This is a genomic window from Pseudomonas sputi, assembly GCF_021603585.1.
GTDB classification, from domain to species: Bacteria; Pseudomonadota; Gammaproteobacteria; order Pseudomonadales; family Pseudomonadaceae; genus Aquipseudomonas; species Aquipseudomonas sputi.
Genome location: NZ_BQHI01000015.1, coordinates 54,955 through 112,140, shown reverse-complemented (window position 1 = coordinate 112,140; position 57,186 = coordinate 54,955). Strand labels below are relative to the sequence as shown.

48 protein-coding genes (2 of these 48 cut by a window edge) are annotated in these 57,186 nt (G+C 60.2%); 29 read left to right on the top strand and 19 right to left on the bottom strand.

Features of this window, described 5'->3' with window-relative positions; genetic code table 11:
* Positions 1 to 2,301: the 5' portion of an aconitate hydratase AcnA gene (acnA, locus tag L6D81_RS19925; RefSeq protein ID WP_236181593.1), read on the bottom strand. 441 nt of this gene lie to the left of the window's left edge; only the first 2,301 of its 2,742 coding nucleotides appear in the window; it begins with the start codon at positions 2,299 to 2,301; the stop codon falls past the left edge of the window.
* A gap of 221 nt (positions 2,302 to 2,522) precedes the next feature.
* Between acnA and rlmM the strand changes: the two genes are divergently transcribed.
* Both rlmM and tusA read left to right on the top strand, forming a co-directional pair.
* Positions 2,523 to 3,596 (top strand): 23S rRNA (cytidine(2498)-2'-O)-methyltransferase RlmM, encoded by a 1,074-nt coding sequence (gene rlmM, locus L6D81_RS19920; protein ID WP_236181592.1) that lies wholly within the window; start codon positions 2,523 to 2,525, stop codon positions 3,594 to 3,596.
* A 65-nt stretch (positions 3,597 to 3,661) separates the two neighbouring features.
* The gene (gene tusA, locus L6D81_RS19915; protein WP_011335204.1) at positions 3,662 to 3,913 is read left to right on the top strand and encodes a sulfurtransferase TusA; all 252 of its coding nucleotides are present in this window, start codon (positions 3,662 to 3,664) and stop codon (positions 3,911 to 3,913) included.
* Positions 3,914 to 3,961: 48 nt separating this feature from the next.
* On the opposite strand, the gene L6D81_RS19910 is transcribed toward tusA, so the two are convergent.
* Positions 3,962 to 5,371 (bottom strand): MATE family efflux transporter, encoded by a 1,410-nt coding sequence (locus L6D81_RS19910; RefSeq protein ID WP_236181591.1) that lies wholly within the window; start codon positions 5,369 to 5,371, stop codon positions 3,962 to 3,964.
* Between the two features lie 160 nt (positions 5,372 to 5,531).
* Between L6D81_RS19910 and pdxB the strand changes: the two genes are divergently transcribed.
* The gene (pdxB, locus tag L6D81_RS19905) at positions 5,532 to 6,674 is read left to right on the top strand and encodes a 4-phosphoerythronate dehydrogenase PdxB (protein ID WP_236181590.1); all 1,143 of its coding nucleotides are present in this window, start codon (positions 5,532 to 5,534) and stop codon (positions 6,672 to 6,674) included.
* 57 nt (positions 6,675 to 6,731) lie between these two features.
* Here pdxB and L6D81_RS19900 read toward each other — a convergent pair whose 3' ends face one another.
* The gene (locus tag L6D81_RS19900) at positions 6,732 to 6,911 is read right to left on the bottom strand and encodes a PA1571 family protein (RefSeq protein WP_236181589.1); all 180 of its coding nucleotides are present in this window, start codon (positions 6,909 to 6,911) and stop codon (positions 6,732 to 6,734) included.
* Positions 6,912 to 7,170: 259 nt separating this feature from the next.
* Between L6D81_RS19900 and L6D81_RS19895 the strand changes: the two genes are divergently transcribed.
* A complete protein-coding gene (locus tag L6D81_RS19895) occupies positions 7,171 to 8,946 on the top strand; it encodes an ABC transporter transmembrane domain-containing protein (protein WP_236181588.1) in 1,776 nt (591 codons plus the stop codon).
* A gap of 65 nt (positions 8,947 to 9,011) precedes the next feature.
* On the top strand, positions 9,012 to 10,034 hold the full coding sequence (locus tag L6D81_RS19890; protein ID WP_236181587.1) for a Fic family protein: 1,023 nt from the start codon (positions 9,012 to 9,014) through the stop codon (positions 10,032 to 10,034).
* An 84-nt stretch (positions 10,035 to 10,118) separates the two neighbouring features.
* Here the strand turns inward: L6D81_RS19890 and L6D81_RS19885 are convergent, their stop codons facing one another.
* Positions 10,119 to 12,047, bottom strand: coding sequence for a transglycosylase SLT domain-containing protein (locus L6D81_RS19885; protein WP_236181586.1), 1,929 nt, complete (start codon positions 12,045 to 12,047; stop codon positions 10,119 to 10,121).
* Positions 12,048 to 12,262: 215 nt separating this feature from the next.
* On the opposite strand from L6D81_RS19885, the gene L6D81_RS19880 reads away from it, so the two are divergent.
* Positions 12,263 to 14,185: an ATP-binding cassette domain-containing protein gene (locus L6D81_RS19880; RefSeq protein WP_236181585.1), complete on the top strand. Its 1,923-nt coding sequence runs from the start codon at positions 12,263 to 12,265 to the stop codon at positions 14,183 to 14,185.
* A 75-nt stretch (positions 14,186 to 14,260) separates the two neighbouring features.
* Here L6D81_RS19880 and L6D81_RS19875 read toward each other — a convergent pair whose 3' ends face one another.
* On the bottom strand, positions 14,261 to 14,698 hold the full coding sequence (locus tag L6D81_RS19875) for a universal stress protein (protein ID WP_236181584.1): 438 nt from the start codon (positions 14,696 to 14,698) through the stop codon (positions 14,261 to 14,263).
* 103 nt (positions 14,699 to 14,801) lie between these two features.
* On the opposite strand from L6D81_RS19875, the gene L6D81_RS19870 reads away from it, so the two are divergent.
* The 7 genes from L6D81_RS19870 to L6D81_RS19840 all read left to right on the top strand — a co-directional run bounded on the left by L6D81_RS19870 (position 14,802) and on the right by L6D81_RS19840 (position 23,252).
* Positions 14,802 to 15,239 carry a hypothetical protein gene (locus L6D81_RS19870; protein ID WP_236181583.1) on the top strand — a complete coding sequence of 146 codons (438 nt, stop codon included), beginning with the start codon at positions 14,802 to 14,804 and terminating at the stop codon, positions 15,237 to 15,239.
* A gap of 540 nt (positions 15,240 to 15,779) precedes the next feature.
* Positions 15,780 to 17,927, top strand: a complete 2,148-nt coding sequence (gene fadB / locus L6D81_RS19865; RefSeq protein WP_236181582.1) for a fatty acid oxidation complex subunit alpha FadB — start codon at positions 15,780 to 15,782, stop codon at positions 17,925 to 17,927.
* Positions 17,928 to 17,956: 29 nt separating this feature from the next.
* The gene (gene fadA, locus L6D81_RS19860) at positions 17,957 to 19,132 is read left to right on the top strand and encodes an acetyl-CoA C-acyltransferase FadA (protein ID WP_007953060.1); all 1,176 of its coding nucleotides are present in this window, start codon (positions 17,957 to 17,959) and stop codon (positions 19,130 to 19,132) included.
* A gap of 99 nt (positions 19,133 to 19,231) precedes the next feature.
* Complete coding sequence (locus tag L6D81_RS19855; RefSeq protein ID WP_007953059.1) at positions 19,232 to 19,468, top strand: DUF1653 domain-containing protein; 237 nt, start codon at positions 19,232 to 19,234, stop codon at positions 19,466 to 19,468.
* A gap of 114 nt (positions 19,469 to 19,582) precedes the next feature.
* Positions 19,583 to 22,213, top strand: coding sequence for a type I DNA topoisomerase (gene topA, locus L6D81_RS19850; RefSeq protein WP_236181581.1), 2,631 nt, complete (start codon positions 19,583 to 19,585; stop codon positions 22,211 to 22,213).
* 174 nt (positions 22,214 to 22,387) lie between these two features.
* Positions 22,388 to 22,912, top strand: a complete 525-nt coding sequence (locus L6D81_RS19845) for a DUF6586 family protein (RefSeq protein ID WP_236181580.1) — start codon at positions 22,388 to 22,390, stop codon at positions 22,910 to 22,912.
* 106 nt (positions 22,913 to 23,018) lie between these two features.
* Positions 23,019 to 23,252, top strand: a complete 234-nt coding sequence (locus L6D81_RS19840) for a hypothetical protein (protein ID WP_007953047.1) — start codon at positions 23,019 to 23,021, stop codon at positions 23,250 to 23,252.
* Between the two features lie 86 nt (positions 23,253 to 23,338).
* Here the strand turns inward: L6D81_RS19840 and sulA are convergent, their stop codons facing one another.
* Together sulA and lexA are read right to left on the bottom strand one after the other, a co-directional pair.
* Positions 23,339 to 23,812, bottom strand: a complete 474-nt coding sequence (gene sulA / locus L6D81_RS19835) for an SOS-induced cell division inhibitor SulA (RefSeq protein ID WP_236181579.1) — start codon at positions 23,810 to 23,812, stop codon at positions 23,339 to 23,341.
* A gap of 10 nt (positions 23,813 to 23,822) precedes the next feature.
* On the bottom strand, positions 23,823 to 24,431 hold the full coding sequence (lexA, locus tag L6D81_RS19830; protein WP_207983440.1) for a transcriptional repressor LexA: 609 nt from the start codon (positions 24,429 to 24,431) through the stop codon (positions 23,823 to 23,825).
* A gap of 230 nt (positions 24,432 to 24,661) precedes the next feature.
* Here lexA and L6D81_RS19825 point away from each other — a divergent pair, with 230 nt between their 5' ends.
* The 3 genes from L6D81_RS19825 (at position 24,662) to L6D81_RS19815 (ending at position 27,288) form a co-directional block, all read left to right on the top strand.
* A complete protein-coding gene (locus L6D81_RS19825; protein ID WP_236181578.1) occupies positions 24,662 to 25,369 on the top strand; it encodes a TetR/AcrR family transcriptional regulator in 708 nt (235 codons plus the stop codon).
* 158 nt (positions 25,370 to 25,527) lie between these two features.
* The gene (gene nagZ / locus L6D81_RS19820; RefSeq protein ID WP_236181577.1) at positions 25,528 to 26,538 is read left to right on the top strand and encodes a beta-N-acetylhexosaminidase; all 1,011 of its coding nucleotides are present in this window, start codon (positions 25,528 to 25,530) and stop codon (positions 26,536 to 26,538) included.
* 12 nt (positions 26,539 to 26,550) lie between these two features.
* On the top strand, positions 26,551 to 27,288 hold the full coding sequence (locus L6D81_RS19815) for an S-methyl-5'-thioinosine phosphorylase (RefSeq protein ID WP_236181576.1): 738 nt from the start codon (positions 26,551 to 26,553) through the stop codon (positions 27,286 to 27,288).
* A gap of 42 nt (positions 27,289 to 27,330) precedes the next feature.
* Here L6D81_RS19815 and L6D81_RS19810 read toward each other — a convergent pair whose 3' ends face one another.
* Genes L6D81_RS19810 through mfd form a run of 3 tightly spaced genes read right to left on the bottom strand, consistent with a single transcriptional unit; the run spans position 27,331 to position 34,074 of the window.
* Positions 27,331 to 30,021, bottom strand: a complete 2,691-nt coding sequence (locus L6D81_RS19810) for a DEAD/DEAH box helicase (protein ID WP_236181575.1) — start codon at positions 30,019 to 30,021, stop codon at positions 27,331 to 27,333.
* 11 nt (positions 30,022 to 30,032) lie between these two features.
* Entirely contained in the window at positions 30,033 to 30,614 is a 582-nt protein-coding gene (locus L6D81_RS19805; RefSeq protein ID WP_236181574.1) for a CsiV family protein, read from the bottom strand.
* A gap of 10 nt (positions 30,615 to 30,624) precedes the next feature.
* Positions 30,625 to 34,074, bottom strand: a complete 3,450-nt coding sequence (gene mfd / locus L6D81_RS19800; protein ID WP_236181573.1) for a transcription-repair coupling factor — start codon at positions 34,072 to 34,074, stop codon at positions 30,625 to 30,627.
* 354 nt (positions 34,075 to 34,428) lie between these two features.
* On the opposite strand from mfd, the gene L6D81_RS19795 reads away from it, so the two are divergent.
* Entirely contained in the window at positions 34,429 to 35,892 is a 1,464-nt protein-coding gene (locus L6D81_RS19795; protein ID WP_236181572.1) for a glyceraldehyde-3-phosphate dehydrogenase, read from the top strand.
* Positions 35,893 to 35,957: 65 nt separating this feature from the next.
* Here L6D81_RS19795 and tcuC read toward each other — a convergent pair whose 3' ends face one another.
* Positions 35,958 to 37,250: an MFS transporter gene (tcuC, locus tag L6D81_RS19790; protein ID WP_236181571.1), complete on the bottom strand. Its 1,293-nt coding sequence runs from the start codon at positions 37,248 to 37,250 to the stop codon at positions 35,958 to 35,960.
* 53 nt (positions 37,251 to 37,303) lie between these two features.
* On the opposite strand from tcuC, the gene L6D81_RS19785 reads away from it, so the two are divergent.
* Together L6D81_RS19785 and sthA are read left to right on the top strand one after the other, a co-directional pair.
* Positions 37,304 to 38,353, top strand: coding sequence for an FAD:protein FMN transferase (locus tag L6D81_RS19785; RefSeq protein WP_236181570.1), 1,050 nt, complete (start codon positions 37,304 to 37,306; stop codon positions 38,351 to 38,353).
* A 197-nt stretch (positions 38,354 to 38,550) separates the two neighbouring features.
* Positions 38,551 to 39,945: a Si-specific NAD(P)(+) transhydrogenase gene (gene sthA / locus L6D81_RS19780; protein ID WP_007953019.1), complete on the top strand. Its 1,395-nt coding sequence runs from the start codon at positions 38,551 to 38,553 to the stop codon at positions 39,943 to 39,945.
* Positions 39,946 to 39,987: 42 nt separating this feature from the next.
* Here the strand turns inward: sthA and L6D81_RS19775 are convergent, their stop codons facing one another.
* Together L6D81_RS19775 and L6D81_RS19770 are read right to left on the bottom strand one after the other, a co-directional pair.
* Positions 39,988 to 40,710, bottom strand: a complete 723-nt coding sequence (locus tag L6D81_RS19775; protein ID WP_064381085.1) for a glycerophosphodiester phosphodiesterase — start codon at positions 40,708 to 40,710, stop codon at positions 39,988 to 39,990.
* A gap of 13 nt (positions 40,711 to 40,723) precedes the next feature.
* Entirely contained in the window at positions 40,724 to 41,305 is a 582-nt protein-coding gene (locus L6D81_RS19770) for a PilZ domain-containing protein (protein WP_236181569.1), read from the bottom strand.
* Between the two features lie 94 nt (positions 41,306 to 41,399).
* Here L6D81_RS19770 and L6D81_RS19765 point away from each other — a divergent pair, with 94 nt between their 5' ends.
* From L6D81_RS19765 to L6D81_RS19755, 3 genes are all read left to right on the top strand, one after another.
* Positions 41,400 to 42,650 (top strand): lipoprotein-releasing ABC transporter permease subunit, encoded by a 1,251-nt coding sequence (locus L6D81_RS19765; RefSeq protein WP_011335182.1) that lies wholly within the window; start codon positions 41,400 to 41,402, stop codon positions 42,648 to 42,650.
* Between the two features lie 7 nt (positions 42,651 to 42,657).
* Positions 42,658 to 43,341, top strand: a complete 684-nt coding sequence (lolD, locus tag L6D81_RS19760) for a lipoprotein-releasing ABC transporter ATP-binding protein LolD (protein ID WP_178081301.1) — start codon at positions 42,658 to 42,660, stop codon at positions 43,339 to 43,341.
* A 63-nt stretch (positions 43,342 to 43,404) separates the two neighbouring features.
* Entirely contained in the window at positions 43,405 to 44,649 is a 1,245-nt protein-coding gene (locus tag L6D81_RS19755; RefSeq protein WP_236181568.1) for a lipoprotein-releasing ABC transporter permease subunit, read from the top strand.
* 30 nt (positions 44,650 to 44,679) lie between these two features.
* On the opposite strand, the gene L6D81_RS19750 is transcribed toward L6D81_RS19755, so the two are convergent.
* Both L6D81_RS19750 and L6D81_RS19745 read right to left on the bottom strand, forming a co-directional pair.
* Positions 44,680 to 46,020, bottom strand: coding sequence for a heavy metal sensor histidine kinase (locus L6D81_RS19750; protein WP_236181567.1), 1,341 nt, complete (start codon positions 46,018 to 46,020; stop codon positions 44,680 to 44,682).
* Positions 46,020 to 46,700, bottom strand: a complete 681-nt coding sequence (locus L6D81_RS19745; RefSeq protein WP_236181566.1) for a heavy metal response regulator transcription factor — start codon at positions 46,698 to 46,700, stop codon at positions 46,020 to 46,022. The genes L6D81_RS19750 and L6D81_RS19745 overlap by 1 nt, the downstream gene beginning before the upstream one ends.
* A 154-nt stretch (positions 46,701 to 46,854) precedes the next feature.
* Here L6D81_RS19745 and copI point away from each other — a divergent pair, with 154 nt between their 5' ends.
* On the top strand, positions 46,855 to 47,388 hold the full coding sequence (gene copI, locus L6D81_RS19740) for a copper-resistant cuproprotein CopI (protein ID WP_236181565.1): 534 nt from the start codon (positions 46,855 to 46,857) through the stop codon (positions 47,386 to 47,388).
* A 61-nt stretch (positions 47,389 to 47,449) separates the two neighbouring features.
* Positions 47,450 to 48,280, top strand: a complete 831-nt coding sequence (gene queF, locus L6D81_RS19735; RefSeq protein ID WP_236181564.1) for an NADPH-dependent 7-cyano-7-deazaguanine reductase QueF — start codon at positions 47,450 to 47,452, stop codon at positions 48,278 to 48,280.
* A 64-nt stretch (positions 48,281 to 48,344) separates the two neighbouring features.
* Here queF and L6D81_RS19730 read toward each other — a convergent pair whose 3' ends face one another.
* Together L6D81_RS19730 and L6D81_RS19725 are read right to left on the bottom strand one after the other, a co-directional pair.
* Positions 48,345 to 48,608 (bottom strand): DUF4404 family protein, encoded by a 264-nt coding sequence (locus L6D81_RS19730; RefSeq protein ID WP_179694268.1) that lies wholly within the window; start codon positions 48,606 to 48,608, stop codon positions 48,345 to 48,347.
* Positions 48,609 to 48,716: 108 nt separating this feature from the next.
* Positions 48,717 to 49,337 (bottom strand): HAD superfamily inactivated hydrolase PcrP, encoded by a 621-nt coding sequence (locus L6D81_RS19725; RefSeq protein ID WP_236181563.1) that lies wholly within the window; start codon positions 49,335 to 49,337, stop codon positions 48,717 to 48,719.
* A 185-nt stretch (positions 49,338 to 49,522) separates the two neighbouring features.
* Between L6D81_RS19725 and L6D81_RS19720 the strand changes: the two genes are divergently transcribed.
* The 3 genes from L6D81_RS19720 (at position 49,523) to rssC (ending at position 52,198) form a co-directional block, all read left to right on the top strand.
* Positions 49,523 to 50,212 (top strand): MlaA family lipoprotein, encoded by a 690-nt coding sequence (locus tag L6D81_RS19720; RefSeq protein ID WP_236181562.1) that lies wholly within the window; start codon positions 49,523 to 49,525, stop codon positions 50,210 to 50,212.
* Between the two features lie 322 nt (positions 50,213 to 50,534).
* Positions 50,535 to 51,716, top strand: coding sequence for a two-component system response regulator RssB (gene rssB / locus L6D81_RS19715; RefSeq protein ID WP_041475374.1), 1,182 nt, complete (start codon positions 50,535 to 50,537; stop codon positions 51,714 to 51,716).
* A complete protein-coding gene (gene rssC, locus L6D81_RS19710; protein ID WP_003226553.1) occupies positions 51,716 to 52,198 on the top strand; it encodes an anti-sigma factor antagonist RssC in 483 nt (160 codons plus the stop codon). Before rssB ends, rssC begins: the two co-directional genes overlap by 1 nt.
* A 73-nt stretch (positions 52,199 to 52,271) precedes the next feature.
* On the opposite strand, the gene tal is transcribed toward rssC, so the two are convergent.
* The gene (gene tal, locus L6D81_RS19705; RefSeq protein ID WP_129973235.1) at positions 52,272 to 53,198 is read right to left on the bottom strand and encodes a transaldolase; all 927 of its coding nucleotides are present in this window, start codon (positions 53,196 to 53,198) and stop codon (positions 52,272 to 52,274) included.
* Positions 53,199 to 53,386: 188 nt separating this feature from the next.
* The gene (locus tag L6D81_RS19700) at positions 53,387 to 54,328 is read right to left on the bottom strand and encodes a glycosyl hydrolase family 5 (RefSeq protein WP_236181561.1); all 942 of its coding nucleotides are present in this window, start codon (positions 54,326 to 54,328) and stop codon (positions 53,387 to 53,389) included.
* 290 nt (positions 54,329 to 54,618) lie between these two features.
* On the opposite strand from L6D81_RS19700, the gene L6D81_RS19695 reads away from it, so the two are divergent.
* Both L6D81_RS19695 and L6D81_RS19690 read left to right on the top strand, forming a co-directional pair.
* Positions 54,619 to 55,059 (top strand): low molecular weight protein-tyrosine-phosphatase, encoded by a 441-nt coding sequence (locus L6D81_RS19695; RefSeq protein ID WP_236181560.1) that lies wholly within the window; start codon positions 54,619 to 54,621, stop codon positions 55,057 to 55,059.
* Positions 55,060 to 55,097: 38 nt separating this feature from the next.
* A protein-coding gene (locus L6D81_RS19690; protein WP_236181559.1) for a polysaccharide biosynthesis tyrosine autokinase crosses the window boundary here: on the top strand, positions 55,098 to 57,186 show its 5' portion. The gene runs 134 nt beyond the window's last position; only the first 2,089 of its 2,223 coding nucleotides appear in the window; the start codon lies at positions 55,098 to 55,100; its stop codon lies beyond the right edge, outside the window.

Sequence of the window (57,186 nt, the reverse complement as noted above, 5' to 3'; positions counted from 1 at the left end):
CATCTTCTCGCCGGTCGGAATGTAGATCGTGTTGCCACCTTCCTCGCCGCCGAGCATTTCGTTGCGGATACGGATGTTGGCGAACGTGCCGCGCATCATTACTTCGTGGTTGCCCCGACGTGAACCGTAGGAGTTGAAGTCCCGTGGCTCGACGCCTTGCTCGCGCAGGTAACGCCCGGCCGGGCTGTCGGCCTTGATGTTGCCGGCGGGGGAGATGTGGTCAGTGGTCACCGAGTCGCCCAGCAGGGCCAGCACTCGCGCACCTTTCACATCAGCGATCACCGGCAATGGCCCGGCAATGTCATCGAAGAACGGCGGATGCTGGATGTAGGTCGAATCCGCCTGCCAGACGTAGGTCGCGGCCTGCGGCACTTCGATGGCTTGCCATTGTTCGTCCCCGGCGAACACCTCGGCGTATTCCTTGTGGAACATCGCGGTGTTGACCTGATTCACCGCATCGGCGATTTCCTTGCTGCTCGGCCAGATGTCACGCAGGTAAACCGGATTGCCTTGCTGGTCGTTGCCCAGCGGCTCGCTGCTGATGTCGGTACGCACACTGCCCGCCAAGGCGTACGCGACGACCAGCGGCGGCGAGGCCAGCCAATTGGTTTTCACCAAAGGATGCACCCGGCCTTCGAAGTTGCGGTTGCCGGACAAGACCGAAGCCACGGTCAGATCGGCTTTCTGAATGGCTTTTTCGATCGGTTCCGGCAGCGGCCCGGAGTTGCCGATGCAAGTGGTGCAGCCGTAACCCACCAGGGAAAACCCGAGCTGGTCGAGGTACTGCGTCAGCCCGGCGGCCTTGTAGTAGTCGGTGACTACTTTCGACCCCGGTGCCAGCGAGCTCTTCACCCACGGCTTGCGGGTCAGGCCTTTTTCCACGGCTTTCTTCGCCAGCAGGCCGGCAGCCATCATCACGCTCGGGTTGGAGGTATTGGTGCAGGAGGTGATCGCGGCAATTACGACCGCGCCGTTTTTCAGACGATAGGTTTGGCCGTCGTGCTCGTAATCCGTTTCGCCGACCAGATCGGCATTGCCCACCGCCACGCCACCGCCGCCTTCGCTTTCCAGGCGTCCTTCTTCTTTGCTGGTGGGTTTGAATTGCAGGTCGAGGAAATCACTGAAGGCCTGACCGACATTCGGCAGCGAGACGCGGTCCTGCGGACGTTTCGGCCCGGCGAGGCTGGCTTCGACGCTGCCCATGTCCAGCGCCAGGCTGTCGGTGAACACCGGTTCCTGACCGGGCAGGCGCCACAGGCCCTGAGCCTTGGTATAGGCCTCGACCAATTTCACCACTTCAGGCGGGCGGCCGGACAGGCGCAGGTAGTCCAGCGTCACGTCATCCACCGGGAAGAAACCGCAGGTCGCGCCGTATTCCGGGGCCATGTTGGCGATGGTCGCGCGATCCGCCAGCGGCAGGTCGGCGAGGCCGTCGCCATAGAACTCGACGAATTTGCCGACCACGCCTTTCTTGCGCAGCATCTGGGTTACCGTCAGCACCAGGTCGGTGGCAGTGATGCCTTCCTTGAGCTTGCCGGTGAGTTTGAAGCCGATCACCTCGGGAATCAGCATCGACACGGGTTGCCCGAGCATCGCCGCTTCCGCCTCGATCCCGCCGACACCCCAGCCGAGCACGCCGAGGCCGTTGATCATGGTGGTGTGGGAGTCGGTGCCGACCAGCGTGTCGGGGAAGGCATAGGTGCGGCCGTCTTCGTCCTTGGTCCACACGGTGCGCCCGAGGTATTCGAGGTTGACCTGGTGGCAGATCCCGGTGCCCGGGGGCACCACACTGAAATTGTCAAAGGCGCTCTGGCCCCAGCGCAGGAAGGCGTAACGTTCACCGTTGCGCTGCATTTCGATGTCGACGTTCTGTTCGAATGCGCTTGCGCTGGCGAACTTGTCGACCATCACCGAGTGGTCGATCACCAGATCCACCGGCGACAGCGGGTTGATTCGCTGCGGATCACCGCCAGCCTTGGCCATGGCGGCGCGCATGGCGGCCAGATCGACGACGGCGGGTACGCCGGTAAAGTCCTGCATCAGCACGCGGGCCGGGCGGTACTGGATTTCCCGGTCGGAGCGACGCTCCTTGAGCCACGCGGCAATCGCCTTGAGGTCGGCGCCGGTGACGGTTTTTTCATCTTCCCAGCGCAGCAGGTTTTCCAGCAGGACTTTCAGCGACATCGGCAACTTGTCGAGATCGCCCAAGGTCTTGGCGGCATCCGGCAGGCTGAAATAGTGGTAAGTCTTGTCGTCTATCTTCAGGGTTTTAAGGGTGTTCAGGCTATCAAGGGACGGCATTACGATCACTCCTTTGAGTCCGCACGGCTACGGACTGAGGGGACGGGCAGAGCTATCAACGTAGCCCTGTTTTCAGTAGCTGGCTAATAACTGGACTCTATGGGCAAGTCCAAGGTTCCGACATGGGCTATCATGCGCCGGTTTTCGTGACAGGCATTGCTTCAATGCAAGTCTGGGCATCGCGCAGGGGATGAATGATCGCCCTCTGCCCAGGAGTAAGAATGAACACCCTATTCATGCATTGCCGGCCAGGCTTCGAAGGCGAAGTCTGCTCGGAGATTTCCGACCTCGCCGCCCAACTCAACGTGGCCGGCTACGCCAAGGCCAAACCGGCCACTGCGTGCGCCGAGTTCGTCTGCACCGAAGAAGACGGTGCCGAGCGCCTGATGCGCGGCCAGCGTTTCGCTGAGCTGATCTTCCCGCGCCAGTGGGCGCGCGGCTTTTTCATCGATCTGCCGGAAAACGACCGCATCAGCGTGATCCTCGCGCACATGGCTGAATTCCCGGTTTGTGGCAGCCTGTGGCTGGAAGTCGTCGACACCAATGACGGCAAGGAACTGTCGAATTTCTGCAAGAAGTTCGAAGGCCCGCTGCGCAAGGCCCTGACTGGCGCCGGCAAACTGGTGGAGGACGCCAGCAAGCCGCGCCTGCTGCTGACCTTCAAGAGCGGCCGTGAAGTGTTTCTCGGTCTGGCCGATGCCGGCAACTCGGCGATGTGGCCGATGGGCATTCCGCGTCTGAAGTTCCCACGCGAGGCGCCGAGCCGTTCGACCCTGAAACTGGAGGAGGCCTGGCACCACTTCATCCCCCGCGACCAGTGGGAAGATCGCCTGCACAGCGACATGACCGGCGTCGACCTCGGTGCAGCACCGGGCGGCTGGACCTGGCAACTGGTCAATCGCGGCATGCTGGTGACGGCCATCGACAACGGTCCGATGGCCGAAAGCCTGATGGACACCGGTCTGGTGCAGCACTTGATGGCCGACGGCTTCACCTTCAAACCCAAGCAACCGGTGGACTGGATGGTCTGCGACATCGTCGAGAAGCCGGCGCGCAACGCCGCGATGCTCGAAGAGTGGATCGGCGAGGGACATTGCCGAGAAACGGTGGTCAACCTCAAGCTGCCGATGAAGCAGCGCTACGCCGAAGTGAAGCGCTTGCTCGAGCGTATCGCCGACGGTTTCAAGGCCCGTGGGATCAAGGTCGACATCGGCTGCAAGCAGCTGTACCACGACCGCGAGGAAGTGACCTGCCATCTGCGTCGCCATGACGTGAAGAAAGCCAAAGCCCGCTGAGCGCGCGACAGGTGACCGAACACCCGGCATTGGGTGACAATGCCGGCCAGTTTCAGGAGTGAATCATGAGTGAGATGATCAACACGCCGGTCGACGGCACCCTCGACGCCACAGGCCTCAACTGCCCGGAGCCGGTGATGATGCTGCACCAGCACATCCGCGACCTGGTGCCCGGTGGCCTGCTCAAGGTGATCGCCACCGACCCGTCGACCCGCCGCGACATCCCCAAGTTCTGCGTGTTTCTCGACCATGAATTGGTGGGGCAGCATGAAGAAGCCGGGACTTATCTGTACTGGATCCGCAAGAAGTCCGGTTGATCGCAAGGCAAAAAAAGACCTGCATCTGCAGGTCTTTTTTATGGCCGGTCAGCCCATCGAACGGCTGATGCGAATGCGTTTGCGTGCGCTGCGCGTCAGGCGGATCGACAGCATCAGCGCCGCGCAGCTCAGGCCGACGATCAGACCTTCCCACAGGCCGCTCGGGCCACGTGGCTCGCCGAGCCAGTCGGTCAGGCCGAGGGCGTAACCTACCGGCAGGCCGATGCCCCAATAGGCGAACAGAGTCAGGATCATCGTCACCCGGGTGTCCTGATACCCGCGCAGGGCGCCGGCGGCGGTGACCTGAATCGCGTCGGAGAACTGGAACAGCGCCGAGTACACGATCAGCATCGCCGCAATGTGAATCACCATCGGATCGGAGGTGTAGATCGCCGCAATGTGCTCGCGCATCAGCAACATCATGCTCGCCGACAGGCAGGCATAGGCCAGCGCGGAGCCCATGCCGACACCTGCTGCGAAACGTGCTTCACGGGGTTCTTCACGGCCCAGGGCCTGGCCGACCCGCACGGTCACGGCCATGCCCAGCGAGTACGGGATCATGAACACCAGCGAACTGACGTTCAGCGCAATCTGATGCCCGGCCACCACCGTGGCGCCGAGGCTGCCGATCAGCAGCGCGATCACCGCGAAGATGCTCGACTCGGCAAACACCGCGACACCGATCGGCAGACCGATGGCCAGCAAACGCTTGATCACCGTCCATTGCGGCCAGTCGAAACGGCTGAACAGTTCGCTCGACTTGTAGGCCGGCGCCCAGCGCTCGTAACCGGCCAGGCCCAACGCCATCACCCACATCACGATCGCCGTGGCCCAGCCGCAACCGACGCCGCCCATGGCCGGTACCCCGAAGTGACCATAAATGAACACGTAGTTCAGCGGTATGTTCAGCGCCAGGCCGCACAGGCCAAGCACCATGGCCGGGCGGGTGCGACCGAGGCCGTCACTGGTGCAGCGCAGCACATGGTAGAAGGCCACCGCCGGCAGACCGCTGGCAATGCCGTGCAGGTACTGCATGCACGGCTCGATCAGTTCCGGATCGACTTTCATCAGGTGCAGGATCGGCTCGGCGCTGAACAGCATGGCGGTCGCCATCAGGCCAACCACCAGCGCCAGCCACAAGGCCTGACGCACGATCGGGCCGATCTCGCTGTGGGTGCCGGCGCCGAAGCGCTGGGCCACTTTCGGCGTGGTGGCCAGCAAAGTGCCGGTCATCAGCAGGAACACCGGCACCCAGATCGAGTTGCCCAGCGCCACGGCCGCCAGATCCTTGGGCCCGACGCGCCCGGCCATCACCGCATCGACGAAGCCCATGGCGGTGGTTGCCAGCTGCGCGATCATGATCGGCAATGCCAGGCTGAGCAGATTTTTCAGCTCCAGGCGAACCCGGGCAGGGCGGTTGAGGGAAACGGCAGCAGGGCGGTCAGTCACGGAATTCACAGGCAAAGCGTCCACAGGGGTTGATGCGCAAGGTCGGGCATTCTACGCCGCTGACATAACGGTCAGGAAAAATCCTCTGTTGCGGATTTGTAATCGAACAGCCTGCTGGCTCATCGCAGCCCCAGCGCCTACACTGCCGATCCGCCCAAGGAGCCCTGCCATGCTGATTGTTGCCGACGAAAATATCCCGCTGCTCGATGCTTTTTTTGCCGGTTTCGGCGAGATCCGCCGGGTTTCGGGTCGTTCCATCGACCGGGCCACGGTTGAACAGGCCGACGTGCTGCTGGTGCGCTCGGTGACCCACGTCAATCGCGCACTGCTCGAAGGCAGCAAGGTGCGTTTTGTCGGCACCTGCACGATCGGCACCGATCATCTGGATCTCGATTACTTCAACGAGGCCGGCATTACCTGGTCCAGCGCCCCCGGCTGCAATGCCCGGGGCGTGGTCGATTACGTGCTTGGCAGCCTGATGACCCTGGCTGAAATCGAAGGCGTCGATTTGAGTGAACGCACTTACGGTGTGATCGGTGCCGGTGAAGTCGGCGGTCGCCTGATCAAGGTGCTCAAAGGCCTGGGCTGGAACGTGAAAGTCTGCGACCCGCCGCGCCAGGCGGCCGAGGGCGGTGACTATGTCAGCCTGGAGCAGATCATCGCGCAGTGCGACGTGATCAGCCTGCATACCCCGTTGACCCGCAACGGCGATGACGCGACCTGGCACTTGTTCGACGAGCCGCGTTTGCAGCAGCTCAAGCCCGGTGCCTGGCTGATCAACGCGGCTCGCGGTCCGGTGGTGGATAACACCGCGTTGCGCGAGGTGCTGCTGGAGCGTGAAGACCTGCAAGCAGTGCTCGATGTCTGGGAAGCCGAACCGCAAGTCGATGTGGCGCTGGCCGAACTCTGCGTGCTGGCGACGCCGCACATCGCTGGTTACAGCCTTGATGGCAAGCAGCGCGGCACCGCGCAGATCTATCAGGCGTACTGCCAGTTCATCGGTCAACCCGCCAGCATTCAACTCGGTGATTTGCTGCCAGCGCCGTGGTTGTCGGAAGTTTCTCTGCATGCCGACAGCGATCCGGCCTGGGCGCTGGCGATGTTGTGCCGTGGCGTGTATGACCCGCGCCGGGACGACGCGGATTTCCGTCGCACGCTGCTGGGCAGTGTCGGTGAGCAACGCGCGGCGTTCGATGTGTTGCGCAAGCAGTATCCGTCGCGGCGCGAGATCGAAGGCTTGAAGGTGCGGATCGAGGGCGATTCGCCCGTCTTGCGCCAGATCGTGACCGCGCTGGGCGCTGTGGCCGTATAAACAGCGGGCATAAAAAACCCGGCCTGCTGGGGCCGGGTCAGGAAGACGGTGGCGATATCACTTTTGTTCGGCAGGCTTGACCAATCGCTTCTCCAGTTCGCGGCATGCTTGCTGGATCATTTTTTCAGTGATCGGCTTTTCGTTGCCATGTTCATCAATAATTGAACAACCCAGAGACTGATCTGGCTGTGTGCGGATCACTTGAATCTTGTCATCGCTGCTGTGTTGCAAGGACATGGCCTGTCTCCTCATCAGGTTGTGTGCTTAGGTTAAAACCGTCAGGTGACCAGGCTGTGACAGCTCCCTGCGGTCGGTCCGGAACGGCATCTCCACTCAAACAGAAATGACCGCCTGTCTCAACCCGGACCTTAGACCAATAGCATCTAGGGAGTAGTCGGGCCGGTCATATTTAACCTGACTCATTGTGATTTACAGAGTTCCACCCCATTTGAGTCTGTAGGCTGGCCCTATCCATCAGCACACGACGTGAACCTGAATGATCCCGATGCTTTCCTCGCGCCACCGCCGGGCCTTGCGCCTGGCCCGTTCGTTCCTTGCCCCTTATCGCTGGCCGGCGGTCGGCGCGCTGCTCGCGCTGATCGTCACGGCGGGCATCACCCTGTCGATGGGGCAGGGCATCAAGCTGCTGGTCGATCAAGGGTTCATGACCCAGTCGCCGCACCTGCTCAATCAATCCATCGGCCTGTTCATGCTGTTGGTGTTCGGCTTGGCGGTCGGCACCTTTGCGCGGTTTTATCTGGTGTCCTGGATCGGTGAACGGGTGGTGGCGGACATCCGTCGACAGGTGTTCAACCATCTGGTGTACCTGCATCCCGGGTTTTACGAGGACAACCGCAGCTCGGAAATCCAGTCGCGGCTGACCGCTGACACCACGCTGCTGCAATCGGTGATCGGCTCGTCGCTGTCGCTGTTCCTGCGCAATTTGCTGATGGTCATTGGCGGTGTGGTGCTGTTGTTCATTACCAACCCCAAACTCACCAGCATCGTGGTGATCGCGCTGCCATTGGTGATTGCGCCGATCCTGATTTTCGGCCGCCGCGTGCGCAATCTCTCCCGGCTGAGTCAGGACCGGATTGCCGACATCGGCAGCTACGTGTCCGAAACCCTCGGTCAGATCAAGACCGTGCAGGCCTACAACCATCAGGTGCAGGACGAACAGCGTTTCGCCAGCACTGTCGAGCAGGCGTTCGACACCGCACGCAAACGGATTTTTCAGCGGGCCTGGCTGATCACCCTGGTGATCGTGCTGGTGCTCGGCGCCGTCGCGGTGATGTTGTGGGTCGGCGGCATGGACGTGATCGCGGGGCGGATTTCGGCGGGTGAACTGGCGGCGTTCGTGTTTTACAGCCTGATTGTTGGCAGTGCGTTTGGCACGTTGAGCGAAGTGATTGGCGAGTTGCAGCGAGCGGCTGGCGCCGCTGAGCGAATTGCGGAGCTGTTGCGTTCGGAGAACATCATCCAGCCACCGACCACGGGATTGGTGACGTTGCCGGATCGGGTCAAGGGCGAGCTGGAGTTGCAGGATGTGCGTTTTTCCTACCCTTCGCGTCCCGAAAGCCTTGCTGTCAACGGCTTGAGTCTGACGATCAACGCCGGCGAAACCCTCGCGCTCGTCGGGCCGTCCGGCGCAGGCAAATCGACGGTGTATGACTTGCTGCTGCGTTTCTATGATCCCCGGGAAGGGCGGATCCTGATTGATGGCGTGCCGCTGACGAGCCTCGACCCGTTGGATTTGCGCCGCTGCTTCGCGCTGGTCTCGCAAACCCCGGCGCTGTTCTTCGGCAGCGTCGAAGAGAACATTCGCTACGGCTGCCCGACCGCCACGCTGGAGCAGGTGCGGGAAGCCGCGAAAATCGCCCACGCCCACGATTTCATCGAACAGATGCCAGACGGTTACCAGACCCATCTGGGCGACGGCGGCCTCGGCCTGTCAGGCGGACAACGCCAGCGGCTGGCCATCGCTCGGGCGTTGCTGGTTGACGCGCCGATCCTGCTGCTCGACGAAGCCACCAGCGCCCTCGACGCCCAGAGCGAACACCTGATCCAGCAAGCCCTGCCCAGCCTGATGCAAAACCGCACCACGCTGGTCATCGCCCACCGGTTGGCCACGGTGAAAAACGCCGATCGGATCGCGGTGATGGATCAGGGCAAACTCGTGGCGATCGGCACGCATCAGGAGCTGATTGCGAGCAATCCGCTGTATGCGCGGTTGGCGGCGTTGCAGTTCAGTGATGGTCATAAAACACATTGAATAAGGCTGCCAAGCTCGATGGCATCGGGCACTATGGCGACCACTGAGATGCCCCCGGAAAGGATATGAGCCGCTACCAGCCCCCATTGACCCTGACACCTCGAATGCTCGCCCTGATCGCGGAGATCAGTGAGCAGATCGGTCAGCTTTCGGCTGCCGACAGTGGGCGACAGACACCCCAGTTGCGTCGTAGGAATCGTATTCGAACGATCCAGGCTTCTCTGGCAATTGAAAACAACACACTCAGCGTCGAGCAGGTGACTGCTGTATTGGCCGGGCAACGGGTGCTGGGTTTGCCTCGAGAAATTCAGGAAGTGCGCAATGCTTTTGCCGCTTATGAATGCTTGACTGACTGGAAACCCGGCAATCGATCCGATTTGCTGCGCGCTCACGAGCTGTTGATGCAGGGGCTGATTGACGAGAGTGGTCGATTTCGACGGGTAGGTGTCGGTATCTATCGAGGTGAGCAACTGGTCCACATGGCGCCGCCGCCAAGCCGGATTGCCCAATTGGTGGACGACTTGCTGGCGTGGCTTGATGCTTCGGACTGGCATCCGTTGATCACCAGTTGTGTCTTTCACTATGAGTTCGAGTTCATCCATCCATTTGCCGATGGCAACGGACGAATGGGGCGGCTCTGGCAAACGTTGATACTCAGCCAGTGGCGCCCGGTGTTGGCGTATTTGCCCGTTGAGGCGGTGATTCGCGAGCAGCAGGATGGTTACTACGCGGCGTTGTCGGCTGCTGACCGAATGGCAGGGTCAACGCCGTTCGTGGAGTACATGTTGAATGCGTTGAATCTGGCGTTGCGTGAGGCTATCCAAAGTGAACCCTCAACCGACCAAGTAACCGACCAAGTAAAGAAGCTGCTTCATTTGCTCGCTGGAACCGTTCCGCTCAGCGTAAATGAGTTGATGAGTGCGCTGGGGCTGGCCCATAAAGCAACTTTTCGCGCGAACTACCTTACACCTGCATTAGCCGGGGAGCTGATTGAAATGACTGATCCTGACTCACCCAGGAGTCCGAATCAGAAGTATCGGCTGACGTCACTCGGCAAATTGAAGGTGCAGAAGTTGCAACACATGTAGCCAAGTGTGGATTCAAAAAAATGCCCGCATCTCTCGATGCGGGCATTTTTGTTTACGTCGATCTGTCGGCGATACGCGCCCCGATCACTGATCGTCGAAATACCGCTCATGCCAGTCCACCAGCGGTTGCGGCGAGTTGAGTTTCTGGCCGTAGATCACCGAGTAGGACAACACGTTCTGCACATACTGGCGTGTTTCGTCGAATGGGATGCTTTCCACCCACACGTCGAAGCTCAGGTGATCGGCGCCACGTAGCCACTGGCGTACGCGGCCGGGACCGGCGTTGTAGGCGGCGGAGGCGAGTACGCGGTTGCCGTTGAACTGGCTGTGTACCTGGCTGAGGTAAGCGGCGCCGAGCTGGATATTTTTATTCGGATCCAGCACTTGCTGCGGCGAGGCCAGCGGAATGCTGAACTTGCGCGCGGTTTCCTTGGCGGTAGCGGGCATCAGTTGCATCAGGCCGCTGGCGCCGACGCTGGAACGGGCGTCGTCCATGAACGCACTTTCCTGACGGGTAATGGCAAACACCCAGCTCGAATGCAGGCCGCGCACCTTGGCTTCGCGTACCAGAGTGTCGCGGTGAGCCATCGGGAACCGGATGTCCAGATCATCCCAGTACTGCGCCTGACTGATGGTGCGGATGGCCGGGAAGTACCATTTCAGGTCATAAGCCAGTTTCGCCTGGGCGACCATTTCGTCGCGGCTGAAATGCCGGCTGACGTGATACCACTCGCGGCGTCCGTCAACGATCTGGCCACGGGCATGGAACTCCAGCGCACGACGTACACCGGGCGTGTTGCGCACCTTGTTGATCAGCGCCTGACTGAGTACCAGCGGCTTGTTGTTCAGCGAGTACGGCGATTGCGATCGGTCAGCGGCGAGGAAACCGTAGAAATCCCGTTCCCGCGCCAGATTCTTGTACAGCGTCTGTACTTCCGGGTTCTGCGGTTGCGCCAGTTCCAGGCTGCGAGCCTGCCAGTAACGCCAGCGGTTGGTGGTGGCCAGGTCCTGCGGCAGACGGCGGGTCAGTTGGTAGGCGTCATCCCAGCGCGCCAGACGCAACAACAGACGCAGACGCCATTCGGATACGGTGTTGTCGCGCAGTTCCGGATCGTATTTGGTCATCACGTCCAGCGCTCGGCTGTCGAAGCGGCGGGCGAGGGTGAGGCCGATTTCCCGGGCGATCGCGACTTTTTCATCCCGGGAGAAATGCATGCTGCTGGCATAACCGTCAAGCAGGGCCATGGCCTTGTCCGGATTCTGACGCGCGAGGCGGCGCAGGCCGAGGCTGACCACATCCGACATCGGTTCATCGGCCGGCGTAAAGCGCGAAGGCTGGTTGAGCAGTTCCGGTTTTTGCGCCACGTCCACCAGCAGGCGGCCGCGCGGGGCGAGGGTGGTCAGGCCGTTGACCAGGCTGTTCGCCAGCGGGTAGTTGCGGTGCTGGGCGGCGAGTTTGGCGCGTTCCCAACGTTTCTGCTCGGTCAACTGGCCTTCGGCGGCCCACATGCCGAACAGTGCATCGCAGGCGGCGGGCTGGGATTTGCCGGTCAGCCAGAGCTTTTCGGCATTGGCGAAGCCCTCGGCTTTCTTGTTGTGGCTGATCTGGTACTGAGCGTTCAGACAGTCCAGTTCGGTGAAATTCAGTTTCGGGTCGTAATACTTGACGAACGTCGCCCAGTCGCCGCGATCGGCCAGCCAGCGCAACCAGCGCAGCTTCATCCAGTTGGCCTGGGGCAGGTCGCCATGTTCGGCAAGGAATTTTTCGATCTCCGCGTTGCTGGCGGATTTCAGCCGGGCAGTCAACTCGTCGTAGGCCAGGTACGGTTCCAGCGGATAGTCGGCGAGGGCCTGGCTGTAGCGGAAATACGGGCCGCTGTCGCCCTTGGCCAGGGCGCGCTTGGCTTCATCGTAATACTGACGTTGGGTGGACAGGTCCACCGCCTGGGCGGATTGAACGGCAGCGGCGGAAAGCAGCAAACATGACAAAACACTGAAGAGGCGACTGCGCATGAGACATCCGGGCAGAGAAATCATGACAAGTACCGGCCCAAAACCGGCACTGAATTGCTTGTAGCTTAGCCTTTTGCCAGCAGCGGGCGAAAGCTTTGCCGGCCTTGCAGCACAAGTTCGCAACAATTGTTGTGCAGAGTGCGTCAGCGGCGAAATTGCCGGCCTGCTCGGGGCCCGATTCAGGTAGAATGCGCGCCCGGTTTTTGGAGAAGCTCATGACCCTGCTCAAATTCAGCGATGTGTCCCTTGCATTCGGCGCGATGCCGTTGTTGGACAAGGTGTCCTGGCAGATCGCCCGTGGTGAGCGGGTGTGCATCATCGGCCGCAACGGCACTGGCAAATCCAGCATGATGAAACTGGTCAAGGGCGACCAGAAGCCTGATGACGGCTCGGTGTGGCGTGCCCCCGGTCTGAAAATCGGTGAATTGCCGCAGGAATTGCCGGTGGCCGACGAGCGGACAGTGTTCGACGTGGTCGCCGAAGGCCTCGACGGCGTCGGCGCCTTGCTCGCCGAATACCATCACCTGAGCCAGAACATCGTCACCGACGCCGATCTGGACAAACTGATGCACGTCCAGCACGACCTCGAAGCCCGCGATGGCTGGCGCTTGCAGACCCTGGTCGACAGCACCCTGAGCCGTCTGCAACTGCCGGCCGACAAGACCCTCGCCGAACTGTCCGGTGGCTGGCGCCGTCGCGTGCTGCTGGCGCAGGCGCTGGTGTCCGAGCCGGATCTGCTGCTGCTCGACGAGCCCACCAACCACCTGGACATCGGCGCGATTGCCTGGCTTGAAGAAGCGCTGAAGGATTTCCAGGGGGCCGTGCTGTTCATCACGCACGACCGTTCTTTCCTGCAAAACCTCGCTACCCGCATCCTTGAACTGGATCGCGGCGGCCTGATCGACTGGAACGGCGACTACGCCAGTTTCCTCGTTCACAAAGAAGCCATGCTGGCGGCCGAAGAAACCGCCAACGCGCTGTTCGACAAGCGACTGGCTCAGGAAGAGGTGTGGATTCGTCAGGGTATCAAGGCCCGTCGTACCCGTAACGAAGGCCGCGTCCGTGCTCTGAAAGCATTGCGTGTGGAGCGCAGCGAGCGTCGCGAGCGCACCGGCAAGGCCAACATCCAGCTGGAAACGGCGGAAAAATCCGGCAAGCAAGTGATGGTGCTGGATAACGTGAGCTTTGCGCATCCGGGTGGTCCGTTCCTGATCCGCGATTTTTCCATGGTGCTGCAACGCGGCGACCGGATCGGCCTGCTCGGTGCCAACGGTACCGGCAAGACCACCCTGCTGAAACTGATGCTCAGCGGCCTGCAACCGACCAGCGGCAAAGTGGAAGAGGGCACCAGGATCGATGTGGCCTACTTCGACCAGTTGCGTCATCAGCTGGATCTGGAAAAGACCGTGATCGACAACGTCGCCGAAGGTCGCGACTTCATCGATATCGACGGCCAGAGCCGCCACGTGCTGAGCTATCTCGGCGACTTCCTGTTCAGCCCGCAGCGTGCTCGAACGCCGGTGAAGGCATTGTCCGGTGGTGAGCGTGCGCGTCTGCTGCTGGCCAAGCTGTTCAGCAAACCTGCGAACCTGCTGGTGCTCGACGAACCGACCAACGACCTCGACGTGGAAACCCTCGAGCTGCTCGAAGAAGTGCTGTTGACCTTTAACGGCACTGTGCTGATGGTCAGCCACGACCGGGCATTCCTCGACAACGTGGTCACCAGCACCCTGGTCTTCGAAGGGGAAGGCAAGGTTCGCGAATACGTCGGCGGCTATCAGGACTGGATCCGCCAGGGCGGCTCTCCGCGCCTGCTGGGTGTGACCGAAAGCAAATCCGGCAAGGCTGATCTGAATTCGGCGGTGGTCACTGCTGAACCGGCGCCGGTCGCCGCGCCGGTTGCTGCGGCCCCGGCTACGAAGAAGAAGCTGAGCTACAAGCTTCAGCGCGAGCTGGAAGCCTTGCCAGGCGACATCGACGCCAAGGAGCAGCAGATTGCTGCTATTGAGGCTGAAATGGCTGAGGTCGGGTTCTATCAGCGTCCGCCCGCCGAGACGGCCAAGGTGATTGCTATGCTTGAGCAGTTGCAGGCGGAGCTGGATGCGCTGGTGGAGCGTTGGGCCGAGCTGGACGCCTGATTGATTCCAGGCATGAAAAAGCCCGGCGTCCAGTGATGGGCGCCGGGCTTTTCAGCTTTTCACAAGTGACTGGAATCAGCGTTTGACCAGATGCACCGCCAGCACGTCGCAGGGTGCACCGTGCAGCACATCATTGGCGGTCGAACCCAGCAACAATGCCAGACCATGCCGGCCATGGCTGCCGACCACGATCAGGTCGCATTCCTTTTCCTTGGCGAAATGGTGGATTTCCTGACGCGGCTGGCCGTAGGTGAGGTGGCAGTTGGCGCCTTCGAGTTCGGTGTACTTGTGCTTCAGGCGTTCAAGACGTTCCTTGGCCTGATCGAACTGCTGTTGTTGCAGTTGTGACAGATCCATCGGCACGTCACCACCGAAGGCCATGGCCATCGGTTCGACGATATGCACCAGCGACAGCTTGGCGCCATTGCTCACCGACAGCTCTCGGGCACGGTGAATCACAGGGTCGCACTCTTCGGTCAGATCTACGGCGACCAGAATATGGTGGTAGGGCATGAGGTGCTCCTCGTGAGGGATCAATATTGGTAAGTATGGCTGGTTTCAAGCGCATTGGTTCCAAAGTGACGCAATGGGCTCGTTCAAATTCGGGAGTAGAGATATGACGGTCTGGCTGGTGGTGTCAATCCTGCTGGTGGTGTTGAGTCCGCTGGCATGGTTGCGTCCGTCCCGTGCCCAGAGTGGCCGGATAGCCTTGCGCACGGAGGCTCGGCGCATCGGGCTGGCCATGCAGCTGGCGCCCCAGGAGTGGCCGCACTGGATGTCTCAGGAGCCGCCTAACCCGTGCGCGCAATACCATCGGCCACGCCGTGGCAAGCAGCCGGCGTGCTGGACGTATTGGCAGAAATCCCCGGGGATGTGGGTTAATCAGTGGCAGGAAGTCTGTGAAGATCCGCTGTTGCTCAATCATTTCGAAAAATTGCCGGGCAATGTTTTCAAGGTCGAAGCGGACAAGCAGATGATCGCCCTCTATTGGGGCGAGAAGGGGGAAACCTCGGTTTTGCTGGACATTGACGCCACGCTGAAAGCGCTGGCATGACTCGCGGACTTTTCGCGCTGCAACGGTGCGAAACGTCTGGCATACGAGCAATAAAAAGCCCGACATGATTCATCGGGCGGGGTTGGCCAGGCAGGCCGGAAATTCTTTTTGGTGTTGAGCCGGAGCGATTCGGCCAGTGAATGTGCGCCAGTTTTCCTTCGTCGTCCAGCCAGCGTAGCCTGTTAAACAAGGCTTGCGGTGAATTAGGGCGACTTTTCTAACTATTAATCTTATGAATGCCCTCACATGCAAGCGTGTGTGGCCGGGCTGCGTCCTACAGAAATGACCGCAAAGTCGCATTTCAACCCGTATTTAGGGCGATTGACAATTGTCGGAAATTCCGTGAAGGTGGCGTACCCAAATCAAACGGGCGTATGAATTGAGCGTTTGTATTGCAGACTGCTCCTACAGAATCCCGACTATCGCGTTGGCGGGTGTGCCGGGTGGATGGGTGTCAGCATCGACGAAAAAACGTCCTGCCGAGCCATTTGCCTGCGTCCGACGTGTACTGTTCAGCTTCCATATCGTGGAGATCAGTTGATGATTTACGAAGGTAAAGCCATCACGGTTAAAGCTCTTGAAAGTGGCATCGTCGAATTGAAATTCGACCTCAAGGGTGAGTCCGTCAACAAGTTCAACCGTCTTACCCTGAACGAGCTGCGTCAGGCCGTAGACACCATCAAGGCAGATGCTTCGATCAAGGGCGTGATCGTCAGCAGTGGCAAGGACGTGTTCATCGTCGGCGCCGACATCACCGAATTTGTCGACAACTTCAAGCTGCCGGATGCCGAGCTGGTTGCTGGCAATCTCGAAGCCAACAAGATCTTCAGCGATTTCGAAGACCTCAACGTGCCGACCGTCGCCGCGATCAACGGCATCGCGCTGGGTGGCGGCCTGGAAATGTGCCTGGCAGCGGACTACCGCGTCATGTCGACCAAGGCCAAGATCGGTCTGCCGGAAGTCAAGCTGGGCATCTACCCGGGCTTCGGCGGTACCGTGCGTCTGCCGCGCCTGATCGGTGCCGACAACGCCATCGAGTGGATTGCCGCCGGCAAGGAAAACCGTCCTGAAGACGCGCTGAAAGTCGGCGCCGTCGATGCCGTGGTTGCCCCTGAAAAACTGCAGGATGCTGCCCTTGAACTGATCAAGCGCGCCGTCTCCGGCGAGTTCGACTACAAGGCCAAGCGTCAGCCGAAGCTGGAAAAGCTCAAGCTGAACGCCATTGAACAAATGATGGCTTTCGAAACCGCCAAAGGTTTCGTCGCTGGCCAGGCCGGCCCGAACTACCCGGCCCCGGTCGAAGCGATCAAGACCATCCAGAAAGCCGCGAACTTCGGTCGTGACAAGGCACTGGAAGTCGAAGCCGCAGGTTTCGTGAAACTGGCCAAGACCTCTGCCGCGCAGAGCTTGATCGGTCTGTTCCTGAACGATCAGGAACTGAAGAAAAAGGCCAAGGCCTACGACGAAATTGCCCGGGACGTGAAGCAGGCCGCTGTATTGGGCGCCGGCATCATGGGTGGCGGTATCGCCTATCAGTCGGCTTCCAAAGGTACGCCGATCCTGATGAAGGACATCAACGAGCACGGTATCGAGCAAGGTCTGGCTGAGGCCGCCAAGCTGCTGGTCGGTCGCGTTGACAAGGGCCGCATGACGGCCGCGAAAATGGCTGAAGTGCTCAATGGCATTCGCCCGACCCTGTCCTACGGCGATTTCGGTCACGTTGACCTGGTCGTTGAGGCCGTGGTCGAGAATCCGAAGGTCAAGCAAGCCGTTCTGGCGGAAGTCGAAGACAAGGTCAAAGAGGACACCATCCTCGCGTCCAACACTTCGACCATCTCCATCAGCCTGCTGGCCAAGGCCCTCAAGCGTCCGGAAAACTTCGTCGGCATGCACTTCTTCAACCCGGTGCACATGATGCCGCTGGTGGAAGTGATCCGTGGCGAGAAGTCCAGCGAGCTGGCCATCGCCACCACCGTCGCCTACGCCAAGAAAATGGGCAAGAACCCGATCGTCGTCAACGACTGCCCGGGCTTCCTGGTCAACCGCGTACTGTTCCCGTATTTCGGCGGTTTCGCCAAGCTGGTCAGCGCCGGTGTGGACTTCGTCCGTATCGACAAGATCATGGAAAAATTCGGCTGGCCGATGGGCCCGGCGTACCTGATGGACGTGGTCGGTATCGACACCGGCCACCACGGTCGTGACGTCATGGCTGAAGGCTTCCCGGACCGCATGAAGGACGACCGTCGTTCGGCCATCGACGTGCTTTACGAAGCCAAGCGTCTGGGTCAGAAGAACGGCAAGGGCTTCTATGCCTACGAGGCCGACAAGAAAGGCAAGCAGAAGAAAGTCGCCGATCCGTCGGTACTGGAAGTGCTCAAGCCGATCGTCTACGAGCAGCGCGAAGTCACTGACGAAGACATCATCAACTGGATGATGATCCCGCTGTGCCTGGAAACCGTGCGTTGCCTGGAAGACGGCATCGTCGAAACCGCCGCCGAAGCCGACATGGGTCTGGTTTACGGTATTGGTTTCCCTCCATTCCGTGGCGGTGCGCTGCGCTACATCGACTCGATCGGTGTTGCCGAGTTCGTTGCCCTGGCCGACCAGTACGCTGATTTGGGCGCGCTGTACCACCCGACCGCGAAGCTGCGCGAAATGGCCAAGAACGGCCAGAGCTTCTTCGGTTAAGCGCCCCCAACTAGAGTGAGAGTGAACTTATGAGCTTGAATCCTAGAGACGTCGTGATTGTCGACTTCGGTCGTACTCCGATGGGCCGCTCCAAGGGCGGCATGCACCGCAACACCCGCGCCGAAGACATGTCGGCGCACCTGATCAGCAAACTGCTTGAGCGCAACACCAAGGTCGATCCTGCCGAAGTCGAGGACGTGATCTGGGGCTGTGTGAACCAGACCCTGGAGCAGGGTTGGAACATCGCGCGCATGGCGTCGCTGATGACCCAGATCCCGCACACCTCGGCCGGCCAGACTGTCAGCCGTCTGTGTGGCTCGTCGATGAGCGCGCTGCACACCGCTGCGCAAGCGATCATGACCGGCAACGGTGACGTGTTCGTGGTTGGCGGCGTCGAGCATATGGGCCACGTGAGCATGATGCACGGTGTCGATCCGAACCCGCACATGTCCCTGTACGCGGCGAAAGCTTCGGGCATGATGGGCCTGACCGCTGAAATGCTGGGCAAAATGCACGGCATTACTCGCGAACAGCAGGACGCCTTTGGCGTGCGCTCCCACCAGCTCGCCCACAAGGCGACTGTGGAAGGCAAGTTCAAGGATGAAATCATCCCGATGCAGGGTTACGACGAGAACGGTTTCCTGAAAACCTTCGACTACGACGAAACCATTCGTCCGGAAACCACCCTGGAAAGTCTGGCGGCTCTGAAGCCGGCGTTCAATCCAAAGGGCGGCACCGTGACTGCCGGTACTTCGTCGCAGATCACTGATGGTGCTTCGTGCATGATCGTGATGTCGGCACAGCGTGCACAGGATCTGGGTATCCAGCCACTGGCCGTGATTCGCTCGATGGCGGTAGCGGGTGTTGACCCGGCCATCATGGGTTATGGTCCGGTACCGGCAACTCAGAAAGCGCTGAAGCGTGCGGGCCTGGGTATCAACGATATCGACTTCTTTGAGCTTAACGAAGCGTTCGCCGCACAGGCTCTGCCAGTGCTCAAAGACCTAAAAGTGCTCGACAAGATGAATGAGAAGGTTAACCTGCACGGCGGCGCGATCGCCCTGGGTCACCCGTTCGGTTGCTCCGGTGCCCGTATTTCCGGCACGTTGCTGAACGTGATGAAGCAGAATGGCGGCACCTTCGGGGTGGCTACCATGTGCATTGGCCTCGGCCAAGGCATCTCCACCGTCTTCGAACGCGTCTAAGCGTCTCGTCGATGGAAGCCGGGGCCAAGTGCCCCGGTTTTTGTTTTTGTGGATTTATTTTTGTTTTTATTTTGAAAATATTTGAGTGAGGGCCGAAGCATGCCGATACAACCAGGGCTCTACCAGCATTACAAAGGTCCGCAGTACCGCGTATTCAGTGTCGCGCGGCATTCCGAGACCGAAGAAGAAGTGGTCTTTTACCAAGCCCTGTATGGGGATTACGGCTTTTGGGTGCGTCCCTTGAGCATGTTCCTGGAGTCCGTCGAGGTTGACGGCGAGCAGGTCCCACGCTTTGCTTTGGTGCAAGCCGAACCGAGCCTTTTTTCGAAGCCGTAAGGCGAGTGCGCGCAAAACCCTGCGCTTGACCTCACCTTGTAGCCACTATATATAGCGGTGCCGCGTCAGGCGCCAACCGCCTTTCACTTCTAGAATTCAGGAATTTTCTGATCCATGGGCAAATCGCTGGTCATTGTGGAATCCCCGGCTAAGGCCAAGACCATCAACAAGTATCTGGGCAACCAATACGTGGTGAAGTCGAGTATCGGCCATATCCGAGACCTGCCCACCAGCGGTTCGGCTAGCGCCAGCAAGGAGCCAGCCGCCAAGCGCGGCAAGGCTGCTGCGGGCGAAGCGCCAGCGCTGTCGCCGAAAGAGAAGGCGCGCAAGCAGCTGGTCTCGCGCATGGGTGTCGATCCCGAACACGGCTGGAAAGCCAAGTACGAGATTCTCCCGGGCAAGGAAAAGGTCATCGAAGAGCTGCGTCGGCTCGCCAAGGATGCTGACACCATCTATCTCGCAACCGACTTGGATCGCGAGGGGGAAGCCATTGCCTGGCACCTGCGCGAAGCCATCGGTGGTGACGACAGCCGCTACAAGCGCGTGGTGTTCAACGAAATCACCAAGAAGGCGATTCAGGAAGCCTTCTCGGAGCCTGGCGAACTCGACATCGATCGAGTGAACGCCCAGCAGGCCCGTCGTTTCCTCGACCGCGTTGTCGGCTACATGGTCTCGCCACTGCTATGGGCGAAGATCGCCCGTGGCCTGTCCGCCGGTCGCGTGCAATCGGTTGCCGTGAAACTGGTGGTCGAGCGTGAGCGTGAGATCCGCGCGTTCAACCCGGAAGAGTACTGGGAAGTGCATGCCGATCTCGGCACCGCCAAGGGCTCGACCGTACGTTTCGAAGTCGCTCGCGAAAAAGGCGAAGCCTTCAAGCCGCTGAACGAAGCGCAGGCGACGGCCGCACTGGAGAAGCTCAAGTCCTCCAGCTACAGCATCGTCAAGCGTGAAGACAAACCGACCAGCAGCAAGCCGTCGGCACCGTTCATCACCTCCACACTGCAACAGGCCGCGAGCAACCGCCTGGGCTTCGGTGTGAAGAAAACCATGATGATGGCCCAGCGTCTCTACGAAGCCGGCTACATCACTTATATGCGTACCGACTCGACCAACCTCTCGGCTGATGCCGTGGCGATGGCACGTGATTACATCGAAACCGAGTTCGGCAAGAAATACTTGCCGGAGTCGCCGAACGTATACAGCAGCAAGGAAGGCGCACAAGAGGCTCACGAAGCGATCCGTCCTTCCGACGCCAACACCACGCCAACCAAGCTGGCCGGCATGGAGCGTGACGCTGAGCGCCTCTACGAGCTGATCTGGCGCCAGTTCCTGGCTTGCCAGATGCTGCCGGCGCAATACCTGTCGACCACCGTCAGCGTCGCTGCCGGCGATTTCGAGCTGCGTGCCAAGGGCCGTATCCTGAAGTTCGACGGTTACACCCGCGTGCTGCCGCAAATCACCAAGCCTGGCGATGATGACGTTCTGCCGGACATGGCGCAGGGCGACGTGATGAAGCTGATCAAGCTCGATCCGTCCCAGCACTTCACCAAGCCACCGGCCCGTTATTCGGAAGCCAGCCTGGTGAAGGAAATGGAAAAGCGTGGCATCGGCCGTCCTTCGACCTATGCGGCGATCATTTCGACCATTCAGGATCGCGGCTACGTGACTCTGCACAACCGTCGTTTCTATTCGGAAAAGATGGGGGACATCGTTACCGAGCGTCTGTCGGAAAGCTTCTCGAATCTCATGGACTACGGCTTCACCGCCGGCATGGAAGAGAACCTCGATGACGTGGCTCAGGGCGAGCGCGACTGGAAAAACGTGCTGGACGAATTCTATGGCGACTTCAAGAAAAAACTCGAAGTGGCGGAGAATCCGGAAGCCGGCATGCGTGCCAACCAGCCGGTGATGACCGACATTCCTTGCACCACTTGCGGCCGCCCAATGCAGATTCGTACTGCGTCGACTGGCGTGTTCCTCGGTTGCTCGGGTTACAGCCTGCCGCCGAAAGAGCGCTGCAAGGCTACCGTCAATCTGGTGCCGGGCGATGAAATCGCGGCGGACGATGAAGGTGAATCGGAATCCCTGGTCCTGCGCGGCAAGCACCGCTGCCCGATCTGCAGCACGGCCATGGACGCCTACCTGCTCGACGAGAAGCGCAAGCTGCACATCTGTGGTAACAACCCGGATTGCGCCGGCTATGAAATCGAAGAAGGCAGCTACCGCATCAAGGGCTACGAAGGTCCAAGCCTGGAATGCGACAAGTGCGGCAGCGAGATGCAGCTCAAGACTGGCCGTTTCGGCAAGTTCTTCGGTTGCACCAACCCGACCTGCAAGAACACCCGCAAGCTGCTGAAGAGCGGTGACGCGGCGCCGCCGAAGATGGATCCGGTGAAGATGCCTGAGCTTAAGTGCGAAAAGGTCAACGACACCTACATTCTGCGCGACGGTGCCTCCGGTCTGTTCCTGGCGGCCAGCCAATTCCCGAAAAACCGCGAGACCCGTGCTCCGCTGGTGATTGAGATTTTGCCGCACAAGGACGAAATCGATCCGAAGTACCATTTCCTGTGCGAAGCGCCGCAGAAGGATCCGGATGGCCTGCCGGCCGTGATCCGCTACAGCCGCAAGACCAAGGAGCAGTACGTGCAGACCGAGGTCGACGGCAAGCCGACTGGCTGGAAAGCGTTCTTCGACGGTGGCAAGTGGACGGTGGAGGACAAGCGTCCGGCAAAAGCCAAGGCTTGAGCTGACTCCGACCTTGTGATGGGCTGATATTATCGGCCCGGTACAACAAAAGGCCGCATGACAATCTTCGGGATATCATGCGGCCTTTTTGTTTAAAGCTTGCGGACGGATCGGCTGATCCATGACACTGTCCGGCCTGTGTGAAGCCAATATTTCGTTGTGGAGAGTGCCGACATGGCCCACGAACTCTATACCCGTACCAATCAGAAGATCTATTTCGCGGGTTTGTCGCTGGAAGCGCTGGCCAGGGCCGAAGAGGGGCGGGCGATGAACTCGCTGGCGCTGATTCAGGCCGGGCGAGAATCCGCACTGTTTCATCTCTACGGCGCATTGTTGGGGTTGTGTCATGAAATCGCCGGCTTCTATCGTCTGCCGCAAGCCAATGCGTCGCGGGCGGAAGCGCTGCTGACCCGTGATGTGCTGGAGTCGATTGCCATTCCAGAGTTGGCAGAGATGATTGAACTGGCGGGAAATCCGGAAACCTGGCTGGCTAAATTGCTGTCCGCGCACTCGGCGCTCTTTCAGCCGCCACGGGTGCCGCACAAGCCGAAGGGTGATGTGACGCAGCCGTTGATTCAGGCGGTGAACCTGGATGAGGAAGAGGTAGTTGAAGAATTGAGTCGCGAAGAGCTTGAGAGCTGGCGGCAGAACCTCAAGGGGCTGGCGATCCGCTTCCGTGAAGGCTTGAACGAGTGCTGAGGAGCTGTGGACTGGCGGCGACGAGAGGCGTGCTGCTGGTCAAGATCCCGAGCGAAGCCTGAATGATGTCTATATAATCCCTGCCTTTCGTGGAGAACAGACCTATATGCCAACGTCCTTTCTAGAAATTGTCGAGTTACCAGACGGCCGAATCGAACTGCGCAGGGCCGAGGACGAGGGGTCTCTGGTGACTCTGGATTTCTCCGAGGATGCCAAGGCGTTTCTGCAGGGGCAACACGTTGAAATTGCCAAGGCCATGTTGAGCGTCGGTGTGCAAATGGCGGGGCGTATGGTTGAAGGCGAGTTCGATAAAGATGAGGGGCCGCGGGTTCTTCATTGATCCGCTGTCTGTCAGTTACTGCTCCAGATCGGCTTCTCTATCCCTGGAGAAGCCCTGCGCTTTACATGGCGCGCATTGTTGCTGAATCACCCCAAACGAATGTTCAGGCTTTGAGCGTCCCCGGTGCGGGCGGCGCTGATCAGCTGTTGGCGTGAGCCTGAGTTGAGCGGGTTCAACCATGTCACCACCGTATGGCTACGACCCAGGCGCAGGGCTTCGCAAGCCAGTTGCTGAGCACTTTGAGCGCCGCGCGGTTGCAAGAGCAGGATACGTTCGCGATTCAATCCGGCATCCCGCAACCAGGTCTGGGTCAGGCTGGCAGGCGGTGCAATCAGGGTCAGCCAGCGTGCGTCCTGATCCTCGCTCAGTTCGCGAAGAATCGGTGCCAGCAGGCTCAGGCAGTTCCCGGCCGCGCCGCGCAGTGACAGCTCGCTGAACGCTTCAGGTTCGGTATTCCACGGACGCTCCACGACATCCTTGAGGATGGGGGCGAGCGGTTGCGCGAGAAACGCTTCGAACAACGGCAGTTGTGTTTGCTGAGGTACGTGTGGGAACTGCATAAAGCCTCCTTTAGCGGCGGATGACGCCGACACTCAAGCCTTCGATGACCAGTTCCTGGTCTTTCAGGTTGACTTCGATAGGGGCGAACTCGGGGTTTTCGGCAATCAACCAGACTTTGCTGCCATCACGCTTGAAGCGTTTGACGGTGACTTCGTCGCCGATCCGCGCAACTACGATCTGACCGTTGCGTGCCTCGCGAGTGGTGTGAACCGCCAGCAGGTCGCCGTCGAAAATACCGATGTCCTTCATGCTCATGCCGTGGACCCGTAGTAAGTAGTCGGCGCGTGGATGAAAGAAGGCCGGGTTGATGTTGCAGGACTCTTCGATGTGCTGCTGAGCGAGAATCGGCGCACCGGCAGCCACTCGGCCGATGATCGGCAGGGTGGATTCGTCGATCTTGGCTTCGAAGCCGGGGATGCGAATGCCGCGAGAGGCGCCGGGAGTCATCTCGATCGCGCCTTTGCGGGCGAGCGCCTTGAGGTGCTCTTCGGCCGCGTTGGGCGATTTGAATCCCAGTTCCTGAGCGATTTCCGCACGGGTCGGCGGGTAGCCGTTGTCTTCGAGGCAGCGTTTGATAAAGGCCAGAATCTCGGCTTGGCGTGGCGTCAGCTTAAGCATATTGATCGCTCTGTCTTTTTATACAGTGACTGGGATTATATACAGTGAAGCGGTCTTGGCAATGATCGTTTTTTGCCATGCCGCCGGACGGTCAGTGACGACCCTGATTAATGTGGCGTCCTTGATGTGGTTAAATAACTGACCGACCATTCCCAAAACGAACTGGCAGGCTTGACAAGGCATAGGCTGAAACGTATGTTTCAAACAAGTGTTTGTCAGGCGGAGTAGCCATGGCCCAGTCGGAAACCGTTGAACGCATTCTTGATGCTGCAGAACAGCTGTTCGCGGAAAAAGGTTTCGCTGAAACCTCGTTGCGTCTGATCACCAGCAAGGCAGGGGTCAACCTCGCGGCGGTGAACTATCACTTCGGCTCGAAGAAGGCGCTGATCCAGGCGGTTTTCTCGCGCTTCCTCGGTCCTTTCTGTATCAGTCTCGACAAAGAACTTGAGCGCCGTCAGGCCAAGCCGGAGAACAAGCCTTCGCTCGAAGAACTGCTGGAAATCCTCGTCGAGCAGGCGCTGGTAGTGCAGCCACGCAGTGGCAACGATTTGTCGATTTTCATGCGTTTGCTGGGGCTGGCGTTCAGTCAGAGCCAAGGCCACCTGCGTCGTTATCTGGAAGATATGTACGGGAAGGTTTTCCGTCGCTACATGTTGCTGGTGAACGACGCTGCACCGCGGATTCCTCCTATCGAACTGTTCTGGCGGGTGCACTTCATGCTCGGTGCCGCGGCGTTCAGCATGTCCGGGATCAAGGCTCTGCGTGCGATCGCCGAGACAGATTTCGGCGTCAACACCTCCATCGAGCAGGTGATGCGTCTGATGGTGCCGTTTCTGGCAGCCGGCATGCGTGCTGAAACCGGCGTCACCGACACGGCCATGGCCACGGCGCAGTTGCGACCTCGCAGCAAATCAGCGCCGGCACCTGCCAAGGTTTAATCGGTCATGGGTGGGCGCGGCAACTGACATCCGCTAAGCTAGCCGCCCATGTCGACTCTCGTTCTGAATCCGTTTCTCATTGAAATCACCGACCCTCCGGGCAATGCCCCAGGTGGTGGTTTCGTGGGCGACGGGTTTTTCGTTTTCAAGGAATCTCTATGACTGCTGGCCTGCAAGGCTCGTTGATGGTGGACGTCGCCGGTACCTGGCTGACGGCCGAAGATCGCCAATTGTTGCGCCAGCCGGAAGTGGGCGGCCTGATCATCTTTGCTCGCAACATCGAGCATCCGCGACAGGTGCGTGAGCTGAGCGCGGCAATTCGTGCCATTCGTCCGGACTTGCTGCTGGCGGTGGATCAGGAAGGCGGTCGCGTCCAGCGCCTGCGTCAGGGCTTCGTACGCCTGCCAGCGATGCGCGCCGTCGCTGACAATCCGAACGCCGAATACCTGGCCGAACAATGCGGCTGGATCATGGCCACTGAAGTGCTGGCGGCCGGCCTCGATCTGAGCTTCGCGCCGGTGTTGGATCTGGATTACCAGCGCAGCGCCGTCGTCGGCACTCGCTCGTTTGAAGGTGACCCGGAGCGCGCCGCGCTACTTGCCGGAGCGTTCATTAAAGGCATGAACAGTGCCGGGATGGCCGCCACTGGCAAGCATTTCCCTGGCCACGGTTGGGCGGAAGCGGACTCTCACGTTGCGATCCCCAATGACGAGCGCAGTCTCGATGAGATCCGCGCCAACGACCTCGTGCCGTTCGCCAGACTCAGCAAGCAATTGGCCGCCGTCATGCCGGCTCACGTGATTTACCCGCAAGTCGACGCACAGCCCGCCGGTTTCTCCCGGCGCTGGCTGCAGGACATCTTGCGCGGCGAGCTGCAGTTTGACGGCGTGATCTTCAGCGATGACCTGTCGATGGCCGGCGCGCATGTAGTGGGCGACGCCGCCAGTCGTATCGAAGCGGCACTTAGTGCCGGTTGCGACATGGGCCTGGTGTGTAACGACCGCGCGGCTGCCGAACTGGCCCTGAGCGCCGCGCAGCGCATGAAGGTCAAACCGTCGCCGCGTATTGCACGCATGCGCGGTCAGGCGTTCGCCAGTACCGAATACCGTCAGGATCCGCGCTGGCTGACCGCTGTCGGTGCGCTCAAAGACGCTCAACTGATCGATTAAGGATTTTTCGCTATGACGGTTTACGCAATCATCGGCGGCACCGGCCTGACCCAGCTGGAAGGCCTGAGCATTCGTCAGTCGCTGGCTGTGGATACGCCCTATGGCGCGCCCTCGGCCGAAGTCCAGATTGGCGAGTACGCCGGCAAGGAAGTGTTGTTCCTCGCTCGTCACGGTCATCCGCATCGCTTTCCGCCGCACAAGGTCAACTATCGCGCCAACCTGTGGGCGTTGAAGCAGGCCGGGGCCGAAGCGATCATCGCGGTCAACGCCGTGGGCGGAATTCATCCTGCAATGGGCACCGGACATTTCTGCGTCCCGCATCAGATCGTGGACTACACCAGCGGTCGCGAGCACACCTATTTCGCCGATGATCTGGAACATGTCACACACATCGACTTCAGCTTTCCCTACAGCGAACCGCTGCGTCAGCAATTGATTACTGCGTTGGCCGCCGAAGGTTGCGAGTACAGCGATCAGGGCGTTTACGCCTGCACCCAGGGCCCGCGTCTGGAAACCGTGGCCGAAATCGTGCGTCTGGAGCGTGACGGTTGCGACATTGTCGGCATGACCGGCATGCCGGAAGCGGCCCTGGCTCGTGAATTGGATCTGGATTACGCCTGTCTGGCACTGGTGGTGAATCCAGCGGCGGGCAAGACCACTGAAGTGATCACCATGGCCGAGATCGAGCAGGCGTTGCACGATGGCATGGGCAAGGTGAAATCGACGCTGGCGCGCGTACTCAAGGGCTGAGTCTGGCTCCGGAACAACTTGAATGAACAGGCGCTGAGAATCTCAGCGCTTTTCAAACTTGTCCGGCAACGGCGCAAACAACGCCTCGATATCATCACTCTGCAACTTCCAGTCTCCGGCCTTGCGCCCATCCAGCACGCCGGCCGCCAGGTCGGATTTTTCCCGCTGCAAGTGCTGAATCTTCTCCTCGACCGTGCCCCGGGCAATCATCTTGTAGACGAACACCGGTTTCTCCTGACCAATGCGATACGCACGGTCGGTTGCCTGATTCTCGGTCGCCGGGTTCCACCACGGATCGTAGTGAATCACTGTGTCCGCTTCTGTCAGGTTCAAACCCACACCGCCAGCCTTCAGGCTGATGAGAAAGATCTGACGCTTGCCGCTCTGGAATTCCTTCACCGGTGTGCGCCGATCACGGGTCTGACCCGTCAGCAGCGCATACGCGATATTGCGCTTTTTCAGTTCATCCTCGATCAGTGACAGCATCGAAGTGAATTGCGAGAACAACAGAATCCGCCGACCTTCCTCAAACAGCTCCTCAAGCATTTCCATCAGGCTGTCGAGCTTGCCCGATGTGCTGCCGCGAGCGGGCAGGGCGGCGTCGTTGACCAGGCGCAAATCGCAGCAGACCTGACGCAGCTTGAGCAATGCTTCAAGAATAATGATCTGACTGCGCGCCACGCCTTTACGGGTGATTTCGTCGCGAACCTTTTTATCCATCGCCAGACGCATGGTTTCGTACACGTCGCGCTGTGCTTCGTTGAGCTCGACCCAGTGGATGATCTCGGTTTTCGGCGGCAGCTCGGTGGCAACCTGCTCCTTGGTGCGACGCAGCAGGAACGGTTTGATCCGACCGTTGAGGTGCTGAAGTCTGACTTCGCTGGCGCGTTTTTCGATCGGTACGCGGTAATCGGCGTTGAAGCTTTTGACGTCGCCGAGCCAGCCGGGCAGCAGAAAGTGAAACAACGACCACAGTTCGCCCAAGTGGTTTTCCAGCGGCGTCCCGCTCAGGCACAGACGCTGACGCGCATTGAGTTCACGGGCAGCCTGTGCGGCTTTGCTGTTCGGGTTCTTGATGTACTGCGCCTCATCCAGCACCAGCACGTGCAGTGGCTGTTGCGCCAGGCGCTCGACATCCTTGGGCAGCAGCGCATAGGTTGTGAGGATCAGGTCGTATTCGGCCAGATGCTCGAAATGCTTTTTGCGGCTGGCGCCGTACAGGGCAACCACCTTGAGCTGTGGTGTGAAGTGCGCCGCTTCATCGAGCCAGTTGGGAATCAGGCTGGTGGGCATCACCACCATGCAAGGTCGATCCAGGCGTCCGGCGTTCTTCTCGCTGAGAATGTGCGCCAAAGTCTGTAGGGTTTTACCCAGGCCCATGTCGTCCGCGAGGATCCCGCCGACCTCAAGTTGCCGCAACGACTGCATCCAGCTCAAGCCTTCGAGTTGATAGGGGCGCAGTGTCGCATTCAGCCCCTTCGGTGTTTCGGCGCTGTAGTCGCGGATGTCCCGCAAGCGCTGGGCGAAGCTGCGAATCTGCTCGCCACCTTCCCAGAGCAGGGGAATGCCTTCCAGGGAATTCAGGCGCGTGGCGTCGGCCTTGCTCAGGCGCAACGTGGTTTCACCCGGCTCCTGCAAATAAAACTCGCCAAGGGTCGCCAACACCGGTTTCAGACGGCCGAGGGGCAGGGCGACTTGTAACGGCCCGTGCTCGCTGTTGCGTTGCGGGATGTTCACCAGAATCAGTTCATCGTCGCGACGTCGGGCGAGACGTTCCGGATTGAGGATTTCCGTGTGCGAACGCATCAGATTGAGCAGGATCGGCAGCAGGCTCAGGCGCTCACCGTTGACGATGATCCCCAGCTCCAGGTCGAACCAGTCGCGCTCCGGCGTCTGCTCGACGGTGGCGTACCAGTCGTCGACGGCGGTCAGGTCGAAGCCGAACTCATCGTCGACCAGCAGCTCCCAACCCTGAGTGCGCAGCTTTGGCAGGTCGTTGAGGGTGAACGTCAGCCAGGCGCTGTCGTTGACCATCTCGTAGAGTTCGCCGGCGCTTTCCGGCAGGGCCTTGCTTTGCCGGGTGGCAATGCGGAAACCGAGAATTCTCAGCTGCTCGCGGTAGCTCTGTTCTACCTCCGGGTGGCGTTTGACCCGCAGGGTCTGGGCTTCCTGGCGAATCAGGATGTCGCTGTTTTTCTGCCCGCTGACGTATTCGTCGAGGTAGCTGAAAGACAGCGCCGCGCGATGCTGGATGTAGCGCTGCATCTTGCCATTGCGCGGCTCGAACGCGCTGAACTCGACGCTCGCCAGCCACAGGCGCGGCACCGGTTGCACGTTGTCCACCAGCACTTGCGGCGGCGCTTTCGGACTGCGGTTTTCCAGTACTGCCTGGAGTTTTTCCAGCAGTTCGACGTCTTTCGCAGCGGCGGGGTATTCGAGGGTCTCCTGCACTTGCAGCAGCACCGCCGCGCAGTGTTTGCAGTTGCTGTGAACCGGGCAGGTGCAGGTGGCATCGACCATCAGCAGCGTGCCTTTGGCTGACTCGCGCAGGTGAATCGTCTGACGGTAGACGTTACCCCCGGAGCCTTCGCAACTGGCGGTAATGGTTGCGTCGCCGACCTGCACGAATCGCACCCGGTTCTCCAGAGCATAGCGGCGGCCACGCTCCAGACTTTGTTCCTTGAATCGGCTGACCCAGGAGGAGGCCAGCGGTTTACTCAGAGACGGGGGCATAAGGACTTCGATCAGTCCGGAATGGCTTCAGGCGCTTCCCGAGGCGCAGGCGCCGTCAGTGAAGTGATCTTGATCAGCAGGGCCAGGTGGCCGTTATCGAGGTAGTTGAGTTGGCCGTTTTTGGTGTGGCTGTCCTGTTTCAGGCGTTCGCTGGCGGTGACCATGCCGTTGGCGTCGATCTGGTTGACCCAGAAGTCGGCGCTCACATCGGTAAAGCGCCCGAGCTTCATTTCAATGGTGCCTTCGATCGGGAACTGGCCGAACTGCTCCTGACCTTCGCTGACTGCGACCTTGGCTGGCGTCTCGCCCAGTGTCTGCTGCCAGGCCTTGTGCATCAGTACGCTGTAGTCGCCACTGGCGGTGAGTTTGGTCGCAACATCGTTCAGCGCCGGGGTGCGTTTGCTGTCATCGCCCAAACGTTGGGCGCCAGCGGCCCAGTCTTCCGGTGCGGCGCGGCTGACAATCGCCGGCACGGCGTTCTGGCGCACCAGAATCATTTCAACCTGATACAGGTCATCGGCGAACGCCGTCGGTGCTGCCAGCGTTATCAAGAGCGAGGTCAGTAGCAAGGTCAATGAGCGAAACAGGCGCATGCGGCGTCCTTCAAGCAGTTTTCGGGATGAGGCGCTCGAACAGCGCCTCCACAGTATTAAAGCGCTCTTCCGGGCGCTCCATCGGCACCTGGAACTTGAACATCGTGGCGCCTTCGAATTTGTAGCGCTTTGGCTGGCTCTGGATCAGTTTGATCAGGGTCATCGGGTCGACCGGCGTCTGCGCCGCAAACTCGATACGACCACCTTGCGGGCCGCCATCGACTTTCTTGATGCCCAGCTGTTCGGCCTGCAACTTCAGCGCCGTGATGCGCACCAGATTCTTGGTCGGCTCCGGCAGCAGGCCGAAGCGATCGATCATCTCCACTTGCAGATCCTTCAGGCCTTCCTCGTCGGTGGCCGAAGCGATGCGCTTGTACAGAATCAGGCGCGCGTGCACATCCGGCAGATAGTCTTCCGGAATCAGCGCCGGCACCCGCAGGTTGACTTCCGGACCGCCGCCAAGCGGTTGGTCGAGGTTCGGCTGTTCGCCCTTGCGGATCGACTTCACCGCACGCTCGAGCATCTCCATGTACAGGGTGAAACCCACGGCCTGGATCTGCCCGCTCTGGCCATCGCCCAGCAGCTCGCCCGCACCCCGGATTTCCAGGTCGTTGGTGGCCAGCACGAAGCCCGCACCCAGATCCTGCGTGTTGGCAATCGCCTCCAGACGTTTTTCCGCATCGCCGGTGATTTGCTGGCGCGGCGGGGTCAGCAGGTAGGCGTAAGCCTGGTGGTGGCTACGGCCAACGCGGCCGCGCAACTGGTGCAACTGCGCCAGACCGAACTTGTCGGCGCGCTCGATGATGATGGTGTTGGCGCTCGGCACGTCGATACCGGTCTCGATGATGGTCGAGGCGATCAGCACGTTGAAGCGCTTGTGGTAGAAGTCGCTCATCACCTGTTCGAGTTCACGTTCGCGCATCTGCCCGTGGCCGATGCCGATGCGCGCTTCCGGCACCAGTTCGGCCAGTTCGGCGGCGCATTTCTCGATGGTCTTCACGTCGTTGTGCAGGTAATAGACCTGACCGCCACGCAGCAACTCACGCAGCAGGGCTTCTTTGACCGTGCTCTTGTTCTGCTCCATGACGAAGGTGCGCACCGACAGGCGTCGCGCTGGCGGTGTGGCAATGATTGAGAGGTCGCGCATGCCCGACACCGCCATGTTGAGCGTGCGCGGAATCGGCGTGGCGGTCAGCGTAAGAATGTCGACTTCGCTGCGCAGGGCCTTGAGCTGTTCCTTCTGACGGACACCAAAACGGTGCTCTTCGTCGATGATCACCAGCCCGAGATTTTTGATCTTGACGTCGTCCTGCAGCAGCTTGTGAGTGCCGATGACGATGTCGATATTGCCTTCGGCCAGTTCGGCCACCGCAGCGTTCACTTCCTTGGCCGACTTGAAGCGGCTCATCACTTCCACGGTCACCGGCCAGTCGGCGAAGCGGTCGCGGAAGCTGTTGTAGTGCTGCTGGGCGAGCAGGGTGGTCGGCACCAGGATCGCCACCTGCTTGCCACCGTGTACGGCGATGAACGCGGCGCGCATGGCCACTTCGGTCTTGCCGAAACCGACGTCGCCGCAGACCAGTCGATCCATCGGTTTCGGCGCGAGCATGTCCTCGCGCACGGCTTCGATGGTGGACTGCTGGTCCGGAGTTTCCTCGAACGGGAAACCTGCGCTGAAGGTCGCGTAATCGGCCTTTGGATCGGCGAACGCATAACCTTCGCGGGCGGCGCGGCGGGCATAGATGTCGAGCAGTTCGGCAGCGACGTCGCGCACTTGCTCGGCGGCCTTGCGCTTGGCTTTTTGCCAGGTCTCGGAGCCGAGGCGGTGCAGCGGGGCGAGCGCATCGTCGCTGCCGGTGTAGCGGGCGATCAAATGCAGGTTGGCCACCGGCACGTAAAGCTTGGCGTTCTCGGCGTATTCAAGGGTCAGGAATTCGGCAGCCTGATTGTCGATTTCCAGAATCGTCAGGCCGAGATAACGACCGACACCGTGGTCGATGTGCACCACCGGCGCGCCTTCGCGCAGCTCGGTGAGGTTCTTGATCACTGCATCGTTATTGGCGTCGGCGCGTTTTTCGCGACGGCGACGCTGCATCACGCGTTGGCCGAACAGCGGACTTTCCGCGACCAGTGCCAGTGCCGGCTCCTCCAGCATCAGGCCTTCGTCGAGCGGGGCGATGGTGATCGCCAGACGATCCTTGCTCGCGACAAAATCCGGCCAGCTGTCGACGGTTTTCGGGCGCAGCTTCAGGCGCTCGAGCAATTCCAGCAGCACTTCGCGACGGCCTGCGGATTCGGCGGTGAACAGCACGCGCCCGGGGAACTCGTCGAGGAATGCCGAGAGCGCAGCCAGTGGCTGGGTGGCCTTGGCTTCGATCGCCAGGTTCGGCAGTGCTTGCGCCGGAAAGCGTTCACGGCCGGCGCCGGTTTCCACGTCCTGTTGACTGGCGACTACGCGCGGCCAGTTCTTCAGGCGGGCGAAGCAGTCTTCCACCGGCAGGAACAGCTCGGCGGGCGGCAATAAAGGGCGGGATGGATCGACGCGGCGCTCTTCATAGCGGTTGCGCACATCGTTCCAGAAGTTTTCCGCCGCTTGCTCGATGCCCGGCAGCGAGAACACTTGCGTGTCTTGCGGCAGGTAATCGAACAGGGTCGAGGTTTCTTCGAAGAACAGCGGCAAGTAGTACTCGATACCCGCCGGCGTGATGCCGCTGCTCAGGTCCTGAAAGATCGGGCAGCGGCGGAAATCGACGTCGAAGCGCTCGCGAAAGCGCGCCTTGAAGCGGGTGACCGCCTCTTTCTGCAGTGGGAACTCCTTGGCCGGCAGCAGCTTGACCGAATCGACCTTTTCGATGGAACGCTGGTTTTCCGGGTCGAAGGTGCGCAGGGTTTCGATTTCGTCGTCGAACAGGTCGATGCGATAGGGCAGTTTGCTGCCCATCGGGAACAGGTCAATCAGCGCGCCGCGCACCGTGAACTCGCCGTGCTCGTAGACGGTGTCGACGTAGCGATAGCCGCTGGCTTCGAGCCGCGAGCGCATTTGCTCGACATCGAGTTTCTGCCCGACATCCAGCACCAGGCTGCTGCCAAGCAGGAATTTGGTCGGCGCCAGGCGATGCAGGGCGGTGGTGATCGGCACCACCAGCACGCCATGTTCCAGCTCTGGCAGTCTATAAAGGCTGGCGATGCGCTGGGAAATGATGTCCTGGTGCGGCGAAAACAGGTCGTAGGGCAGGGTCTCCCAGTCCGGGAAATGCAGTACCGGTAAATCCGGGGCGAAGAAACTCAGCTCCTGCTCCAGCCGTTCGGCACTCTGGCTGTCGGCGGTCAAAAGCAGCGTGAAGCGCTTGGCAGCGCTGGCAGCCTCGGCAATCGCCAGGCTCAGGGCGGCACCGGGGAGGTTGCCCCAGTGCTGTTTACCTGCCGCGGCAGGGAGAAGCGGTAGACGCAGAACAGGCACGGAAGGTTGAGCTCCAGGCGTTGCGACAAAGTCGGTAATTGTAGCGGCGTCCGGTGCCGCCTGTCAGTTGCAGGATGCGTCTATCTGCGCTGTTTTGGAGAAATGTAGTGGTAACCATAAAAACCAGCGCTTTTTTTGCGGTTATGTAGTGCCAAAAGTCGATGGTGTTACGGAGGGTTACAGACATCGTCTAACAGTCGTCGAAAAACTGACTGCTCTGGAAGCCCCGGTTTTACTGGGCTGGCGAAGGGCGTTATTTTTTTGGACGGATTTTTGTTACCGATTGCGCGACAGGCGCGCATTGCTACAAGAGGTTCTCGGCGGCATAATGTAGCCCCTTTTTTCTGCCCCTACATGTGGAAGGTTACCGTGACTCAGAAGCCCGACCAGTGTCTTGGTGAATGGATCGACCGTGAAGCACTCGCAGAAGCGATGATTCCGCTTATCGGTCAGCTCTACCGCAACAACAACGTGGTGAGCTCGATCTATGGCCGCAGCCTGATCAACCAGTCTGTCATCGCGATTCTTAAAGCTCACCGCTTTGCTCGCCACCGTTCTGCCGACGACAGCGAACTCTCCGTCCACGAAACATTCCCACTGCTCAAGGCCATGAGCGAGCTCAAGCTCGGCGCGGCTTCGGTAGATCTGGGCAAGCTGGCGTTCAAATTCCGCAACGAAGGCAACGGCCGTACCGCCGAGCAATTCGTGCGCGAAGAAATGGCTGACGTGGTTGGCCAGCAAAACGCTTCGGCCCGCAAAGGCACCGACGTTGTTCTGTACGGCTTCGGTCGTATCGGCCGTCTGCTGGCGCGCATCCTGATCGAAAAAACCGGTGGCGGCGACGGTCTGCGTCTGCGTGCCATCGTGGTGCGCAAGGGCGCCGAAAACGACCTGACCAAGCGCGCCAGCCTGCTGCGTCGCGATTCGGTACACGGTTCGTTCAACGGCACCATCACCATCGACGAAGAAAACAACACCATCACCGCCAACGGCAACCTGATCCAGGTTATCTACGCGAAGAACCCTACCGAAGTGGATTACACCCAGTACGGCATCAAAGATGCGCTGCTGGTGGACAACACTGGCGTATGGCGTGATGCCGATGGTCTGGGTCAGCACCTGGCGTGCCCGGGTATCGACCGCGTTGTTCTGACCGCGCCTGGCAAGGGCAAGCTGAAGAACATCGTTCACGGTATCAACCACAACGAAATCACTGCTGACGACAAGATCGTGTCCGCCGCTTCCTGCACCACCAACGCCATCGTGCCGGTGCTCAAAGCCGTGAATGACAAGTTCGGCATCATCAACGGTCACGTCGAAACCGTTCACTCGTACACCAACGACCAGAACCTGATCGACAACTTCCACAAGGGCGATCGCCGTGGCCGTAGTGCTGCGCTGAACATGGTCATCACCGAGACCGGTGCTGCCACCGCTGCTGCCAAGGCCCTGCCTGAACTGGCCGGCAAGCTGACCGGTAACGCGATCCGCGTTCCGACGCCGAACGTGTCGATGGCTATTCTCAACCTGAACCTTGAGAAAGCCGCCACCCGTGAAGAGATGAACGAGTACCTGCGCTACATGGCGCTGCACTCCGATCTGCACAAGCAAATCGACTTCGTCAATTCGCAGGAAGTGGTTTCGACCGACTTCGTAGGCTCGCGTCACGCCGGTGTGGTCGACGCTGAAGCGACCATCGTTCAGGACAACCGCGTTGTTCTGTACGTCTGGTACGACAACGAGTTCGGCTACAGCTGCCAGGTGGTTCGCGTAATGGAAGACATGGCCGGTGTAAACCCGCCAGCGTTCCCGCGCTAAGCCTTAGCTGCAAATGAAAACGCCCCGACTCTGGTCGGGGCGTTTTTGTTTGCGCGCGATTTGCCTTAGCGGGGGATGGCTGCTTGTGCCGTACGCAACTCGTGCCGGTTGCCCCGGAACAGCACCAGCGTGGCGATCAAGCCCAGTATCGCAGCGCCGCTGAGCCAGATCCCCGGCGCCGCCTTGTTGTCCAACACATGAATCAGATAAGTGCAGGCCGCCGGCGTAAATCCGCCGAAAGTCGCCGTGGCCAGGCTGTAGGCCAGCGAGAAACCAGTCGTACGAACTTCTATTGGCATGATCTCAGTGAGTGCCACCACCATTGCCCCGTTGTACGAGCCGTACAGGAACGACAGCCACAATTCGACGATCAGCAGATGGCTGAAGCTCGGGTTCGCCACCAGCCACGACAGCGCCGGATAAGCGGTCAGAATCGCCAGAATCGTCGCCGCCAACAGCAGGGGTTTGCGACCGACCTTGTCAGACACCGCGCCCATCACCGGCAGCCAGAAGAAGTTCGACAGACCGATGCACACAGTCACCAGCAACGCGTCGAAATCCGACAGGTGCAGCTCCGCCTTGCCAAAGGTCGGCGTGTAGGCCGTGATCAGGTAGAACGACACCGTTGTCATCACCACCAGCGCCATGCCGGCGATGACGATGCCAAAGTTCTGACCGATCGAACGGACGATTTCCTGCAGGGTAGGGCGATGTTTGCGCGCCTGGAACTCCGGGGTTTCCTCCAGCGAGCGGCGGATGACAAAAATCACCGGGACGATCATGCAGCCGATCAGGAACGGTACGCGCCAGCCCCATTCGCCCATCTGTTCCGGGCTCAGCCAGTGGTTGAGGCCGACACCGAGCAGGCCGGCGAACACCACCGCCGCTTGCTGGCTGGCGGACTGCCAGCTGACGAAAAAGCCCTTGCGGCCGGGCGTGGCGATTTCCGCCAGATACACCGACACACCGCCCAGTTCCACGCCGGCCGAGAAGCCTTGCAGCAATCGACCGAACAGCACGATCAGCGGCGCGGCCACCCCAAGGGTGGCGTAGCCCGGCACGCAGGCAATCAGCACGGTGCCGGCCGCCATCATGGCCAACGTGATGATCAGGCCCTGGCGCCGGCCATGACGGTCAATGTAGGCACCGAGAAAAATCGCCCCCAGCGGACGCATCAGAAAGCCGGCGCCGAACGTGGCCAGGGACAGCATCAGGGACGCGAAGGCGCTGTCGGTGGGAAAGAAGGTCTTGGCAATGGCCGTGGCGTAAAAGCCGTAGACCATGAAGTCGAACATCTCGAGAAAGTTGCCGCTGACAACGCGAAAAATCGCTTTGCCTTTGCCGGTCGTGGAAGACATGGGTAGGTACTCGCTCTAAATCTTGTAAGAAAGCGTTGCGCTCGTAGCCCATAATGGCCGGCGCGGTTTTGCGGGGAGATGAAGAATTGTTAACTGGACGGTGGGGAGTTCTCGTGTTGCTGATCGGGTTTTTGTCCGGCTGCGGCAACGGCGATTCCCTCGAGACTTTCGGTGGCCCGACGATGGGCAGCACCTATTCGATCAAGTACGTGCGCCACGCCAATCTGCCTGCCCCGCAGGAGGTGCGTGTCGAAGTGGAAAAAGTCCTCGCGGACGTCGACCGGCAGATGTCGACTTACCGCGCAGACTCTGACATCTCGCGCTTCAATGCCTTGCCGGCTGATCGTTGTCAGGTCATGTCCGCGCCGATCCTTGAATTGATCCGCGTCGGTGAGCAGCTGTCGCAACAAAGCGAAGGTTCCTACGACCTCACGGTGGAACCGCTGATGAATCTGTGGGGCTTCGGCCCGCAGGGGCGTGAAGAAACAATCCCGGATGCCGCGGCGCTGGTCGAGGTGCGCCGGCGAGTCGGCCATCAACATCTGCGCATCGACGGCGACCGGTTGTGCAAGGATGCGGCGGTCGAGGTGGATTTCAACAGCGTCGCCGCCGGTTACGCGATCGACACCATTGCTGCGCGGCTCGAGGCCCTTGGTATCCATGACTATCTCGCGCAAGCCACCGGCGAACTCAAGGCGTCCGGCAAGAAACCCGACGGTTCGCCATGGCGTATCGCTCTGGAAGAGCCGCGCGACGATCAACAGATGGCCGAGCGCATCATCAAAGTCGATGGCTACGGTCTCTCCACCTCGGGCGACTACCGCAACTATTTTCAACAGGATGGCCGGCGCTATTCCCACACCTTCGATGCCAGGACCGGTGCACCGGTCCTGCACAATCTGGCGTCGGTCACGGTGATTCATCCTTCAGCGCTGATGGCCGATGGACTATCGACGCTGTTGCTGATTCTCGGGCCCGAAAGGGCTTGGGACTATGCCGAAAAACACGACATTGGTGCATTCTTTGTGATTCGTGCCGATACAGGTTTCGTCACACGCACCAGCCACGCTTTCGAACGGCTCAGTGGCGTAAAAGTTGACTGAGAACAGTACGAAAGCTGGCGTTGTAGTGCAGGCAAAAGTAGCCTACGACGCGACCAAGGGTTAATGTGCGCGGCGTTGACGCTTCTATAGACTGTGTCCGGGTTTTCTACTGGCCCCCAATTGTTCCTTCGCGCCGTCGTTCGGCGTGATTTAGCCGCCGGTGCTGCTGGCACCGCGGCCTGTTCTGAGGAGTACGCATGGCTGTCTACAACTACGACGTGGTGGTGCTGGGTTCCGGCCCGGCGGGAGAAGGCGCGGCAATGAACGCCGCCAAAGCAGGGCGCAAGGTGGCGATGGTCGACAGCCGTCGCCAGGTCGGCGGCAACTGCACCCACCTGGGCACCATCCCGTCCAAGGCCCTGCGTCACTCGGTGCGGCAGATCATGCAGTTCAACACCAACCCGATGTTCCGTGCGATCGGCGAGCCGCGCTGGTTCTCCTTCCCGGACGTGTTGAAAAGTGCCGAGAAAGTCATCTCCAAACAAGTCGCTTCGCGTACCGGCTACTACGCCCGTAACCGCGTCGACGTGTTCTTCGGCACCGGCAGCTTCGCCGACGAGCAAACCATCGAAGTGGTCTGTGCCAACGGCGTGGTCGAGAAACTGGTGGCCAAGCACATCATCATCGCCACCGGTTCGCGTCCTTATCGCCCGGCGGACATCGATTTCCACCACCCGCGTATCTACGATAGCGACACCATCCTCAGCCTTGGCCACACCCCGCGCAAACTGATCGTTTACGGCGCCGGCGTGATCGGCTGTGAATACGCTTCGATCTTCAGCGGTCTGGGCGTGCTGGTCGAGCTGGTGGACAACCGCGGTCAGTTGCTGAGCTTCCTCGACTCGGAAATCTCCCAGGCGTTGAGCTACCACTTCAGCAACAACAACATCACGGTGCGTCACAACGAAGAGTATGACCGCGTCGAAGGCGTGGACAACGGCGTGATCCTGCACCTGAAGTCCGGCAAGAAGATCAAGGCCGACGCCTTGCTCTGGTGCAACGGCCGTACCGGTAACACCGATCAGTTGGGTCTGGAAAACATCGGGGTCAAGGTCAACAGCCGTGGCCAGATCGAAGTCGACGAGAACTATCGCACCTGCGTGCAGAACATCTATGGCGCCGGTGACGTGATCGGCTGGCCGAGCCTGGCCAGTGCCGCCCACGACCAGGGCCGTTCGGCCGCCGGCAGCATCGTCGACAATGGCAGCTGGCGTTTCGTGAATGACGTGCCGACCGGCATCTACACCATTCCGGAGATCAGCTCGATCGGCAAGAACGAGCAGGAACTGACCCAGGCCAAAGTGCCGTACGAAGTGGGCAAGGCGTTCTTCAAGAGCATGGCGCGGGCGCAGATCGCCGGCGAGCCGCAAGGCATGCTGAAGATCCTGTTCCACCGTGAAACCCTGGAAGTGCTGGGTGTTCACTGCTTCGGTTATCAGGCGTCGGAGATCGTGCACATCGGTCAGGCGATCATGAACCAGCCGGGCGAACTCAACACCCTGAAGTACTTCGTCAACACGACGTTCAACTACCCGACCATGGCCGAAGCCTATCGGGTAGCGGCGTACGACGGCCTCAACCGGCTTTTTTGACGGGCTCCGGCCGGTGGCCTGAGCCGGCCGGGGAGACCGATTTCAGCCATTCCCGAGGGTGGCAGTGGCCAAACCGGGAAAGTCTGTAATCAGGCTGTCAACGCCGAAGTCGGCGAGTCTGCGCATCAGCGCAGGCTCGTTGACGGTCCACACCGACACATGCAGTCCCTGACGCTGTGCCTTTTGCAGGCGTTCCGGCGTACATAGCGTCCAGTTCAACGCCAGAATCTCGCAACCGTAGCTTTGTGCGACCTTCAACGGGTCGAGCCAGGCGTATTCGGCCACCAGGCCACGTGACACGTCGGGCACCAGATCCAGCGCAGCCTTCAATACTTCCCGCGAACTCGAGGTGATTGTCACCTTGTCGAGCAGTCCGTGTCTGACCGCCATTTCACGGATGGCCAGTACGGTGGTCGCGGCGCGGGTGCGCGAAGCGCTTTTGACTTCCAGCTGCCAGTGCTCGAAATCACACTTTTCGAACAGCTCTTCCAGCGTTGGAATCGGGCATGGTTTGATCCAGCCCGGACCGCCCTTGCGCGCGTCGTAGGTCACCAGCTCGGCGGCGGTGTGCTCGACCACCTTGCCGCGCCGGTCGGTGGTGCGCTTGAGGGTTGGGTCGTGGATGACCATCAACTCGCCGTCCTTGGACAGGTGCAGATCCAGTTCGCAGCGGCGCACGCCGTGCTTGAGACATTCCTGAAAACTGCTCAGGGTGTTTTCCGGTGCTTCGCCCTTGGCGCCGCGGTGGCCGTAGATGAGGGTCACGGTTCTTCCTTAATTAAATGCCTGTTTCGTTCTGTTCGCGGGCCAGACGTCGTTCCTGGGCCTGCTTCTGCAAGATATAGCGGGCAAGCAGTTGGCGCTGGGCGTCGGTCAGGTGTTCGAACTCGGTGCCGACGTCGTAGCCGTCGCCCTTGCGGTCGCAATGGGTGACGCGGGCGCGCAGCAACAGGCCGAGGGCCTGGGGCATCAGCACCAGTTTCACCGACAGGTGGGCGCCGGTAGCGATCGGGGTCGAGTGCTGAAAGTCGATGCCGCCCTCGGAGATGATCACCGGTTGCGGCTCGCCGATATGGCCGAGCACGGTCAGGGCGACCACCTGGCTGAGCAGGTCGATGCGTTTGTTCTGGGATTTCAGGAACGCCGCGATGGCACGGTCGCGTTCGCTGATCTGGCGCAGCAGGTGCTGCGACTCGAATTCGCTCAGGTGCAATTCGCTGAGCAGGTTGAACAGTGGAGAAGCATCCTGCAACACTTCCTGGCCTGCGGCTTCGGGAGCGGACAGGGGCCGAATTTCCAGTGCGATCGTGTCCTCGATACGGTAGTATTCGCGGCGATCTTCTTCATCTAATGTCGACATGGCGAACCCATGGTAGCGGCGGTGGTCTGAGTGTAAAGCTGGTTATCGACCCCCGCCACAAGGACGTTCCTTTTCCCTCCGAACAAGCCCCGACATGTTCAGACCTCTTTTCGTATTTATCGGCACGCGTTATACCCGTGCAAAGCGTCGCAATCATTTTGTGTCATTCATTTCCCTGACTTCGATGATCGGGCTCGCCCTTGGCGTGGTCGTGATGATCGTGGTGCTGTCGGTGATGAACGGTTTCGATCATGAGATGCGCACCCGCGTGCTGGGCATGGTGCCCCACGCGACCATCGAGTCCGGTGAGGCCATCAACGACTGGCCGAGCCTGGCTGCCAAGGTCAAGCAGAACCCGCAGGTGGCGGCCGTTGCGCCGTTCACCCAGATGCAGGGGTTGCTGACCAATAACGGCCAGGTGTCCAAGGTGTTGCTCAATGCCATCGACCCGGCGCTGGAGCGCAACGTCTCGATCATCGACAACTTCATGAAGCAGGGCAAACTCGACGATTTGACCCCGGGCAGCTTCGGCATCGTGATTGGCGACAAGGCCGCGACCAAGCTCGGTGTGGGCATCGGTGACAAGATCACGTTCGTCGCGCCGGAGGTCAGCGTGACCCCGGCCGGAATGTTCCCGCGCATGAAGCGCTTCACCGTGGTCGGCATCTTCCATGTCGGTGCCGGCGAACTGGACGGTTACCTGGGCGTCACCAACCTTCAGGATCTGGCGAAGATGCACCGCTGGAAGCCTGACCAGGTGCAGGGCCTGCGCCTGAAGTTCGACGATCTGTTCCAGGCGCCGCGTGAAGCGTGGAACATCGCGCAGCGCCTCGGCGAAGACCGTTACTACGCCCGCGACTGGACCCGTACCCACGGCAACCTGTATCAGGCGATCCGCATGGAAAAAGCCATGATCGGCCTGCTGTTGCTGCTGATCGTCGCTGTTGCGGCTTTCAACATCATTTCCACGCTGGTGATGGTGGTGAATGACAAGAAGGGCGATATCGCCATTCTGCGCACCCTGGGCGCAACGCCGGGCACGATCATGCGCACGTTCATGGTCCAGGGCACGGTGATCGGCGTGGTCGGCACGGCCATCGGCGCGGTGGTCGGGATCTTCGCCGCGCTTAACGTCAGCGCCGCGATTTCGGCCCTCGAAGGCGTGATCGGACACAAATTCCTCAACGCCGACGTGTATTTCATCGATTACCTGCCGTCGCAGGTGCAGAGCCAGGACGTGGTCATGGTCTGCGCCGCTGCGTTGGTCCTGAGTTTCCTCGCCACCCTGTATCCAGCCTGGCGTGCCGCGCGCACCCAGCCGGCGGAGGCGCTACGTTATGAGTGAGTCGGGCATGAGTGAAAAAGCAATCTTGAGCTGCCGCAACCTGGGCAAATCCTACGAGGAAGGCCCGGAGTCGGTGGAAGTGCTGGCCAACCTGCAACTGGAGTTGCATCCAGGCGAGCGAGTGGCAATCGTCGGAAAGTCTGGTTCGGGCAAAAGTACCTTGCTCAACCTGCTGGGCGGTCTCGACACGCCGACCAAGGGTGGTGTCTGGCTCGACGGTGAAGAACTCTCGGCGCTGAGCGAGAAGAAGCGTGGCCTGCTGCGTAACCGTGCCCTCGGGTTCGTGTACCAGTTCCACCACTTGCTGCCGGAATTCACCGCGCTGGAAAACGTCTGCATGCCGCTGCTGATCGGCAAGACCGCAATCCCGGAAGCGCGTCAGCGTGCCACGGCGTTGCTGGAGCGTGTTGGTCTGGGTCATCGCCTGGAGCACAAACCGGCAGAGCTGTCCGGCGGTGAACGCCAACGTGTGGCCATCGCCCGGGCGCTGGTCAACAATCCAGGCCTGGTGATGCTCGACGAGCCGACCGGCAACCTCGACTCCCACACCGCCGAAGGCATTCAGGATCTGATGCTGGAGCTCAGCACGTCGATGCGCACGGCGTTTCTGGTGGTGACTCACGACATGAACCTGGCTCGCCAGATGGACCGCGTCCTGCACCTCAATGAAGGCTGCCTGACGCCAATCTGACGCGTTGAAACCCGATGCCTGAAAAGGCGTCGGGTCTTTTATTTTTATACGGTGCCCCAGCGAATGTTCAGACCGTTATCGATCTTTATCGGCACGCGCTATACCCGCGCCAAGCGCCGCAATCGCTTTGTTTCGTTCATTTCGATGACCTCGATGATCGGCCTTGCCCTCGGCGTGCTGGCGATGATCGTGGTCCTGTCGGTGATGAACGGCTTCCAGCGCGAAATGAGCTCGCGCATCCTCGGCATGGTTCCTCACGCAACCATCGTCGGCGTCAAGCCGATCGACGACTGGCAGCCAGTGGCCGCCGCTGCGATGAAGAACCCGGAAGTGACCGCCGCCGTGCCGTTCACCGAGATGGAAGGCATGCTGTCCTACAAGGGCATGATGCAGCCGATCCAGATCAGCGGCGTCGACCCGGCTCAGGAAGGCAAGGTGTCGATCGTTGCCCAGCACATTGTTCAGGGCCGTCTCGATGCCTTGAAGCCTGGTGAATTCGGCGTAGTGCTGGGTGAAATCACTGCCCGGCGTTTCCGCCTCAACGTCGGCGACAAGATTACCCTGATCGTGCCGGAAGTCAGCACCGCACCGGGCGGCATCACCCCGCGCATGCAGCGCTTGAACGTGGTCGGCGTGTTCAAGGTCGGTGCCGAGCTTGACGGTTCCATGGGCCTGATCCACGTCTCCGACGCCGCGACCATGCAGCACTGGGAACCGAATCAGGTGCAGAGCGTGCGTCTGGCGGTGAAGGATCTGTACGCCGCGCCGAAGGTTTCGTCGGACATTGCCACTGGCCTCGGCGCCGATTTCAAGGCTGACGACTGGACCCACACCCAGGGCAGTCTGTTCAACGCGATGAAGATGGAGAAAACCATGATCGGCCTGTTGCTGTTGATGATCGTCGCGGTGGCGGCGTTCAACATCATCGCGACCCTGATCATGGTGGTGAACGACAAGGGCGCGGACATTGCGATCCTGCGCACCATCGGCGCCACGCCACGGCAGATCATGGCGATCTTCATGGTGCAGGGCACGGTGATCGGCATCGTCGGCACCATCATCGGTGGCGTGCTGGGCGTGATTGCCGCGCTGAACGTCAGTGAAATGGTGGGTTGGGTCGAGCGAGTGACCGGGCAACACATCTTCAGTTCGGACGTGTATTTCGTCAGCAACCTGCCATCGCAATTGCAGGGCGGCGACGTGCTGCTGATCTGCTCGGCGGGCTTCATCCTCAGCTTCCTGGCCACCGTTTACCCGGCCTGGCGGGCGGCGAAGATCGAACCGGCGCACGCGTTGCGCTATTCGTAAGTTCCCCCATTGAGGCCGGCATTGCCGGCCTCAATCGTTTTTCGGCAACTCAATCACAAACCGCGTCCAGCCCTGATCCGATTCGCAATGAATCTGCCCGCCATGGGCCCGAATGATCGACTGAGTAATCGCCAGCCCTAACCCCGCATGCTCGCTGCTGCCTTCCTGGCGCGCCGGATCCGCCCGGTAGAAACGGTCGAACAGGCGCGGCAACAATTTCGCAGAAATCCCTTCGCCACTGTTCTCCACGGTCACCCTCAAGGATTTCGCCTGCCCGGCCACCCGTATGCGCACTTCGCCGTTAGCAGGAGTAAAGCGCAAGGCGTTATCCAGCAGATTCGACAGCGCCCGGCGCAACATCGCGCGATCACCCTCGAACTGCCCCGCACCGTCACGGCTCAGTCTGACCTCAGCGTCTTCGGCCAGCGGCGCAAAAAACTCCAGCAATGCATCGGCTTCTTCCGCCAGCTCCAGCGGTTCACGCTTGGGCACCAGCAAGCCGTGGTCAGCCTTGGCCAGATAAAGCATGTCGTTCACCAACTGCGCCATCCATTGCAGTTCTTCAAGGTTGCTGTGCAGTGCCTCGCGGTAGTCTTCAAGGGGGCGAGGGCGGGTCAGGGTGACCTGGGTGTGAGTCAGCAGGTTCGACAGCGGCGTGCGCAGCTCATGGGCGATGTCGGCAGAGAACGCTGACAGCCGCTGAAAAGAATCGTCGAGGCGTCCGAGCATGGCGTTGAAGCTGTGGGCCAATTCCGAGAGTTCTGCAGGCATCCGCGCTTCCGGCAGTCGGGCATTCAGCGATTGCGCCGAAATCCCCCGGGCGACCGCACTCATACGGCGTAACGGGCGAAGACCGCTGCGGGCGGCCCAGGCACCGAGCAGTGCAGTGGCCAGCGCCGAAAGGCCGACGGTCAGCCAGATCAGATGTTGCATGCGTTGCAGGAAGTGCTGGTGGTGGGTGATGTCCAGCAGCAAGGTCAATTGCGGGGAATCGGGTTTTCCCGGTTCAAGCGCGGCATTGAGCAGGCGATAGTCGGTGCCGTTGTCGTTGATCGTGGCCAGACCGGGCTGTTGCGGCAGATTCGCCGGGGTGTGCAATGAACGCCCGAACCAGCGCTGGCCCTCAGGGCCGCTGATGCGCAACGTGACATCACCCTGTTGGCTCAATTCATCGGTGATGTGGGCGGCGTCGCTGCCACTGCGCAGTGTCTGACGCACGCTGAGCAGTTTTCCTTCGAGCAGTTGCTGGTCGAGTTCAATGAAGTGGCCCTCGCTGGCCCGATTGAACACCACCCCAGCTACCAGCGAAACCGCGGCGGTGCAGCCGGCGAACAACAGCGCGAGCCGGCCGCTCAAGGACAGTCGGCGCATCAGTCGGCACGCTCTTCAAGGACGTAACCCATGCCGCGCACGGTGTGGATCAGCTTGTTGGGGAAGTCATCATCAATCTTCAGGCGCAGTCGGCGAATCGCCACTTCGATGACGTTGGTGTCACTGTCGAAGTTCATGTCCCAGACCTGCGAGGCGATCAGCGATTTGGGCAGCACTTCGCCCTGGCGGCGCAGGAGCATTTCCAGCAGGGCGAACTCCTTGGCGGTGAGGTCGATGCGTTGGCCATTGCGCTCGACCCGGCGGCGGATCAAGTCCAGGCTCAGGTCGGCCAGGCGCAGGCTGGTTTCCTGGGGCGCGGAACTGCCGCGGCGCAACAGGCTGCGCACCCGTGCCAGCAACTCGGAAAAGGCGAACGGTTTGACCAGATAATCGTCGGCGCCCAGTTCCAGGCCGTGAACCCGATCTTCAACGGTGTCCTTGGCGGTCAAAAACAGAATCGGCGTTTCCAGACCGGCGCTGCGCACCGCTTGCAGGATCTGCCAGCCATTGCGACCGGGCAGCATCACGTCGAGGATCAGCAACGCATAGTCGCCACTCAACGCCAATTGCTGGCCGGTGGTGCCGTCGGCCACCAGTTCGGTGTTGAAGCCGGCCTCGGTCAGGCCCTGGCGCAGGTACTGGCCGGTTTTGGGTTGGTCTTCGACAATCAGCAGTTTCATGGGCGGCTCGGGTAGCGGGAACGAGGACGTTATACCGTGGGCGAACGCGACGAGCGCTCACCTGACAAAGTTGTAATGTGCCTGTCAGGTCGCTGCCAGCGCAGGCGGGCTAGAGTTTCCCACAGGCTGAACCTTATCTTGTTGGAGTACGACTATGTTTTTGCGCAATCCTCTGGCCGTCGCCGCCTGTTTGCTGGCGTTGAGTTCACCTGTCCGGGCGGCGCCTGCGCACACGTATGACTTTGGCCAGCCGGCCCCGGCGGCCCAGGCCACTCGCAGCATCGAAGTGGTGATGGGCGACATGAGCTTCGATCCGAAGACGATCGAGATCAAGGCCGGTGAGACCGTTCGTTTTGTGCTGGTAAATAAAGGCCAGTTGCTGCACGAATTCAACCTCGGCGCCGCAACGATGCATGCACAACACCAGCAGGAAATGTTGCAGATGCAGCAAAGCGGCATGCTGACGCCGACTGGCATGAAGGCAATGTCCCACGACATGGCGGGCATGGATCATGCCTCGATGGGGCATGGCATGAAGCATGACGACCCCAACAGCGTGTTGGTGGAGCCGGGCAAGACCGCCGAGCTGACCTGGACCTTCAGCAAAGCGGTGAACCTGGAGTTTGCCTGCAACATTCCCGGGCATTACCAGGCGGGAATGGTCGGCAAACTGACTGTCAGTCAGTAAGCACTCAAAGGCGGGAGCAAAGGCTGGTAGAATCCGCTGATTCTTCAGTCAGGTTTCCGCCATGCATCCCGCAGCCGAACATTCGCCGCTGGGCAAATCCAGCGAATACATCGCCACGTACACGCCGTCCCTGCTGTTCCCGATCCCGCGCACCGCGAAATGGGCCGAGCTGGGCCTCACCGCCGAAACCCTGCCGTATAAAGGCGTGGATTTCTGGAACTGCTTCGAACTGTCGTGGCTGCTGCCGTCGGGCAAACCGGTGGTGGCGATCGGTGAATTCTGCATTCCGGCGGATTCGCCGAACATCATCGAATCCAAGTCGTTCAAGCTGTACCTGAACTCGCTGAATCAGACCCCGTTCGCCGATATCGCGAGCCTGGAAGCGACGCTGGTGAAGGACTTGTCCGCTGCTGCCGGCAAACCGGTGGGCGTGCGCGTCCGCAGCCTGAAAGACGTCGAAGCCGAAGGCGTTGTGGCGCTGCCGGGCATATGCATCGACGATCTGGATATCAGCGTCAGCAACTATGAACATCCACGTCCTGAACTGCTGCGTTGCGACGATTCACGCGTGGTGGAAGAGAGCGTGCACAGTCATCTGCTCAAATCCAACTGCCCGGTGACCAGCCAGCCGGACTGGGGCAGCGTGGTGGTGGAGTACCGTGGCGCGGCGCTGGATCACGCCAGCCTGCTGGAATACATCGTCAGCTTCCGTCAGCACTCGGATTTCCACGAACAGTGCGTGGAGCGGATCTTCCTGGATCTGCAGCGCCTGCTGAAGCCGGAAAAACTCACGGTGTTTGCGCGTTATGTGCGCCGGGGCGGGCTGGACATCAACCCGTACCGCAGCACTGAAAGTGTGCAACTGCCGAACCACCGTCTGGTTCGTCAGTAACCCGCATCACGGACATGAAAAAGCCCTGCCAGTGATGGCAGGGCTTTTTTGCATTCGCGGGTTTTCAGATGCCCATGCTGACCAGGGAATTCATGATGTTGCGCAATGTGCCGGCGATGGCGGGGTGTTCGAGTTCGAAGCGATCAACCGCCAGATTCACTCCATCGGCAATGCTGGAGTCCTGGGTCTTCGTTTCCAGTTCAAGTTCCAGTTCGATCTGTTCCATCAGTGCATGTAGATCAGCGCGCTCGGCTTCGGTCAGCGGGGGATTTTGATCCAGTTGCTCGCGCAGGGCGTTGAGCTGTTTTTGCAGTTCTTGAGCGGGCATGGTTGTTTCCTTTTATCGAGAGGCACTGGCATAGACCGCAGCCGTGCGCCAAAGGTCTATGGCTCTCCTTAAGACTAATCCACTCTTGGCCAACCTGCATGATCCCGGTCAGGGCTTTTCGCCTTTGAGACGACGCAGGCTGATGTCCGCGAGACACGTGTCGAGTTCGCCCAGATGATCGATCACCGAATGCACGCCCAGTCCGAACAGTTGCACCGTCGCCTTGCCGCGCAGCTGTTCGCGCTCCTTCTGGCCAAGGGTCTGCCATTCGCTCGGCGCCAGGCCGCACAGCGAGCCGCAGGACGCCAGGCCAATGGTCCACAGCCCGGCATTCAGGCCCGATTGCAGCAGGCGCGGTTCGCCACTGACCAGTACGCAACCGTCGAGGCGATGGACATTCAATGCCATCAACGCTTGCCAGCAGGCGTGTGGCGCCGGCCAGGGATTGATTGTTGCTGAATGTTGCGACGGTTTGATCCAGTCTGGCAGCGCCGACGCCAGTACCTGAGTGCTCGCGGTTGACAACTCATCCAGCCAGGCGCAGGGAATTTGCTGGCGCTGCAGGCTGCGCAGGCTGTCGAGTGCGCCGGGTGTGACATAGGCGTATTCCGGGCCGATGCTGGACTGATGGCGGGCGCGCGCGCCGAAGTCCACCAGACAGCCGCTGAGTCCGAACAGCACGGCGGTCAGCGTCGGCGCCGCGAGGGGCAAGGCTTCGGCTTGAGGCATGGAAAACATCCCTGAAATAGCGATCAGGCTAAGCGTTACCGGTGACAGTTACGTGACAGGCGAATGACGAAGCGTCCTACAGAGGGTTTCACCGGGGAACTGCCTAAAGCGCCGTTTCCGTCTTATACTGACGCACTAATCGCCGCGGCCCAGGTGCTGCGTCCGTACTATCCAAGGAGCTTTCTATGCGCTGGAGCCATCCTCTTGCTCAGCTTTGTGTATGTGCCAGCGTGATGCTGGTGCCGTTCGCCGCTCAGGCCGCAACGGAAGAAGACCCTTGGGAAAGCGTCAACCGTCCGATTTTCCAGTTCAACGATTTCGTTGATACCTATGCGCTGAAGCCTTTGGCGCAGGGCTACGAATTTGTTACTCCGCAATTCCTGGAAGACGGCATCCACAACATGTTCCGCAACGTCGGTGATGTCACCAACCTGGCGAACAACATTCTTCAGGCCAAACCGGCCGCCGCTGGCGTCGACACCGCTCGCCTGATCTTCAACACCACCTTCGGCCTGCTCGGTTTCTTCGACGTCGGAACCAAGATGGGCCTGACCCGCAGCGACGAAGACTTCGGCCAGACCCTCGGCTACTGGGGCGTCGGCAGCGGTCCTTACGTGATGCTGCCGCTGATGGGCCCGAGCACGCTGCGCGATGCGCCGTCCAAGTACGTCGACAGCTTCACCGGCCCGTATCGCTACATCAACGATGTGCCGGTGCGTAACTCGATTTTCGGCCTGAACATCGTCGACACCCGCGCCAGCCTGCTGTCGAGCGAGAAGCTGATCAGCGGCGACAAGTACACCTTCATCCGCAACGCCTACCTGCAGAACCGCGAGTTCAAGGTCAAGGACGGGCAGGTCGAAGACGATTTCTGATCGCGACTGATCGGCAGAAATGGGCGACCGCGAGGTCGCCTTTTTTATGGACGCGACCAATGATTGGGTTACGGTCGAAGCCGTTCTTATAACTGCGAGTGATTTGACAAACAAAGTCTCCAAGCGAGCATCGGCGCATGCTTGAAACGCTCGAAGGATGGGAGTACCGTCTGCGCCTTAGAAGGGCACCTCTGGTGCAACCGTGTGCGGGGCAAATGCTCCGAAGCGGTGCAGCAGAGAGGCTAGAAAGCGAATCCAGTAGTCTGCGCCGGGCCGTTGCCCCGCCTGCTACGCCAACCTAATTCTGGCGCCGTTTGCCCACATGCCAAAAACCAGTGCCACGCTGCTGATAATCGATGATGACGAAGTAGTGCGCGCGAGCCTCGCGGCCTATTTGGAAGACAGTGGTTTCAGCGTCTTGCAGGCCAGTAACGGTCAGCAGGGTCTTCAGGTATTCGAGCAAGACACGCCCGACTTGGTCATCTGCGATCTGCGCATGCCGCAGATGGGCGGTCTCGAACTCATCCGTCAGGTCACTGAGCGGTCGCCGCAGACACCGGTGATCGTGGTCTCGGGCGCCGGCGTGATGAACGACGCAGTCGAGGCCCTGCGCCTGGGTGCGGCGGATTACCTGATCAAGCCTCTCGAAGATCTGGCCGTGCTCGAGCACTCCGTGCGCCGGGCCCTGGATCGTGCGCGCCTGCTGCTGGAAAACCAGCGCTACCGCGAGAAACTGGAAAAGGCCAACCGCGAACTCGAAGCCAGTCTGAACCTGCTCCAGGAAGACCAGAATGCCGGTCGCCAGGTGCAGATGAACATGCTGCCGGAAAGTCCGTGGGCCATCGATGAATTCAGGTTCGCGCACCAGATCATCCCGTCGCTGTACCTGTCGGGTGATTTTGTCGACTACTTCCGGGTCGACGAGCGCCGGGTGGCGTTCTACCTGGCGGACGTTTCCGGTCATGGCGCCTCTTCGGCGTTCGTCACCGTTCTGTTGAAGTTCATGACCACGCGCTTGCTGTTCGAATCCAAGCGCAATGGCACGCTGCCGGAATTCAAGCCTTCGGAAGTTCTCGGTCATATCAACCGCGGGCTGATCAGTTGTAAGCTGGGTAAACACGTCACAATGGTCGGTGGAGTCATCGACGAGGAGACCGGTTTGTTGACCTATAGCATCGGCGGCCATCTGCCGTTGCCTGTGTTGTACACGCCTGACAGTGTTCGCTACCTCGAGGGGCGCGGTCTGCCGGTGGGGCTTTTCAACGAAGCCACCTACGAAGACCACGTGCTTGAGCTGCCACCGACGTTCAGCCTGACGCTGATGTCTGATGGCATTCTGGATCTTTTGCCAGAGCCCACACTCAAAGAGAAAGAAGCCGCTTTACCGCAAAAGGTGAAGTCGGCGGGCGGCAGCCTGGATGGTCTGCGGCAGGTTTTTGGATTGGCCACGCTAGGGGAGATGCCGGATGATATCGCCCTGTTGGTGTTGAGCAGGAATCTTTGATGAGTACCGGTAGAATCCAGTTCGCCGAGCAGGACGGCACCTTCGTCCTGAAGTTCGTCGGTGAAGTTCGCCTGACCCTGTGTTCGGCGTTGGATGCGACTATTGAAAAAATCTTCACCGCGCTGAATTTCAACGCGATCGTGATCGATTTGACCGAAACCCGCAGCATCGACAGCACCACGCTGGGCCTGCTGGCCAAGCTGTCGATCCTGTCGCGGCAGAAGGTCGGCCTGCTGCCGACCGTGGTCACCACCCACGAGGACATCACCCGTCTGTTGCAGTCGATGGGTTTCGAGCAGGTGTTCAATATCGTCAACCATCCCGTGCCGTGCCCGGAATGCCTCGATGACCTGCCGGATCAGGATCAATCCGAAGAGGTGGTGCGGATCAAGGTGCTCGAAGCGCACAAGATCCTCATGGGCCTGAATGACTCCAACCGCGAAGCCTTCCATGACCTGGTCAATGCCCTCGAACGGCACTGATCAGCCAGTCCGCGAGGCACAAAAAAGGGCGAACCTGTGAGGGTTCGCCCTTTTTGCGTTTGTGCTTGACCGATTACAGCTTGGCTTGCAGCAGCGCCTCGAGTTTTTCCTGGTCGCGGGCAAACTGACGGATGCCTTCAGCCAGTTTCTCGGTGGCCATCGCGTCCTCGTTGGACAACCAGCGAAATTGTGCTTCGTTGAGGCTCAGGCGCGCTTCGCCGGCATGGCCCGGAGCGAGCTTGCGTTCCAGCTTGCCGGTGTCGGCCGCCAGTTTCTCGATCAGATCCGGGCTGATGGTCAGGCGATCGCAGCCGGCCAGTTGTTCGATCTGGCTGAGGTTACGGAAGCTCGCACCCATGACCACGGTCTTGTAGTCATTGGCCTTGTAGTAGTTGTAGATGCGTGTCACGGACTGCACGCCCGGATCATCGGCACCGGTGTAGTCGTTGCCGTTGGCCTTCTTGTACCAGTCGTAGATGCGGCCCACGAACGGCGAGATCAGGAATACGCCGGCATCGGCGCAGGCAGCGGCCTGAGCGAAGGAGAAGAGCAGGGTCAGGTTGGTCTGGATGCCTTCCTTCTCGAGGATCTCGGCGGCGCGGATGCCTTCCCAGGTCGAAGCGATCTTGATCAGTACGCGGTCACGGCCGACGCCGGCCTTGTCATACAGCTCGATCAGGCGGTGGGCGCGTTTGAGCACCGCGTCCTGGTCGAACGACAGACGCGCATCCACTTCAGTGGAAATGCGCCCCGGAATGACCTTGAGGATTTCCTGGCCGACCGCGACGCCGAAACGGTCGCTGGCCAGGCCGACATCGCCCTTGCAGTCGCCGACACTGGCGTTCAGCAGTTCGGCGTAGGCCGGGATGGCGGCTGCCTTGAGCAGCAGGGAAGGGTTGGTGGTAGCGTCGACCGGTTTGACCCGGGCAATCGCTTCGAAGTCGCCGGTGTCGGCCACGACGGTGGTGAACTGTTTGAGTTGTTCCAGCTTGGAAGTCATGAGCGTGCTCTGTCCTATGGGTCTGGTGACATTACCCGAGCGCCGACAGCCACTCAAGGGCATGTCGGCGTATCGAGCGCCCCGGCGGCAACAACCTGAAAACGGCTGTTTGAAAGGCGGGGTGCGTTATCGATCAATACGATGCCAAAAAGAACCACAGGTTCAAAGCAACTGACCCGCTGCACCCCTTAATCGGCGTTCAAATGAATCGAGGCCGCCGTTTGGGCCGGTTTGGGCTGGCCGTCGGAGGTCAGCAGGCCGAAATTCTTCTCCCGGTCGTTGCTGCCCGACTCGCTGTTCTTCCATTCATAAATCGACGTCAGCGGAATGTTGAGTTTTTTAACATCGGCGATGAACGCAGAGATTTTACTGGCTTGCCCTTCCGGCCCACCGTTGGAGGCGAGCGCCGAGATGCCCCATTCACTGATGACGCCCGGCAGACGGAAGTTTTGCTGGATGAAGGTCTGCGCGTTGCTGATCTGCGTCGCCGTCATGCCGTAAGGGTGGTAGGAAATGGCGTCCAGGCACTGGGGATACGTGCCGAGGATGCTGTTGAGGGCCACGGTCGAGGCGGAACCGGCCGTCGGTGGGCGGGCAAAACCGAAGCCCACCAGAGGCGTCGATTGCGGTTTGCCCTGCAGCGTCTTGCACATGGCCGTCATGAACGGCACGAAAGTGTTTTTGAAGTCTCCGGTGGGCCAGTAGGTGTCGAGGTCCGGCTCGTTCCAGATTTCGATGCCCAACAGTTGCGTGCTCCAGGCTTGCTCCAGACCGGTCACCGCGTTGGCGAAGGCTTCACCGGCGCTCGCCAGGTCACCGGTCAACGGTTTGGTGGCGCGTACGGTCATCAGCACCGGCAAACCGGCGGACCGCGCCGTCGCAAAGGCATCGCTGATCTGTTTCTGGTAGGCCTTGGCGCCGAGGCTGTCGCTCCACACGCCGAAGCGCACGAAACTGAATCCGGCCGCTTTGATCTGCTCGGCGTCGGCCGGGGTGAAGTTCTGGATCTTGACCTGCACACCGATGGTTCTGCCGGGCAAGGACGGGAACAACGCACTGGCCTGAACTTGAGCGGTAGCACTGAGCATCAACAAGGCGGTACCCAGATATTTGAGATGTGCTGATTTCATGTCGGCTCTCCTGATGAGAATGACATCTAGCGAATAGTTATCTCGTTACACAGGTTTTGAGGACGATAAAGATACTAAGTGCACGAATGTTATTTTTTGTCGGAAAACGCTCGCCTGAAAATCACAGTTATTTTTAGTCCGGTAATTCTGGTTGGGGGACTTTTAATGGCCGTGGTACTTAATGCACCGGTATTAAGGGTGAATCTATTTCCGAGTGAAGGAAGGTCTTGCGGGTTCATTCGAATTGGCAAGGCATGTTGGCCGATTGACATTACACGGGAAAGTAAACCTTGTTCAAAAAGATTCTTGTCGTTTGCGTAGGCAATATCTGCCGAAGTCCGACAGCGGAACTTCTGTTGCGCAATGCATTGGCACCCTCGGCGATCAGCGTGACCTCCGCAGGCCTGTCTGCGCGGGTCGGCGAAGCCATGGAGTCGACCGCGTGCCAGGTGCTGGAAGAGCGCGGGCACAGTGCCGAAGGGTTCAAGGCACGGCAACTGACAGCGGACATCGTCAATGAATCAGACCTGATTCTGGTGATGGAAAAACAACATGTTAATCAAGTACTGAAGATTGCCTCTCACGCCAGGGGCAAAGTGTTTCTGCTGGGCAAGTGGCAGAGCGAACGAGAAATACAGGACCCGTATCGTCAGGGGCAGGCCGCTTTTATTCATGCCCATGCATTGATTGAAGATGCTGTCAGCTCATGGGCGCAACGCTTGGCGCGTTGATGAATATTCTTCAGTTCAGTGAATGGTAAGAAAGACTTATGCAGTTACCGTCAGTAATCGGCACCCGCGACAACGATCAAGACAGTATTGATCTTCTCGGCATCTTCGGCAGCCTGATCGATCAGAAATGGTTGATCGGTGCGTTCACCGGCGCGTTCATGATGACCGGTGTGGCCTATGCGATTTTGGCCACGCCGGTGTATCTGGCCAACGCACTGGTGCAGGTCGAACCGAAAAAGAACGACATGCTCGGTTTTTCCGACCTCAACAGCATGCTCGGCGGGCAATCGCCGTCGGTGACCGAAATCGGCATCATCAAATCCCGCGCGGTGATCGGCAAAACGGTCGACGATCTGCGCCTGGACATCGACGTCACCCCCAACACCTTCCCGCTGATTGGCGGTTTTCTTGCTCGTCGCTTTCGCGGTGAGACCGAACTCAGCGTCGCACCGCCGCGTTTCGGCCTGAGCAGCTACGCCTGGGGCGGTGAGCGTCTGGAGTTTGCAAAGCTCAATCTGCCCAAAGAACTGCTGGGCAAGAAACTCACGTTGATCGCCGGCGAACAACATCGTTTCCAGCTGTTGGACGACAACGACAACCTGCTGGTCGACGGTGTGGCGGGCGAAGCTTTTGCGCAGGACGGTGTAGAAGGGCGGGTTGAGCAACTGCTGGCCAACCCCGGGACCCGTTTCGAAGTGGTGCGCTATCCACGGATCGTGACCATTCAGGGCTATCAGGACGCGCTGGACATCTCCGAGCAAGGCAAGGAGTCGGGGATCATCCGTCTGGCCCTGGCCAGCAGCGACGCGGCCGAAGCGGTGAAGATCCTCAACAAGATCGCCGCGCTGTACGTGGATCAAAACGTGCGCCGCACCTCGGCCGAAGCGGCGCAGAGCCTGGCGTTCCTGCAAAGCCAGTTACCGCAGGTCAAGCGCGATCTGGCCAAGGCCAGCGACGCGCTCAACGCCTACCAGACCCACGGCAAAACGGTGAACATCTCGCTGGAAACCCAATCGGTGCTCGGTCAGTCCGTGGCGCTTGAAACGCGGATTTCCGAGCTGAAACTGCAACAGGCGGAGATGGACCGCAAGTTCACCAAACAGCACCCGGCCTACCGCGCGCTGATGACCCAGATTGGCGAATTGACCCAGCAACAGCGTTCGCTGGAAGGCAAGGTTCAGGACCTGCCGGCCACACAACAGGAACTGCTCAACCTGACCCGCGATGTCGAAGTCGCCTCGCAGATCTACACCCAGTTGCTGAACAAATCCCAGGAGCTGGACATCGTCCGCGCCGGCGCTGTCGGCAACGTGCGCCTGGTGGATACGGCGGATGTCGATCTGACCAGCCCGGTCAAACCGAAAAAAGCCCTGATCGTGTTGATCGCCACCTTCCTCGGCGCCTTCGTCGGCGTGGCGCTGGTGCTGTTGCGCAAATCCCTGAGCAAGGGGCTGGAAGGGCCGGAAGGCATCGAGCAGCTCGGCTTGCCGGTCTACGCTTCGATTCCCTACAGCGCCCTGCAACAGGAAGAGGACAGCAAGAAAGTCCGGGCCAAAGTCGCGGCGGACACGCCGGCGTATCTGCTGGCCCTGCGCAACCCGACGGACCTGTCCATCGAATCGATCCGCAGCCTGCGTACCTGCCTGCACTTCGCGGCGCTGGATTCGACCAACAACCGCATCATGATTTCCGGCCCGAGCCCGCAGGTCGGCAAGACCTTCGTCTCTTCCAACCTCGCAGCGGTCATGGCGCAGAGCGGGCAGCGCGTGGTGCTGATCGACGCCGACATGCGCAAGGGGCATCTGCACAAAACGCTGAACACGCCGATCACCAACGGCTTGTCGGATCTGCTGGTCAAGCGCTGCACCCTCGATCAGGCGATCAACAAGGTCGAGGTCGACAACCTGCATTTCATCAGCCGTGGTCAGGTTCCGCCCAACCCTTCCGAGCTGTTGATGCACGCCAATTTCCGCGACCTGCTGGCGCAACTCAGCGAGCGCTATGACGTGGTGATCATCGACACGCCACCGCTGCTGGCGGTGACCGATGCGGCGATTGTCGGTCGCGAGGCCGGCATCAGCCTGATCGTCGCGCGGTTCGGGGTGAATCCGGCCAAAGAGATCGAGA

Excerpts from the sequence above, each read along its gene's own strand:
- lolD (WP_178081301.1), top strand. The coding sequence starts at position 42,658 with ATGAGTGAAAAAGCAATCTTGAGCTGCCGCAACCTGGGCAAATCCTAC.
- L6D81_RS19785 (WP_236181570.1), top strand. The coding sequence starts at position 37,304 with ATGGCCGGCGCGGTTTTGCGGGGAGATGAAGAATTGTTAACTGGACGG.
- L6D81_RS19900 (WP_236181589.1), bottom strand. The coding sequence starts at position 6,911 with ATGTCCTTGCAACACAGCAGCGATGACAAGATTCAAGTGATCCGCACA.
- L6D81_RS19770 (WP_236181569.1), bottom strand. The coding sequence starts at position 41,305 with ATGTCGACATTAGATGAAGAAGATCGCCGCGAATACTACCGTATCGAG.
- L6D81_RS19885 (WP_236181586.1), bottom strand. The coding sequence starts at position 12,047 with ATGCGCAGTCGCCTCTTCAGTGTTTTGTCATGTTTGCTGCTTTCCGCC.
- L6D81_RS19720 (WP_236181562.1), top strand. The coding sequence starts at position 49,523 with ATGCGCTGGAGCCATCCTCTTGCTCAGCTTTGTGTATGTGCCAGCGTG.
- L6D81_RS19825 (WP_236181578.1), top strand. The coding sequence starts at position 24,662 with ATGGCCCAGTCGGAAACCGTTGAACGCATTCTTGATGCTGCAGAACAG.
- L6D81_RS19890 (WP_236181587.1), top strand. The coding sequence starts at position 9,012 with ATGAGCCGCTACCAGCCCCCATTGACCCTGACACCTCGAATGCTCGCC.
- L6D81_RS19855 (WP_007953059.1), top strand. The coding sequence starts at position 19,232 with ATGCCGATACAACCAGGGCTCTACCAGCATTACAAAGGTCCGCAGTAC.
- sthA (WP_007953019.1), top strand. The coding sequence starts at position 38,551 with ATGGCTGTCTACAACTACGACGTGGTGGTGCTGGGTTCCGGCCCGGCG.
- L6D81_RS19725 (WP_236181563.1), bottom strand. The coding sequence starts at position 49,337 with ATGCCTCAAGCCGAAGCCTTGCCCCTCGCGGCGCCGACGCTGACCGCC.
- L6D81_RS19870 (WP_236181583.1), top strand. The coding sequence starts at position 14,802 with ATGACGGTCTGGCTGGTGGTGTCAATCCTGCTGGTGGTGTTGAGTCCG.
- copI (WP_236181565.1), top strand. The coding sequence starts at position 46,855 with ATGTTTTTGCGCAATCCTCTGGCCGTCGCCGCCTGTTTGCTGGCGTTG.
- L6D81_RS19745 (WP_236181566.1), bottom strand. The coding sequence starts at position 46,700 with ATGAAACTGCTGATTGTCGAAGACCAACCCAAAACCGGCCAGTACCTG.
- rssC (WP_003226553.1), top strand. The coding sequence starts at position 51,716 with ATGAGTACCGGTAGAATCCAGTTCGCCGAGCAGGACGGCACCTTCGTC.
- L6D81_RS19730 (WP_179694268.1), bottom strand. The coding sequence starts at position 48,608 with ATGCCCGCTCAAGAACTGCAAAAACAGCTCAACGCCCTGCGCGAGCAA.
- topA (WP_236181581.1), top strand. The coding sequence starts at position 19,583 with ATGGGCAAATCGCTGGTCATTGTGGAATCCCCGGCTAAGGCCAAGACC.
- L6D81_RS19875 (WP_236181584.1), bottom strand. The coding sequence starts at position 14,698 with ATGCCCTACCACCATATTCTGGTCGCCGTAGATCTGACCGAAGAGTGC.
- L6D81_RS19840 (WP_007953047.1), top strand. The coding sequence starts at position 23,019 with ATGCCAACGTCCTTTCTAGAAATTGTCGAGTTACCAGACGGCCGAATC.
- tal (WP_129973235.1), bottom strand. The coding sequence starts at position 53,198 with ATGACTTCCAAGCTGGAACAACTCAAACAGTTCACCACCGTCGTGGCC.
- L6D81_RS19805 (WP_236181574.1), bottom strand. The coding sequence starts at position 30,614 with ATGCGCCTGTTTCGCTCATTGACCTTGCTACTGACCTCGCTCTTGATA.
- L6D81_RS19750 (WP_236181567.1), bottom strand. The coding sequence starts at position 46,020 with ATGCGCCGACTGTCCTTGAGCGGCCGGCTCGCGCTGTTGTTCGCCGGC.
- L6D81_RS19755 (WP_236181568.1), top strand. The coding sequence starts at position 43,405 with ATGTTCAGACCGTTATCGATCTTTATCGGCACGCGCTATACCCGCGCC.
- fadB (WP_236181582.1), top strand. The coding sequence starts at position 15,780 with ATGATTTACGAAGGTAAAGCCATCACGGTTAAAGCTCTTGAAAGTGGC.
- L6D81_RS19795 (WP_236181572.1), top strand. The coding sequence starts at position 34,429 with ATGTGGAAGGTTACCGTGACTCAGAAGCCCGACCAGTGTCTTGGTGAA.
- lexA (WP_207983440.1), bottom strand. The coding sequence starts at position 24,431 with ATGCTTAAGCTGACGCCACGCCAAGCCGAGATTCTGGCCTTTATCAAA.
- L6D81_RS19895 (WP_236181588.1), top strand. The coding sequence starts at position 7,171 with ATGATCCCGATGCTTTCCTCGCGCCACCGCCGGGCCTTGCGCCTGGCC.
- L6D81_RS19880 (WP_236181585.1), top strand. The coding sequence starts at position 12,263 with ATGACCCTGCTCAAATTCAGCGATGTGTCCCTTGCATTCGGCGCGATG.
- L6D81_RS19845 (WP_236181580.1), top strand. The coding sequence starts at position 22,388 with ATGGCCCACGAACTCTATACCCGTACCAATCAGAAGATCTATTTCGCG.
- rssB (WP_041475374.1), top strand. The coding sequence starts at position 50,535 with ATGCCAAAAACCAGTGCCACGCTGCTGATAATCGATGATGACGAAGTA.
- nagZ (WP_236181577.1), top strand. The coding sequence starts at position 25,528 with ATGACTGCTGGCCTGCAAGGCTCGTTGATGGTGGACGTCGCCGGTACC.
- L6D81_RS19700 (WP_236181561.1), bottom strand. The coding sequence starts at position 54,328 with ATGAAATCAGCACATCTCAAATATCTGGGTACCGCCTTGTTGATGCTC.
- tusA (WP_011335204.1), top strand. The coding sequence starts at position 3,662 with ATGAGTGAGATGATCAACACGCCGGTCGACGGCACCCTCGACGCCACA.
- pdxB (WP_236181590.1), top strand. The coding sequence starts at position 5,532 with ATGCTGATTGTTGCCGACGAAAATATCCCGCTGCTCGATGCTTTTTTT.
- tcuC (WP_236181571.1), bottom strand. The coding sequence starts at position 37,250 with ATGTCTTCCACGACCGGCAAAGGCAAAGCGATTTTTCGCGTTGTCAGC.
- L6D81_RS19765 (WP_011335182.1), top strand. The coding sequence starts at position 41,400 with ATGTTCAGACCTCTTTTCGTATTTATCGGCACGCGTTATACCCGTGCA.
- rlmM (WP_236181592.1), top strand. The coding sequence starts at position 2,523 with ATGAACACCCTATTCATGCATTGCCGGCCAGGCTTCGAAGGCGAAGTC.
- sulA (WP_236181579.1), bottom strand. The coding sequence starts at position 23,812 with ATGCAGTTCCCACACGTACCTCAGCAAACACAACTGCCGTTGTTCGAA.
- queF (WP_236181564.1), top strand. The coding sequence starts at position 47,450 with ATGCATCCCGCAGCCGAACATTCGCCGCTGGGCAAATCCAGCGAATAC.
- fadA (WP_007953060.1), top strand. The coding sequence starts at position 17,957 with ATGAGCTTGAATCCTAGAGACGTCGTGATTGTCGACTTCGGTCGTACT.
- L6D81_RS19815 (WP_236181576.1), top strand. The coding sequence starts at position 26,551 with ATGACGGTTTACGCAATCATCGGCGGCACCGGCCTGACCCAGCTGGAA.
- L6D81_RS19810 (WP_236181575.1), bottom strand. The coding sequence starts at position 30,021 with ATGCCCCCGTCTCTGAGTAAACCGCTGGCCTCCTCCTGGGTCAGCCGA.